The following is a 57,671-nucleotide window of genomic DNA, read 5'->3' on the forward strand; positions in this document are numbered from 1 at the left end:
CATTCTCATACGTAAATTGCTGAGTATCTTCATAACGAGCTACCTTATCCCTAGATAGCATCGTGGCGATTAAGCGGTATATATTGTCACGCTCTTCCTCACTATTTACGACGCCACTAACAACTACCTGTTCACCAATAGATTCTATTTTTATATCAAGATTTGGGTAGAAAGCACGTAACTGTCTTCGCACATGACTCAAGTCAATATCGACAACGATACGGTCAGAAAGCAGAATCTTCTTACCTTCTCCATAAATAATTATCTTTGATTGACCTATCTCCTTAGCAAATATAACAACTGTATTTTCGTCTACTACGTTGTAATCAGCTATATCAGGAGCACTAATGAAAACCGTTGATATTGGCTCGCCAACTCGAATATGGTGACCGTCATTTTGGGTTATATAAGTTTCCGCATTCGCGCTGAGTGAAAGCGATATACATAACAGCATCAAGCAGAACTGAGTTAATAACTCTAAGAGTTTTTCTGTTTTCATTAGAGTTCATCTCCTTGATTAGATAAACGACTCGCCCCTCTTAGCTCTGCGACTCCACTGTAATTTTCAATAACATTTCTTACGTTAGCTTGGACAGGCTCTTCGTATTCATAAGAACGATATACTTCAAGGTGCATTGTTTTCTCAGCTATCGAAAGTCGAGCAATATCTTTAGGATCAATCTCCAAAATTATAATAATGGCGTCTTCTTGACTTGCTTGGGTATCAGCTCTGATCAAAGAGTCATTTTCTTCGTTTTGCTCTACACCCAGTACTTTTGCATTTCTTAATAAATGTTTTGCATGAACCCCTGTATATTCAATTGTGGCTTCTTCTACGGAGAGGTTATCTTGAGGAGAGCTTATCGCGAGTATGTCTACAAAAACTCCGGGTCTAATATAACCGGCGACCAAATTCTCACGGCTCACTTGGAGAGGAAAAGGCTCTTTTCCATCAGAAATCAACAAATCTATATAGCCTGAATTGCCTTTTGCCACTTGAAATTCGGGCATAACTAAACTGCCGGCAATTATATTTCGGTTAAGTAGAGTAGAGGGTGAAAAGTCGAGTTCAATATCTGAGCGTACACCTTTTTCTAAAGCCAAATCTAGCAAGATCTGCTCTCGCACGACCTGCTCTGAAGACAGAGGTTTCCCTCTATCCAGATCTGTCTTTGCACGCCAAACTTGGACGTAAACATCTTCTTTTGTAGGTGAGGTAACAGTCTCTTTGGTTTGATTATCGCTTGGATTTAATATTAAACCGTACACCCCTAAACCTATTGCAATTAAAGCAATGATAATGGCTAATCTGGAACGCATTACATTTCTCCCACATAGATGTACTGCATTATCGAAAAGACAAATCCGAAAGATATTGCTATACCATACGGAATCCCGGCAAACTTAATCAGTCCTAATTGAAATCGATTATCTATAATTTTTAGAATCAAATAGATGAGTGCTAACAACCCCCCAATAACGGCTATGACTACATATGTATAAGGCCAAAAACTCGGGGGAGTTGCTAAACTCAATGCTCCCATTAGTTTAATATCTCCGCCACCGATCACTTTGAAAGCATATATAATCAAAAGTACACAATACAAAAATGCTAATGAGTAAAAAAAATCAATAGAGAAATGATTATGACCGATTAATATTGATATAAATAAAGCACACCCAACTGTTTTATTGCTAATCCGACGGTACTTCAAGTCTGAAAATACAACATATGAAAGCAACAATAATAAAGAGCACAAAAGCATGTGCTCTGTGTATCGAATCTGTCCCATAAATAAACGTTATTAAGGACTAATATTAGGTCAATTATTCTTTAATCAATGCAGCTTCTTGCCCTAACTCTTTACCCAAATTTTTGAAACCAAGAGCTAGATCATCAACGAAGCCATCGTTGCTGTAAAAAGCTGTAACTAACAACACAGCCATTGCAATAGCAATTAAACCATATTCAATAGCTGTCACACCTCTCTCATCTTTTCTTAGATCAGCAATAAAGTTTGTCGTATATACGTAAAATTTAGTAATCATGATGCCATCCTTTTTTCATGCTTCTAGTGCAAAGCAATTAGATCTTAGTAATCAGATCACATTCTCACATTCAGATACTATCGGTTTCCCCGATGTGTATTTAGAAAATACACATAAATTTGAAGGGGTTATTTTATTTATATTGCTTATCTATTTAATTAATAAGAATTTTTGCTGTTAAATTTATATTTCTCTTTGAAAATCAAGTTAACTACGCCTAAGGTTGTAGTGTGATGAAAGTCACACTTTTCTTTCAAATAGTGTTAAAGCTGCCTATTAGTATTAGCCTAATACTTATGGTGTATGGTCTGTAGGAGGGAGTATGAAGCTCACTTTAGACAACTTAATCTCATTTCATACAGTTGCCTCTGAAGGTTCGTTTAGCTGTGCCGCGAGGAAATTAGGTAAATCGCAATCAACGATTAGTGGAGCGATAAAAAATCTAGAACAAGATTTAGGGTATTTGCTCCTAGATAGAGGGAATCATACGATAACTCTAACTGATAAAGGAAAGAAAATATACGCGTTAGCCACACCAATAATTTTCAAACATCAAGAGCTAAATAACATTGCCAACAATTTATCAAATTCAAATCTAACTAAAATAAAAGTTGGAATTGATCTACTAATGCTAAACTCAAATGTTAGGAGTGCTCTTATTGAATTTTCAGAGGAGTTCCCCGAAGTCGAAATAAAGGTTGTTACAAAGCCAAGCTATATTCTAGGTGATTATATAAATCGAAACAAAATTGATATAGCGATAGGAAATCCCTATCACAAAACCATCTATGATTTTAATATAGAAGAGCTATTTTTAGTTAATTGCATTTGGGTTGCGAGTAAAGAGATTGTTAAAAACTCAAACTTTAATTCACAAAAAAATCGATTACTACTGCTTGATGGTTATAAAGATATTATTGATTTCTCTATTATTTCAAGTCATAACATTTGGGTGCTGGATGATATTAGTACTATCCTTGAGCTCTGTAGTGCGGGGAAAGGGATAGCCCTACTTCCACAGCATATTATTGAAACCAAATCAGAAATAAACCAATTAGTAAAAATACCGAGTGATACACAATTGTTTGGTAAGCAAATATATGCATCAATGATCTGGCCATTACACAGTGAGTTTGGTAAATATCATCAGTGGATTCACAACAAACTAAGGAGCACCTACCACCTATGAACAACGAACAACTGCTCTATTAAAATATGAAATATTTCTGTTTTGCAGTTTCACTGGTAATTATTGGTTTTATTAGTGAGCTCTCAGCGAAAGTGACTTATATGAGAGACTCTCTAGCCTCTTATGAAGAACTGCAAGAAAATCAAAGATTGCAGCGAATTGTGGTTCCAAAAAGCAAAGAAATACAAGAAATACGAGCTTCCCAAACTACCCCACCAGTACTTCTATCTCTACCAATTACTGACAGCGTCAGCAATAAATATCTAATATATCAAACTCACATCGAACACTCTGCGACAAAGTGGAAAATTCCAGCATCATTAATCATTGCTATGATACACGCTGAAAGTTTCTTTGATCCAAATGTTGTTTCCCATGCCTCAGCTATCGGATTAATGCAAATTCTTGTTAATGGTGGCGCTGCTGAAGTATCACGCGAACTTTATGACAATAGGCCTATCAGAGCGCAAGACCTCTTTATTCCTGAATTCAATATTGATGTAGGGACCGCTTATTTACATCTATTGGAGACAAAGTATCTCAACAACATTCGCTCCACTAACGCAAGAAGACTGCTAGCAATTGCTTCTTATAACTGTGGCTTGTCTAATCTAATGAAATACTCCTTCGGTGATAAAAATCTCAACACATTCGCAAAAAATATCAATAAATTATCAGATGATGAGTTATACATAATGCTGACCACACAATTGCGTATAGCAGAAACAAGAACTTACGTAGCAAAAGTGTACAAATTAAACAAGCAATACCGAGCCTTACTCAACTGATATATATTCTTATATGGCGATGGCGTTCATTAAATTTCTAACCTAAAGTTTGAATTGATGGAAACTCTGTGAATCGCAAGGCTGTTTCTATCATCTCTTACAACAAACTGTGGACTCATACTGATCGGATTTATCTATGACAATTTAGCGCAATAACGTGGCGGCTACCGAATCAAAGATAGCTGTAATTTTTATCAATTTGGCCACAAGGATGTGTCGTATTTTTCAAGAATTTTAAAGAAAAGGACAGGCGTAACCCCTGCAAGCTAAAGACGTGCCTGCACAGATAACAGAAAACGCTAATTTTACTCCCTAAAAGAAAAAATCATGGTACATTTAACATGATTTTAACAAAAATAACCAAAAATAACTTAGCGAAAAACATGGAGTTAGACAATGATTCAGCCTAACGAGTTTAGCCAAGAACAAGCAACAGCTCTCCCTACACCCAATGACATGATTTTAAAATGGGCAGAAGAACGCCCAGATGAAGTCTATTTGAAACAGATTATTAACCGCCAATTTGTCGAATTTACTTATAAAGAAGTAGCCGACAAAGCACTGAAATTGGCGTCAGCATTAGAAGGACTCGGAGCCCAACCTGGCGATCGAGTCGCTCTCGTATCGAAAAACTGTGCAGAATGGTTCATCTGCGATCTTGCCATGATGTTAGGAGATTTTGTCAGCGTCCCAATCTTTCCAACAGCAGGTGCAGATACCATTCAATACTGTATTGAACACAGTGAAAGTAAAATTGTGATTGCGGGTAAGCTTGACGATCCTAAAGCCACTCAAAAAGTACTCGATGATAACCCGAGTCTAACCAGTATCTCACTGCCCTACGATACCGCTGCGAAGTGCCAACACACATTTGAGCAGCTCATAGAGACACATGAACCATCAACCAAACGACCTCAGCATCACGACGATAAGCTGATGTCACTTGTTTATACATCGGGTACATCAGGGTTACCAAAAGGCGCAATGCTCACATACGGCGCGTTTACTTGGTCTGTTCAAAGGTTAATTGACCATATTGGAATCCAACCTGGCGATCGCCTGTTTTCTTACCTACCGCTTGCTCATATTACAGAACGCGTTTACATCTTTGGTTCTTCAGTAATGGGGGGCGTGGTTACGGCTTTCCCTGAATCTTTAGACACCTTTATTGATGATGTGAAAATGCATCGCCCTACACTGTTTATTTCAGTTCCTCGCTTATGGACTCTATTCCAGCAGCGAATCCAAGACAAATTGCCACAGAAGAAACTGAACTTCTTGCTTAAGATTCCGTTTATCAACAACATCATTAAGAAGAAGCTTGCTGATGGTTTAGGGTTAGACCAAGCTCGCGTTCTTGGATGTGGTTCTGCACCTGTATCACCTGCTCTACTCGCATGGTATGAGAGTGTTGGCCTGCACATTACCGAGGCATGGGGCATGACAGAGTCTTTCGCCTACAGCACGATTAACCACCCGTTTAGAGCCGACAAAATTGGTACTGTAGGTAATGCTGGCCCGGGCATCGAGCTCAAAATTGCAGAAGATGAAGAAATTTTGGTTCGAAGCAAAGGTATGTTCTCTGGTTATTACAAAAATGACATAGCAACCCAAGAGTCTTTTAACTCGGATGGTTGGCTTCATACCGGTGATATCGGTGATATCGATAGTGAAGGTTATCTAACGATTCGTGGACGTAAGAAAGATACCTTTAAAACCTCTAAAGGTAAGTTTGTGGCTCCCGTGCCAATCGAAAACAAACTCTTTGAGTACAGCCGTGTAGAAATGATGTGTTTGATCGGCTTAGGCTTACCGGGCCCGATCCTACTCGTAGTACCGCATGACTTCCCTAATTTTGATCGTGCTCGTTATGAAAGAACAAGTAAACGTGTCATTGAAAAAATGAACGAACAGTTAGCCTCGCATGAGAAGATCAAAGGCGTACTGATGATTAAGGAACCGTGGAGCATTGATAATGGTGTGCTCACCCCAACCCTCAAGATAAAGCGACATATTCTTGAGCAGAAATACCATGAAGTCGGTCATAACTGGCCGAAAGATAAATTAGTGGTTTGGGAAGAATAGTCAAAATCGAGAGGGAGCCATTATGGCTCCTTTTTTGTAAGCTCAAATTATAAGTACTTAGCATAATCAACAGAATCACTACTCTTGCAATCTAAACCGACGTCATTTCTCATTAGATGACTTAACGATTACGAGCCAACAAGTTGGATGGAAATAGATGCCTTTGATATAAGTATGACACCTGGCGTTCAAGTCAACCCATGCTTTGATCCTAACTCCCCGAGAGAAGAGCGTATTAAGGCATTTACTGAATGGTTGCATGAAGAGGTTTCAGAAGTATCTAGGAGCTAACTTTGGCTTTGCAAAGATAGCTTAGACATCACTTATCACACTCGCTTCTCACGTAACTCCTTTTAAATATAGAGAGTTACGTATGTGAATTTTGTTTATTCCCAAAATACTTTCCTCACCTCTTCATTAGCCTGCTCTCGGGTAATACCAACATCTTCAAGCAAATGATCCGATAGTTCAGCTAGGTGCTTTCTCGTTCTACGGTTCTGAAAATAAAGTCTAAATTTAGAATAGAATTTCTTAACTGATAATGATGAAAAGAATGCTTGATGACTATTTGTTCGCGCAGTTATCGTATTCATAACCTTTCTCCTATTGATTTACTGCTTTATCATGGTCAATAATCGACCAACAACACACACGCGACAAACGATAGATACTGACATTCAGTTAAGGAAAACTAATGTGAGAGAGCGAACCCCACCTTTCCAAGGGATCTACTATTTTTATACGGCGGCTGAAACAGGCAGTTTTAAACTTGCCGCTGAAAAGCTGTTTGTCACGGCAGCTGCCGTCAGCCAACAAATTCGTCAACTTGAAGAATGGTTAGGTGCAGACTTGTTTATTCGCCAACACCGAAAAATAGTATTAACCCATGAAGGCGAAGTACTGTACCTGCAAGCGAAGAAAGGCTTTGCCCATATTCAAGATGGTGTGAGGCGAATTAACCAAGATCCTAGCCCTACTCAGCTGTCGATCTCTACCGTGCCTTCCTTTGCTCAGCATTGGCTAGTACCGAGAATTGGCGACTTTCGCGATCGCCACCCTGATCTATCCATGTTAATTGAGCCGACCAATAAGCTAGTCACGTTTGAAGATTCTAATATCGATATCTGCGTTCGATATGGTCATGGAAATTACCCAAATATCGAATCACGCTGGTTGATGGACGAGGTTATTTACCCGGTTTGTCACCCTATTTATCAAGATAAACATGGTATTTATGACATCGACGATCTACATAAAGCTGAGCTTATTGAAGACCGTTGGCCTGATATGGATTGGAGTCTTTGGTTACAAATCGCCGGGGTAAAAGCTGGCCGCACATCATTACAATTTGATGGCTCACATTTTGTGTTAGAAGGTGCGCTATCCGTTCAAGGTGTCGCACTCGTTAAGCACAGCTTGGTCCACCGCTATCTCCAAGAAAAGAAACTGGTGCGAATTGGTAATATGGCGCTGAAGCCTAAATATAATTACTTTTTATGTGCGCCCCCAGGTTACTTTCATCGAGAAAAGATAAAGCGTTTCGAAGAATGGATGCAGGCTCAGGTTAAATTGTTTGGTGATACAGGTAGAGAAGAGCTTTCGATTATCCACACCGATTACGAACTAAAATGGTCTGATAATTCATAAAGCGAAACTGGTATACTTAGCTCAAATAAATGGCGAGAACATCTCATGACACAAGATAATAATCCACTTCACGGTATCACTCTACAGAAACTACTGACTGAATTGGTTGAACATTACGGTTGGGAAGAGTTGAGTTACATGGTGAACATCAACTGCTTTAAAAAAGACCCGAGCATTAAATCGAGCTTAAAGTTTTTGCGTAAAACAGATTGGGCTCGTACCAAGGTAGAGCAGATTTACATCCAACTAAAAACTAGCTAGTCCCCACCTTTAACAAACGCACCATTTACGGTACTAAAGTATGAAACCGTTGGTGCGCATTTCATTAAATTTTCTTATATTACCTTAAAAATCAACAGGTAAAACAAATATCACATCAATTGCATTGAATAATACTTAATCAATACTAATATTATTTAACTAGACACAGTGGGATAACTCCTCATTAACCTACCGATTATTAAAGATTTTTTGTATGAGTAAATAGAGAGGTCAATCATGGAAGTTGATTCTGAACTCGCGTTAGACATTCATGTTCTTACCCGCAACAATTCATACTATAGGGTGATAAAAGACCTACTTTCAGTATCTATTCCTAGTGCGCAAATCACTCATTCACAATGCTTTATGCAAGTACCGAAACTCGAACCTGAAACGGTTGTTCTATTTGATATTCAAACCATGCCATGCCCCAAAAGATACGGATTTATCCTACATGAAAGAAACGAATTTTGGTTAGCAGTCAATGTGAATGACAATACATCTACAGTATGGCTAGAGAAAGGCTTTTCAGGGCAAATAGATCAGCACTTTGAGTTTATATCGAAAGCAATTTTATCTGTTTATCAAGAAGATATATGGTTCCCAAGGTCAGTGTTAAATAAACTAGTTTCTTCCTATCAAAGCAATGAACCTAATTATGAATCAGCTTGCGAAAATATAATCAATTACAAAGAGTTAACTAAAAAGGAAAGGGATACCTGCACATTGATGCTGAAGGGGCTTTCAAATTCTCAGATTGCATCTCAGCAGCACGTCAGTATCAATACAGTGAAAACTCACTCATCAAACTTACTTCGTAAATTAAACTTACGATCCAGATATGAACTTCTTGCTCAGGTAAAAAACTCCAATTAGGAGCCGACCACAATAAGATCACAAGAACAGTGGAATATAACAAAACTCATTCTAAACTCACCCTATGCAAACGATATTTTTCACTCCATGTGATGAGGTTTGACTAACTGTTCCCTCGTAGTCTTTAGAAGTGATGCACGGGTATGCATCTCAACTAACGAGGGATTGAGTTATGAAAAAGTTACTTCTTGCTACTGCTGTAGCAGCCGCTTCACTTTCTTTTGGCGCTTCTGCGGTACAATTTAACAATACTGTGGACTTTAAGACACTGAGTAACACGGACCAAAAAACAATTAAAATTGAAGGTCGAGTTCCAAAACGCTGTCTGCTACGAATCGGTAAAAAAGACGTGAAGAACAACGTTCTGCGTAAAGCAAACAAAGTGCACACTGATTCATGGGTAAATAGCTATACCAACGAAGAAGTATTGGTAGGTAACTTACGTGCTTGGTGTAACTACGGGACTGATTTGGAGTTTTCAGTAACTGCTTACCAGCTTGACGGCGTAACCAAGCACAATATGGGTGAGAAGATTAATTACGAAGTGAGAATTGGTTCAGATACGGTGGCGAACACTGAAATAGACCATGGCATGGAAGTAACGGCGTCTCCAATTCCATCATTGGGCGAACACTTGGTCAACAAAATCAACAAGCACCCAATTTATGTGCAACCTGAAGATTCGGGCTTTGCGAAAGCAGGGAAGTATGAAGGTAAAATCAAAGTGAGTCTTGCAGCAGCAGGCCCAGCAAGCTAATAACCGAATGATAGTTGATGGATAATGTCTTATAGACAAATACAACTTGGCTCGGTTATCGAGCCAAGTTTATTTTATGGAGAAATATCAATGACTAGGATTATAACTCTTCTATTTTCTTTATTGTTCAGCTCTATCCTTTTCGCGTACGAAGTCAGTCCCATTTATTTAGAACTGGATGATGTTGGTCGAAACGCCCAAGGCTTGTATAAAGTAACCAACGTGGAAGAAGAGCCAATCCTCCTAGAAGTAAATGTTTACCAAACTGATTTTTCTACTGGCGAAGAAATTTTAACACCATCGGAAGATGAGTTTCTCATCCTTCCACCTCAAGCTAAAATTGACGGGCAAAAGTCTCAGACTTTCCGCGTACGTTACATGCCAACAGGGCCAATAAAACAAACTGTCACCTACCGTATCGTCTTTTCGCAAATTGAACTAGAAAATAAAGTTGAGGAAAATGACGACAGTTCTATTTCCATGCTACTAGAGTTTGCAACTTTGGTTTTTGTCTCCCCCACATCCAGTAAATCGATTCCAACCACTACAGTTCAAAACAGCCAGGTCGCTATCCGCAACGATGGAAAACGAGTACTGAACATGAATGGCATGGAGTTTAGCTTCTCTGGTGGTAAAGCAAACAAAACAGTTGATTGGGAAGTATTAAGTAAGAAGACAAGCGCCTATTTAATGCCAGGAACGACCGTCAAGTACACTTTACCAAGTGAATTAGGACAGCCAAAGAAAGTTTCTGTTAAAACTATCGATTAACGAGACTCTCGTGAAGAATCTCATTTTATGCCTCACATTAGTAACAGCCATACAAACCGCGTTTGCGCAAAGTTGGTTATTCCCATTTCCCCTTACTTGGGGCGTAAATACTATCGGCGAAGTGAATGCGTATTCTGATGGTATGACTGTTGGCTCTATTAACGTGGAACAGCTTGCTCAGTCAACTCAAAAACTGGTCAACCCTGAGACACTGACAGCGTTACGAAATTTCCCCGAAGAATACATTACGATCGAACAACTGAACCATATGGGCATCAGTGCGACCTTCAACTCTTCCGATCAAAATATTAATTTAGTCATTAATGAAAAGGCTGCAGCTGAGTTCTTGCTGTCGTTTGGTAGCAAGTATGAACCGGCTCAATATTCAGAAAGCACTTTTTGGACAATGCAAAATACACTGAATGCTAGTACGGACTACTCCTTTTTCAGCGCCCCAAATACAGAGGACACGCAAAGATGGCTTGGTGAGTGGTTATTAAAAGCCAATATTGGTGGCGTTCGAGGCGCCAATATTGACATGTCCGGTTTTGTTAGCGGTGGTAACGATATCAACTCTGATGTGTATCGTGGTGAAGCTCGTCTTTTCTTTGATGAACCTAATACCCCTTTTCGACTAACCTTTGGTGATGTAACCCAAGCAAGTGCTGGACACCTTCCTAGTACACCTCTCGGAGGCATTGCTTTTGAACGTTTGTATCAAGACTTACAACCTACCCGAAATATCCAAAATGGAGGAACTCAACCACTGGTATTGAATGAGAGCGCAGATGTCGAAGTCTATATTAACGACGTTTTTCTCACTGAAATTCGTTTACCCCCGGGGCGATATACACTTGACGACTTGCCTCTCGTTTCTGGTACCAATGACGTCCGATTGGATATTAGTTATCAATCAGGTAGGACCGATACCATAGTTTATAGCCAGTTCTTTAACTCACGTTTGTTACGTGAAGGCATTTCTGATTTTGGCTTCTACTCTGGTTTAACGTCGACGATTGAAGATAACAACTTTAAGTATGACGACGAGCAATGGGTAACTTCTGGGTATTACGACTATGGTGTCAGCGATACCTTAACAATTGGCGGAAACGCTCTGTATCACCCAGAAGGACAACAAGTCGGCATAATTGCAACAATTGGTTCTGATTGGGGGAATTTAGGTGTTCGAGCTTCTGCACAAAACAACAAGCCCAGTAATGATACAGGTAGTATCTACAGCTTAGATTATTCCCACCAATTATGGGGAACAGACAGTTACGGTTCCCCAAACTTTCGTCTTGGAAGTGAGTATCAAGACAATTATTTTGCATTGCCTTGGCAGATTACGGATGCAAATACTGGGCTCCGCGTCTTTTCAAACTACGTTTTCAGTATTACGGATAACCTTAGTTTAATCCTGAGTGGTGACTATCGTGACTTTGAAGAGTCAGAAGTGCAATGGCAGGCTTCTACTGAAGTTTCTTGGCAATTTTATAATATATCACTCTCTGCAGGCATAGAGAAAGAAGAGAACCCAAATGAAAACATTGACGAAACGCGCTTTACTTTTTCTGCAGATTGGGACTGGAACTCTGACAATGGAGAATACAACGCAAATATATCCTACTCCAATGAACCAGATACCTATCGAGCTCAATTTCAACGCCCATCAGAGGACTATACGGGCAGTTATGGCTATGCGATGACTGCTGAAGGCGAGACCGACTCTCAAACTTACTCTGTCGAGGGTAATTATGTGGCAAACCGTTTTATCACAGATGCTAAGATTTCTCACCTAGCATTTGATAACTCAGCGAGCTACCAAACTGCTTCTTTACGAGCAAGTACAGCGCTTACTCTAGCTGACGGTAACTTAGCTTGGTCACGTCCCATCAATGGTCCAGTGGCAATTATTGCCGTTCATAACTCGTTAGATTCTGATGTAGAAATAAATGCGGTTGCAGATGATCCTGCAGAAGCAATATCTACCTATACTATCAGTAATGCCGTTCAGTTGTCTGGAGGGCACCAATTGTCCAGTGTCTACATTGATGTGCCAGATGCACCGATAGGCTATGACTTTGGCAACCACGAGCACAGCATTACGCCAGGATCACAAACAGGCCATCTAATAAAAATCGGCTCTGCAGCATCGAAAACCATCATAGGTAAGATTGAAATCGGGCAAAACAAACCATTAAAACTCTTCCAAGGTCAGTTGGTTGGACAACAGAAAACGTATGAATTTTTCACTAATCGATCAGGTAGGTTCGTTGTGGAAGGCGTTGCGCCGGGTAACTACACCATCGTCATAGATGGCTTTAGCCCAACAAAATTGAACGTGCCAGAAATCAATGACAATCTGATTTATCTACCAACTTTACTCATTAAAGAGGGATAAACCATGAAACGCTTTCTTAAGATATCAGTGTTCGGTTTAGCCATATTATCTCAACCAATTTGGGCCGCCGAATGCAATGGCAAGTGGATGCTAAACATCGACAGAAGCAATGTTGAATTTAAGCGAGATTTAGGAGCTTATATTCCTGTTTATTTAGAATTGTCACGTGATATTCAGAATTGTCGATTCCCAATGGCCCTAGTATCGGTCAACAGTAAACAATCTAGCTACTTAAGTTCAATTGGAACGAATTTGCCCCTTACTATTCTGGACAAGAACTTCCGTCAATTGAGTCACTTTCCTAGCAAAGGCTTTCAACTACCTCTGGATAATAGCCAAAGGACGAAGTTTTGGATAAAGGTACCAGAAGCTAAAGTAGCCGCATCTGGTAGCTATAACGGACTTCTTGAAGCCTCTATTTCCTTAGATAGAAAGCAAGAGACCAAAAATGCCAAAGTTAAACTCAAAGTACCAGCGTTTGTAGCTTTCAACTCAGTGCCAAATGCGCCACACGTTCAACGTTCAGGGAGTTCAGGTTATCGCTTCCAGCTTGGTGACCTTGAATCTAACCGCACATACCGTTCTGATTTTGATCTTATTTCGAACTCGAATGTAAGATTAGTCGTAAAGCAGAAATATGGAGAGTTAAAGCAGCAGTCGGAACGCAATATCTCAATCCCATATACATTGCGATTTAACAACGCCTTGGTAAACCAGAAGTCAGTTTATACCTTCTCAAACAATGATGAAACCAAGCGTTGGGGGGTTCCCCTTGAAGTAATGCTAGGTAACATCGACTTTGCGAGAGCGGGTAAATATAAAGATACGATAACGGTTGAAGTTAAAGCTATGCCATAGATACACGTGATGAAGAAACCTACGGTTTAATCAGTGGACAACGGAAAATACTTCCAAACTTTAACGAACGCCTTATATGGCTCTACCACTATCCTAAGAAAAGAAACTAATGCATCACTGCAACTTTAAGTGTTTGGATATAAGCCCTTAAGATAGGAGAGCAGAATTAGTTTTATTGAAAATAAAAAGCCCCGCAAGCTTTCACTTGCGGGGCTTTTTTAGCTAATTGAGAAAAGGGCTAATTACTTACCAGCTTCTTTTTCTGCTTTAACTTTTGCAATCACTTCGTCAGCAACGTTAGTTGGACATGGTGCGTATTGTGCGAATTCCATAGAGAATTGGCCACGACCAGAAGTGATAGTACGTAGGTGACCGATGTAGCCGAACATCTCAGAAAGAGGTACGTCAGCTTTAATACGAACACCAGTAACGCCAGCTTGTTGATCTTTGATCATGCCACGACGACGGTTAAGGTCACCGATAACATCACCAACGTGATCGTCTGGAGTGAACACGTCAACGTTCATGATTGGCTCAAGAAGTTGCGCGCCAGCTTTAGGCATAGATTGACGGAATGCGCCTTTCGCTGCGATTTCAAATGCGATAGCAGATGAATCGACTGCGTGGAAGCCACCATCGAACAGTTCAACTTCAACGTCTAGAGTTGGGAAGCCAGCTAGTACGCCGTTTTCCATCATAGATGCGAAGCCTTTCTCAACTGCAGGCCAGAATTCTTTAGGAACGTTACCGCCCACAACTACAGAGTTGAACTTGAAGCCAGAACCTGCTTCGCCTGGTTTGATACGGTAATCGATCTTACCGAATTGACCAGAACCACCAGATTGCTTCTTGTGCGTGTAGCTATCTTCAATTGCTTGAGTGATAGTTTCACGGTAAGCAACTTGAGGAGCACCTACAGTTAGGTCAACGCCGTATGTACGCTTAAGGATATCTACCTTGATGTCTAGGTGAAGTTCACCCATACCTTTCAGGATAGTTTCGCCAGTCTCTTCGTCAGTCTCAACTTGGAAAGATGGATCTTCTGCAACCATTTTACCGATCGCGATACCCATTTTCTCAGAACCGCCTTTATCTTTTGGAGATACAGCGATTGAGATTACTGGAGTTGGGAATACCATTGGCTCAAGCGTTACTTGATCTTTAGGATCACATAGAGTGTGACCAGTTTGCACGTTCTTCATACCAACGATCGCAATGATGTCACCAGCTTGTGCGCTAGTTAGTTCGTTACGGTCATCAGCTTGCATCTCAACCATACGGCCAACACGTTCTGTTTTGCCAGTGAATGAGTTAAGAATCGTGTCACCTTTGTTCAGTTTACCAGAGTAAATACGAACGAAAGTTAGAGCACCGAAGCGGTCATCCATGATTTTGAATGCAAGCGCTTTGAATGTTTCATCTGTAGAAACGATAGCGTGTTCGCCAGTTTCTTCGCCGTTCTCATCCATTAGAGGCTGAGGATCAACTTCAGTTGGTGCTGGTAGGTAATCTACTACAGCATCAAGGATAAGTTGCATACCTTTGTTCTTGAACGCAGAACCACAGAACGTTGGGAAGAATGCGATATCACGAGTACCTTTACGGATACAACGCTTGATGTCTTCGATAGAAGGCTCTTCACCTTCCATGTAAGCTTCCATTAGGTCATCGTCTTGCTCTACAGCAGTTTCGATTAGCTCTTCACGGTATTGCTCAACGTCATCAACCATGTCCGCAGGAACGTCAGTGATTTCGTAGTTTTCAGGAAGACCAGTGTCATCCCAAACGTATGCTTTACGGCTTAGTAGGTCTACAACACCAACGAATTCGTCTTCACGACCGATTGGTAGAACCATAACTAGAGGAGTAGCACCTAGAACGTTTTTAACTTGGTCAACAACGTTGTAGAAATCTGCACCCATACGGTCTAGTTTGTTAACGAAGATCAGACGAGATACTTCTGATTCGTTAGCGTAGCGCCAGTTAGTTTCTGATTGAGGTTCAACACCACCAGAACCACAGAATACACCGATACCGCCATCAAGAACTTTAAGAGAACGGTATACTTCAACTGTGAAGTCAACGTGTCCAGGAGTATCGATAACGTTTAGACGGTGATCGTTCCAAAAACAGCTTACAGCTGCTGATTGGATAGTAATACCGCGCTCAGCTTCCTGTTCCATGAAGTCAGTCGTTGATTCGCCATCATGTACTTCACCAGTCTTGTGGATTTGACCAGTTAGCTTAAGGATACGCTCAGTGGTAGTTGTTTTACCCGCATCAACGTGCGCGAAAATACCAATGTTTCTGTATTTCGATAAATCTGCCATTGTCTTACTCTGTTAATAGGATATAAAATGCGCGCAGAGTATATCACAATCTGTGAAGACTGATAGCTTTGCATGCATTTGGGACTAAAAAACTTTGCCTTTTTCTAACATATAGAAAAAGGCAATCTATGGAAACAATCTAAGTGACTGTTTAGTTTAGTGCTAACTTAGGGCGAATATCATGCTCAAGTTAGACTGAATTTCTGCTGTATAGAGTAGCTGAAGTGAGCTCAATTACAACTCATCAAAAGCATTAATTGCTTCCGATAATTTTTTCACGCCGTGGATCTGCATTCCAGGAATGCCACCTTTAGGCATGTTTGCTGCCGGTACAATCGCTTTCTTAAAGCCGTGTTTAAATGCCTCATTTAGACGCTCTTGCCCACTCGGTACCGGTCGAATCTCACCCGCTAGGCCTACTTCTCCAAATACCACCACATCTTTTGGCAATGCGCGATCTCTGAAACTTGAAAGTAGAGCCATCACCAACGCAAGATCAGCACTGGTTTCGGTTACTTTAACACCACCGACGACATTCACAAACACATCTTGGTCAGCCATTTGTAAGCCGCCGTGTTTATGCAGCACCGCTAATAACAACGAAAGCCTGTTTTGCTCTAGGCCGACAGCGACACGACGTGGGTTTGCCAGCTGCGAATAGTCCACCAGCGCTTGGATTTCAACAAGAAGTGGACGCGTCCCTTCCCAAACCACCATCACGGAACTGCCTGAGGTTTCTTCTTCACCGCGAGACAAGAAAATAGCTGATGGATTGCTGACTTCTTTCAGGCCTTGGCCTGTCATTGCAAACACACCCAACTCATTAACCGCACCAAAACGGTTTTTGTGGCTACGTAGCGTTCTAAAGCGGCTATCGGTTCCGCCATCTAACAGCACGGAACAGTCAATAATGTGTTCAAGTACCTTGGGGCCAGCCAGAGTACCGTCTTTAGTTACGTGTCCCACTAAGAACACAGCAACGTTGTTTTGTTTCGCATAGCGCGTTAATGCCGTTGCTGACTCACGAACTTGAGCAACACTGCCTGGCGATGACTGAACATCAGCGACATGCATAACTTGGATCGAGTCGATAACCATGATCTTAGGCTGCTCTTTTTCAGCGACCTGACAGATTTTATCGACGTTGGTTTCAGAGAGCATTTTTAAGTGCTCTTTTGGTAAGCCCAATCGAGACGCTCGCATCGCTACCTGCTGTAAGGATTCTTCCCCAGTGACATAGAGAGTCGGTAATTGCGAAGAAAGCTGACACATGGTCTGCAGTAACAGGGTTGATTTACCTGCACCGGGATTACCACCGATCAGAATCGCAGCGCCAGGAACGACGCCGCCGCCGAGTACGCGGTCGAGCTCTTTGAAGCCGCTACTAAAACGAGGGACTTCTTGTAGATCAATCTCTGAGAGGGTTTGAACCGAAGATTCTGTTGTGCCCCCCGCATAACCACCACTGAGTCGTTCATTACGCGCAACTTGAGGTGAAGCCGCTAGTCTAACTTCTGTAATCGTGTTCCAAGCACCACATGCGTTGCACTGCCCCTGCCAACGTGGAAAGTCAGCACCACAGTCATTACACACATAAGCTCGTTTTGCCTTAGCCATAAAACCTCAATAATTTACTCAGTTACACAATGATGTTGTCAATTTGTGACTTATTTGACCGTACGGGTGAAAATAAACGTTGCAGTCATACCACTTATACTTAAAGATCGATTTAAACTAGTCGATAACATAAATGCACCGTCCATTCTAACAAGAAAAGTATGCAGCAATCTGAAATTCTATCTGTAGCAGAACGTCTTATCCCGGCCTACCACGCCGAAGATTTCGAATTCCTTCTTTCTCAAATGACAGAAGGCGAATCTCCGTCTCTAAAACTGCTGGTTAAAATGGAACTGAATCGTATCATGGCTCCGTGTACAAAGAGCATTGATTTACGTGGGCGCATTGATAATGAATGTCGTCAGTTCACGTTAGACGGCCGTAAGCACTGGCTCGATGACATCGCGTTAAACGCATACCAACGTGGTACTAAAAAGTTTAAGGGCTACACAGAAGGCGCATGGGAGTTAGTCATGACTCCGCGAACTCAGCCTCTGAGCGTTGTTAAAACGTCTTCTCAAGGTAACCACGATATTACTAGCGCCAATAGCCCGTATGAAGCGGAAGCTATTAACCTAGGTTACGACTTAAAACGTCAAGAGAACAGACTCAAGATTAGCTCACAGGTTGAGATCACCACATCGAAAGGGCAAAGCCTACATGGTGTAACGGTTGATATCTCCCCGTCGGGTGCAAAGTTCAAGGTGCCGAGCGCCTTTCGATACAACCTCGGCGAAATCATCAGCGTTAAGTTCTCAGAGCTTATCGAAAAGTCCCAAGAAAACGATGTTAACCAAGCGGTTGAATTTCGTGTTCTGGGTATCGATGAATCATACGAGAACAATGCGGTCAAATTTCTAAGAACCATCAAGGTTAGCGACAATAATATTGTGGCTCGTTTGCTTGATGAGTCTTTAAATAGCACCAGTAAGAAAACCAGCCATGAGAACCAAGATAGGATCATTAGAACTCGTACACGAGGCATCGAACACACCTACCTAAAACATACCTGTAACCTGCCTTTGTTCTTCAGCGGTAGCGAACTCAAGCTTGCCCTACTGACGGATAACAACCACCCGTTATGGCAATACTGGCACGACGAGCGTAATCAACAAGCGCTGGGCACCCTGTTCAACGAGCAACGTATGAACCTGCTGGCGAAACCAGGAGTGAAGGGAACCAGTAACGTTATCTACTCTTTTACCCATGAACACCAAAGCAAGACCTTGTTCTATTCAATGATGCTACCTGAAGCCTCTCGTGAACAAAGACAACTGTTCTGGCACATCGGTGGTAAACGTAAAAGTTGGAAGGCGTTCAAGTTCTCGGTTTTCGAACTTTCAGACACCGAGCGACAAGCATTAGCTAAACACTCGGATACGCTCGCTCAAAGCTCAGCTCAACTGACGCATTGCGGAATTTTGCAAGAGATCGGCGATCACGAAAGTGCAGCTGACTATCTTTTGAGTGAAAAGCCACGCATTCCAAGCAGTGAATTGAACCGCTTCCGTCACCCGCGTACTGTCGTTGGCAATATTCAAAGCATCTACTTTGATTCTCAGACTCGTCGTAAAGAGCCGAGATACCAATTTAAGTCACCGTTGCAACTGACATCACAAGATGGCGCAGCGGCGAACGGACACACCTTAGATATCTCGAAGCGTGGACTGAGCATTAGCCTTGAACACCCGATGGCACTCAAGATTAATGATCCGGTATTAGTGAACTTCAATGAACTGCAGCTCTATGACAAGAACCTGCCACTGAGCACGGTGCCTTACCATGTAATTCGAGTGAGCCCGAATGGCCGTAACGTGCAATTGGTTATTGCCGAGAATACCAAGACAATGCGTACCATCGCTTTCCTTAAGGGGCTTATCGACCAAAATCAAAGCAAACTGATTAAGAAGCAAGAGATACTGCCAACGAACTCGTTGCTAGAATCATTGCACAATATATTGCTAAGCAAGATGGTCAGTAACCCGATCTTCATTGATAAGCCAAGCTCAACGCTGCGCTGTAAGATCATTGGTGTTAATTTCCCACTGAATAAGCACCTAACGTTACTGGCTAAGCTTGGACACAACCAAAAGTTCTCACTAGAGCCAATATTTAAGGGTCACACTAGCTCATTACTGGCTGAGCCAATGAAAAGAATCGAAGGCGCAGAGCCTAAACATCATGACGTCTATATTGCTGCGGTAAAGTTTGGTGACAAGATCCAATCGGTGCATACCAAGCTCGTGAAAGATTTTGCTTCGGCAAAAGAACGCATCTTATTCATTAAGAAGGCGCAGCACTTAGGTGATGTGTATGTGCTGCGTGTTACAACCGCGCCAATCTTTAATCCATTGACCACCTTGTTCCAATCGGATTTAGAAGCACTGGCACGAATTAGCATGCACCAAGCGAAGAAGCTAGAGAATGAGATCACCGCTTTTATCGGCTATGGTGAAATCGAAGACATTACTGATGAAGTGTTGATTCGATTAGAACTGACTCGCTAGCTTCGAATGATGTCTTAACTTAAGCATAAAAATAGAAAAAGCAGGCTCATCGCCTGCTTTTTTGTGTCCGTTGTAAACGCGCTCTTGTTTAGCGCTTAACGAATATGACTAAGGTTTCGCTTGCCAACTGATTTTTTGTTGCTTTGCTAATACGCCAGACAAGATACACAGCACACCACCTAAACCTGCGTAACGCACTGCGGTTTGAGCTTGCTGCTCTACCTTGGGTTTTGCATGGTAAGCAATCCCTAAACCCGCAGAGCCCATCATAACCAAGTCGTTAGCACCATCACCCACAGCAACCGTGTTATGCAGTTCCAATTCGTACTCTTCAGCCAACTCTACCAAGATATCCGCTTTGGTCTGCGCCGAAACAACATCTCCTAAGACTTCCCCCGTCAACTTACCATTGACGATCTCAAGCGTGTTCGACTGAGCATGGTCAAGATCAAGGGTATCTTTCAGGTAGTCTGAGAAGTAAGTAAAGCCACCGGATGCGATAGCAGTTTTCCAGCCAAGTTTATTGAGCGTATTAACAAGTTCAACAAGGTCTGGCATGAATGGCAGAGATTGACGCACTTGCTCAAGAATCGCTTCATCAGCACCTTTAAGTGCTCCAACCCTCTGGCGAAGGCTCTGTTCAAAATCGAGCTCACCTTGCATTGCGCGCTCTGTAATTTCAGAGACTAATTCCCCCACTCCAGCTAACTTAGCGATCTCATCAATACATTCAATTTGAATCGCTGTGGAGTCCATATCCATCACAATCAAACCTGGCTTAGATAAGTCTGGGACCTCGCTAAGGCAAGCATAATCAAGCTTCAATGCTTGTAGGATTTCTTCGTGGGCAGGCGTTAAATTGCCTGACATCAAAGCCACTTCATAATGCCCAACCTTCCATGTATCGAGAATGGTGTTGTAAGTGCCAGTGAAAAAGTCGATGTCATCAAAATATTGTGGAGATAGGTACTCGCCAAATACAATCCAGTTGGCTTTGGTCTTAGCGAGTTGAGAAGCGAAACGAGTCTCGGGGAGTCGAGTTAATAATGTCGTATGCCTTTTAATCGGCAGATATTTCTGAGCGTCCATGTGTATGATTCCTAATTAACTATGCTAAACGTTAACCTATTGCAATTTGAAAACGCAAGTCTCAATATGTCTTAATCATAACATTTGTTTATTTCAGGCTTCGTGAAACATGAATGAATCATTGTTCTCAATACGTAACGCTTTACGAATGCTAGCCCTCATTTTGTTGGCTACCATGTTCGTTGTAACGATTAAAAATACGGTCGTGATCAGTAAAGGTAACGAGAAGATCCAAGCAAAACAGTTGGAAACTCTTACTAAGCTGCTTATCTCTCAGGCATCACTTTCAGCCAGCAAGATGATCACGCAACAAGACCAAGAGCGATTGCTTGATCTCACTAACCAGCTATCCCAAGACCGATTGGTGTTCGATACCACCATCTATGACGCAGAGGGTATTCGACTGGCTTCGAGCGAAAAAGCCCTCTCGGTACGTGAGGTTCTTGGCTTAGATACGCCACTTTCAACAGCAAGTATCGGCAGACAACAATTAGTTGAACCTATTTATTCACCAGAGAAGACGATCATCGGCTTTATTCGAGTGACTTTTGAAACCGGAAAGATGACGGCGATTTCTGATCACCACTACCGCAAAAGTGATCGCTATATGATTGGTATGGTTTTGATGGGCTTCGTCAGTGGTGTGTTGTTCATTATGTTGATTCGTAGAAGACCAACTAAGTCAGGCGAGAACTTACTGTTGAAAAACGTAAACTCATAACGACTCAGTTCAAAAGATCCAATAAAAAGCCCCGACGCTCAGGCAGCGTCGGGGCTTTTTGTTATCTGTTACTTTATCAAGCTACAGTGAAGAACAATTATTCTTGGTCACCAAGAAGCACAGAATCCAGTGCAATCACCATCATGTCGTTGAAGGTCGTTTGACGTTCATCTGATGTGGTTTGCTCACCGGTTTTGATGTGATCCGAAACAGTACAAATCGTCAGAGCTTTTGCGCCGTATTCTGCACAAACGCCGTAGATACCTGCCGCTTCCATCTCAACGCCGACGATGCCGTATTTGTCCATAACTTCGAACATTTCAGGATCTGGCGTGTAGAACAGTTCAGCAGAGAAAAGGTTGCCGACTTTAACATCCACACCGCGAGCTTTAGCTGCATCTTCTGCCGCGCGCACCATTTTGTAATCTGCGATAGCCGCGAAGTCATGACCTTTAAAGCGAATGCGGTTCACTTTTGAGTCGGTACATGCGCCCATGCCAATAACCACATCACGCACTTTGATATCTTCGCTTACTGCACCACAACTACCGACACGAATGATCTTTTTCACACCAAAGTCTTTGATCAGCTCAGTCGCGTAAATAGAACAAGATGGGATGCCCATACCGTGCCCCATTACCGAAACCTTACGACCTTTGTAAGTACCCGTGTAACCAAACATATTACGAACATCACACACCTGAACTACTTCTTCTAAGAAGGTTTCAGCAATGTATTTAGCACGTAGCGGATCGCCTGGCATTAGAACTACGTCAGCGAAATCACCCATTTCAGCATTAATATGTGGAGTAGCCATTGAAAATATCCTTAGTCTCAAAACAAAAGAAAAGAGAGAGGTTTCCCTCTCTCTTAGTTAACCATTACAGAAAGCTTGTACCGTATCCCATTGGCGATGTGCCAAAGTATGACGCTAAGCTTTGACCGATATCAGCGAAGGTATCACGACGGCCTAGAGAGCCAGCTGGAACCTTGTTACCGTAAACAATCACAGGGATATGTTCACGAGTATGGTCTGAACCCGGCCATGTTGGGTCACAGCCGTGGTCTGCAGTTAGGATAAGCACGTCATCTTCTTTCATCATATCGATGATTTCATTGATGCGGCCATCAAAGTACTCAAGCGCAGCTGCGTAACCTGCAACATCACGACGGTGGCCGTATGCTGAGTCGAAATCAACGAAGTTAGTGAACACGATAGTGTTGTCGCCCGCTTCAGTGATCGCTTCTTTAGTTGCTTCAAATAGCGCTGGAATACCTGTTGCTTTGGTTTTCTGAGTGATACCACAACCTGCGTAGATATCAGAGATCTTACCGATTGAGTGAACGTTGCCGCCCTTCTCATCAACCAGTTTCTGAAGTACCGTCGCCGCTGGTGGCTCAACAGAAAGGTCACGACGGTTACCAGTACGTTCGAATTGACCTTTACCTGCGCCAATAAACGGACGAGCGATAACACGACCAATGTTGTAGTCAGCTAGCTCTTCACGAGCAATCTGACAAAGGTCTAATAGGTTTTGTAGGCCGAATGTCTCTTCATGACATGCGATCTGAAAAACAGAATCTGCAGAAGTGTAGAAGATTGGCAGGCCAGTCTTCATGTGTTCTTCACCTAGGTTATCTAGGATTTCTGTACCCGATGAGTGGCAGTTACCTAAGAAGTCAGATAGACCAGCACGCTCAAGGATGCGATCTGTCAGTTCTTTTGGAAAGCTGTTCTCTTTGTCAGTGAAGTAGCCCCAGTCAAACAATACCGGTACACCTGCGATTTCCCAGTGACCTGATGGCGTGTCTTTACCAGAAGACAGTTCAGCAGCGTGACCGTAAGCGCCAATTATCTCAGCGTCTGCATCCATACCAGGAGCAAAACGACCTGTAGACTCTTTGTGAGCCATCGCTAAACCTAGCTTAGACAGGTTTGGCAGCGTTAGTGGACCTTTACGATCCGCGTTATCTGCAAGGCCTTGATCACAATGGTCAGCAATGTGACCCATTGTATCCGAACCTACATCGCCGAATGTGTCAGCATCCGCTGTTTCACCGATACCGAATGAATCTAAAACTAAAATAAATGCTCTTTTCATTTTCTTCACCAACTTATTGCTCTTTGCACCAGAACTCTGTTTATCGGTATACACGAGGTATACCGATACCTGTTATTTACACGTCTTCAGAACGAATCTGACGGTAAACATCTGGCGTTGCTGTATATTCTCCGCCCACAGTGATTGCATTTTGTAATGCCGTCGCAGCTTCTTGCCACTGTTGTTCATTGCGAGCATGAATCATTGCTAATGGTTTATCGTCGCTTGTTACTTCGCCAAGGCGAATGAAGCTATCAAAACCGACTGCGTAATCAATGTTGTCTGTTGCTACGCGGCGACCACCGCCCATACCAACTACAGCCATACCAATGGCACGCGTATCCATCGCTGATACTACACCGCTTTCAAGTGCGTACACTGGTTTAATAATGTCTGCTTTTTCTAGGTAGTTATCGTAGTTCGTTACGAAATCTGCTGGGCCACCAAGGCCCGCTACCATTTTACCGAAGCACTCTGCTGCTTTACCGTTATCCAGTACTGCCATCAGTTTTTCACGCGCTTCGTCTGAATCTTTAGCTAGGTTACCCAACACCAACATTTCAGCACACGATGCTAGAGTGATCTCTAATAAGCGTGGGTTACGGTATTCGCCTGTTAAGAATTGAACCGCTTCACGGACTTCAACTGCGTTACCCGCTGAAGAAGCCAGAACTTGGTTCATGTCCGTTAGGATTGCTGTTGTCTTAGTACCTGCACCGTTTGCTACTGCAACGATCGATTTCGCTAGCTCTTCTGACGCTTCGTAAGTCGGCATGAATGCGCCTGAACCTACTTTTACATCCATCACTAGAGAATCAAGGCCAGCAGCCAGTTTCTTAGATAGGATTGAAGCGGTGATCAGTGAGATGTTGTCGACTGTTGCTGTGATATCACGAGTCGCATAAACACGCTTGTCAGCAGGTGCTAGATCACCCGTTTGGCCGATGATCGCCACGCCAGCGTCTTTGGTTACTGCACCGAACACATCGTTGGTAGGTGTAATGTTGTAACCAGGGATAGATTCGAGCTTGTCTAGCGTACCGCCAGTGTGGCCTAAACCACGACCAGAGATCATTGGAACGAAACCGCCACATGCTGCCACCATAGGGCCAAGCATCAGAGAAGTTACGTCGCCAACACCTCCAGTAGAGTGTTTATCAACGATTGGGCCATCAAAGTTCATGTGGCTCCAATCAATCACCATGCCTGAATCACGCATTGCACATGTTAGTGCGATACGTTCTGGCATCGTCATTTCATTAAAAAAGATAGCCATTGCGAATGCAGCAATTTGGCCTTCAGAAACCGTGTTTTTAGCGACACCTTGGATGAAGAAGTTAATTTCTTCTGTGGTCAGTACTTCGTTATCACGTTTTCTGCGAATAATTTCTTGAGGTAGATACATTAGTGCCTCCCAAACTCTAGTGAGTATGGTTTGTAGGGAAAGAGGTAATGTGGAGTGACTTAACGCCACTCCATCAAACAGACTTGTTATTTTCAATACTCTAAATATTTAGCGTTGCAGCTAGGCGACTATTCTCTTGAAAGAAAATCGAAGTTCATTCCTATGAGCATAGAGGCTCTATGTGATTAGGACGGCCGGCGAACCGGTGAACTTACGCAGTCAACAACGCTGCGGCGTCAAATATGACGAGTAAATTAGTATGCTGCTGGATCAGCAGTTTGGTCTGTCACTTCTAATGTATTAAGAAGGTTAGTTAGTAGGCTTGAAGCGCCAAAACGGTAGTGCATGTTGTCTGCCCACTCAGCGCCTAGTAGCTCATCAGCCATTGCTAGGTATAGTGCTGCATCTTGCGCAGTACGTACGCCACCAGCAGGTTTGAAACCAACTGTTTTAGCAACGCCCATGTCACGAATAACTTCTAGCATCATGCGCGCGTACTCTGGAGTCGCGTTTACTGGCACTTTACCTGTTGAAGTTTTGATGAAGTCTGCACCGGCTTCGATACAGATTTGAGAAGCTTTCTTGATCAGCGCTTCTTCTTTCAGTTCACCTGTTTCGATGATCACTTTAAGCGTGATGTCACCACAAGCTGCTTTACACTGTTTAACTAGCTCAAAGCCAACTTCTTCGTTGCCAGCAATAAGAGCACGGTATGGGAATACTACGTCAACTTCGTCTGCGCCGTACGCTACTGCTGCTTTTGTTTCTGCAACAGCAATTTCGATGTCGTCATTACCATGAGGGAAGTTAGTTACAGTCGCAATGCGTACTTCTGGAGTACCTTGCTCACGCAACGCTTTCTTAGCGGCTGGGATAAAGCGAGGGTAAATACAGATTGCAGCGGTATTGCCTACTGCAGTCTTCGCGTCATGACAAAGCGCCACTACTTTTTCAGTAGTGTCGTCGTCATTTAGCGTAGTTAGGTCCATAAGTTTAAGTGCACGTAGAGCTGCTGCTTTTAAATCGCTCATTTCTATCTCCGATCAATATATTCAAATAGTTAACTACTTCGCCCTCCATCCAGTATAGATGGATATTTTAGTAATGCTCAGTAGCCACAAATGAACGGACTTGGTTCCCTGAAGACTTGATAACTTTCGCTACCAATTGCAATCCTTGTCACCGCACAGTACCAGTTTGGTCTATGGCACAACAAATCAGTCATGTTGTGTCTAACATCTATAGCGTATCGCTAATTTTGGCTTAATCCCAGAAGAATAACGTTCGAGTTGATTTCGAGGTTACTTTCTTGCCAACAGAGACATCCTATCCCTTTAGCTTATACATTATAGGTATCCATCAATAAATTGTAGTGCTCCTTAGAACGCAAACGGTTTGTATCTCAAAAAAACATTCTAGACCCATTGTCGACTTCAAGCTGATGCTTATGCTCATGCCAAAGAATCACTAGGCCTAAAAACAAAAAAGCCCCGCAGCAATTTCTTGCTACGGGGCGATATTATTATGGCGTCTATATATCGATTTCTAACTAATTAGAAAGACAGGAAGAAGCCAGCAATTGTTGCTGCCATCAGGTTAGATAGAGTACCAGCAATTACCGCTTTAACACCCATACGTGCGATGTCATGGCGACGGCTTGGTGCAATACCACCTAGACCACCTAGAAGAATCGCAATTGAAGAAAGGTTTGCGAAACCACATAGTGCGAATGCGATGATAGCTTGAGTCTTCTCAGACATAACTTGACCAGTTGCTGCAACAACTTGAGCGTTTTCACCAACGTATGGTACGAAGTTTAGGTATGCAACGAATTCGTTAACAACTGTCTTCTGACCAATGAAAGAACCAGCGATAGTTGCTTCTTCCCATGGAACACCAATGATGAATGCTAGCGGTGCGAAGATCCAACCTAGAAGAAGTTCTAGAGTTAGGTTTTCCATACCGAACCAACCACCGATGCCACCTAGGATACCGTTGATTAGAGCAATTAGACCGATGAATGCTAGTAGCATTGCACCAACGTTAAGTGCTAGTTGTAGACCAACTGATGCGCCACCTGCTGCTGCGTCGATAACGTTAGCTGGTTTGTCATCGCCACCGTCCATTTCGTCAGCGATGTTGTCGTCTGGCGTATCTGTTTCAGGCTTGATGATTTTAGCGAATAGTAGACCACCAGGTGCTGCCATGAATGACGCTGCAACTAGGTACTCTAGAGGTACACCCATAGATGCGTAACCTGCTAGTACACCACCAGCTACAGAAGCCAAACCACCACACATTACTGCGAATAGTTCAGAGTTAGTCATTTTAGGAACAAATGGACGAACAACTAGAGGTGCTTCAGTTTGACCAACGAAGATGTTTGCTGCTGCAGACATAGACTCGGCGCGAGAAGTACCTAGAGCTTTCTGAAGACCACCACCAAGAACTTTGATTACAATTTGCATAACACCAATGTAGTAAAGTACAGAGATAAGTGCAGAGAAGAAAATCAGAGTTGGTAGTACTTGGAAAGCAAAGATGAAACCGATACCGTCAACTGAGAAGTTAACTAGGCTGCCGAATAGGAAACCAGTACCGTCTTTACCGTAGTCGATCACGTTTGCTACACCAGCAGAGAAACCTGCAAGTAGATCACGACCCCAAGGGATGTAAAGTACGAATGCACCAAGTGCGAATTGGATAGCGAAAGCGCCACCCACTGTTCTTAGATTAATAGCTTTGCGGTTGTCAGATAGTAGTACTGCGATTGCGATCAGTGCAACCATTCCGACTAGGCTCATAAACAGGCTCATAGTTTATGACTTCCTTATTAGTTATTTATTGGCGTGTTACAAAATGGGGCTATAAAGCGGGGGCAATTATACTCATGCGACCACTAATAAAGTAATGCCGTCCTCACACTTTTGTAGAAGATTCATGTACCATTCACACGCAAATGTGAGCCAAATCACAAGCTCAGTGCAATTTACGCAAACGATAAACAAAAACCTTCGATTTTATTCACATATACCGAATGCGCGATGGCTATTTTGCCAAATTTGCGCTGCAATCGATTGCTTTGGCTCTTTTCTAAGCAAAAAAAGTTCATTTAAGATCGTAACTAAATGTTTGGAATGATTAACATTTCCTTGGTTTCCATACATGGGCATGTCCGGAGCATCTGTCTCCAATACCAAGCATTCAAGAGGCAATTTTGTGATGGTTGTGCGTGTTTTTTGCGCTCTTGGGTAAGTTATCGTTCCACCGACGCCAATATAGAAACCGAGCTTGATCCACGCCAAAGCTTGCTGTTCACTCCCAGAAAAACCGTGAATCACCCCTCCAAAGGTAAACTTGTGTTGCTTTAACAACTCAATAAGTCGGTTATAAGACTTCCTCTCATGGATGATTAAAGGCAGATCAAACTCCTTCGCAAGCTCCATTTGTTGGATGAAAAAGCGCTCTTGTTTCTCTCGTTCAACGTCCACAAAAAAGTCGAGCCCGCACTCACCTATCGCAACACATTGGCTGTTTTTTGAAGAGAGTAATTGGCGAAGTTCCGAAAATTGTTCGTCATTGGCCAGCTCTAAAAAGTAAGGATGGAAGCCTAATGCATAGTAAATATTGGGGTGCGATTGAGTGATTTTGTCGAGTTTTTTCCAGTTACTTTTACCAATAGAAGGAATCAGCAGCTTCTCAACTTGGGCTTGTTTCGCTTCTTTTAGGTAATCATCAATACTTTGATCACATGTAAAGCCTTGCTCAAACGCCTCAAAATCCGCATGGCAATGAGTATCAAACAGCGGAAAGTCACTTATTTGCTGTGTCATATTCCCCACTCTCTGTTTGTTGTCCTTGAGGTTCACGACGATAAGCCACGCAACTACGCTTGTTCTCAGGTGTTAAACCAAGCTCCTCACACCACTTATCGTATTTCTCAATCCAAGCTTTTATCCAACCCAACATCACTGCCTCTAACCTCAGCCTTTAAACCTTAAATAAAACGTATTAAAAAACGCCTATTGCAGAACAATAGACGTTTCTTTTAAACTCGAATAGATCGCGGAGAAATTAGTGCTCGCGCGTCGCTCGGAATTGAACTTCAGGAAAACGTTCAGAAGCTAGGTTCAAGTTCACCATAGTTGGTGCAATGTAAGACAGGTTATCACCACCATCTAACGCTAGGTTAGCTTGGCTCTTACGTTTGAATTCTTCTAGTTTCTTAGCGTCATCACATTCAACCCAACGTGCTGTTGCAACGTTCACACCTTCGTAAATCGCTTCAACGTTGTATTCCGCTTTCAAGCGCGCTACAACCACATCAAACTGAAGTACACCAACTGCACCAACGATCAGATCGTTATTTTGCAAAGGACGGAATACTTGAACCGCTCCCTCTTCAGAAAGCTGAACCAAGCCTTTTAGAAGTTGCTTCTGCTTCAGTGGATCACGCAGACGAATACGACGGAATAGCTCAGGCGCGAAATTTGGAATACCCGCGAACTTCAAGCTTTCGCCTTGAGTAAAGGTATCGCCAATCTGGATTGTGCCGTGGTTATGCAGACCAATGATGTCACCAGCGTATGCTTTTTCAGCACGCGCACGGTCACCCGCCATGAATGTTACCGCATCTGAGATGCTCACGTTCTTACCAGTACGAACATGGTTCATCTTCATACCTTGGTCGTAAGTACCCGATACGATACGCATGAATGCAATACGGTCACGGTGTTTTGGATCCATGTTTGCTTGGATCTTAAAAACGAAACCAGAGAACTTTTCTTCAGTAGCTTCAACATCACGCTCATTCGCTTGACGCGTTTGAGGTGCAGGAGCCCATCGAGTTAGGCCATCAAGCATGTGGTCAACACCGAAGTTACCCAATGCAGTACCGAAGTAAACCGGAGTCAACTCGCCAGCAAGGAACAGCTCGTGATCAAACTCAGGACATGCGCCGATAACCAATTCAAGCTCTTCACGAACGCTGCTCGCCAGATCTTCGCCAACAGCTTCGTCTAGTTCAGGGTTATCTAGACCTTTGATGATGCGAACTTCTTGGATCTCATGGCCGTGGCCAGATTCATACAAGATCGTTTCATCACGGTGAATGTGGTAAACGCCTTTAAACTCTTTACCACAACCGATAGGCCAAGAGATTGGAGCACAAGCCATACCTAGCTCGCTTTCCACTTCGTCTAGCACTTCCATTGGGTCACGAACATCACGGTCAAGTTTGTTCATAAACGTTACGATTGGTGTATCACGTAGACGCGTTACTTCCATCAGTTTACGAGTACGATCCTCGACACCTTTTGCAGCATCGATAACCATCAAACAAGAGTCAACTGCTGTTAGCGTACGGTACGTATCTTCCGAGAAATCTTCGTGTCCTGGAGTATCGAGTAGGTTTACTAGGCAATCGTTGTATGGGAATTGCATTACAGACGTAGTTACCGAGATACCACGTTCTTTTTCCATCTCCATCCAGTCAGATTTAGCGTGCTGGTTAGAGCCACGGCCTTTTACGGTACCCGCTTTTTGAATCGCGTTTCCGAATAAAAGAACTTTTTCAGTAATCGTGGTTTTACCCGCATCCGGGTGAGAGATAATTGCAAACGTTCTACGTTTGCTCACTTCTTGTTGGAAAGACATAGTCGCCCTTTGCTGATCTAAAGCGTAAAAAGGGCAAGTAGATAATACTTGCCCTTGAATTCTGTGTGAGGATTATACAGAAAGCGTGTCACTTTCTAAAGGGTCAGTTTACACCCTATTTATCGCTGATTCTGTGGTTAGCTATTTAGGGTTAGCTAAAAGACATAATATGATTAGCTAAAGGACATGAAAAGATAGCTCATAATGATCGCATCTTCGTTGCCTTGCTTGGTTGGGTAATAGTTACGACGACGGTCGACTTCATTAAAGCCAACCTTCTCGTAAAGATTAAACGCATTCACATTACTTTCGCGAACTTCCAGCCAAGCACTTTCAGCGTCAGCCTGTTCACACATATCAAGAAAGTGCTCAACCAAAGCTTTGCCGTAGCCTTTACCTTGCTGCTTAGGGTCAACCGCTATCGTCAGCAAAGTCACTTCACCGACAATGTTCTGAGCATAGAAATAGCCTACAACTTCTCCACCCACCTCTAGAACACGGTGGCTACCTCCACGGCTATTAAGATCACGGATCATGTTTTCAGACCAAGGATGAGAATGAGCGGTCTGTTCTATCTGCCAAATAGCGTCGAGGTGTTGTTCTGAAGTTGGTAGTAATTGATTAGTCATAAGCACAAATTTGTTGCCATAAGTCGCGGCGGTGTTGGTTATTACCATTAATGTCAGACAGTAATGGTGACTGTAATGTTTTAGCTTTCAGTTCTTGGACGGACTCACAACCCGCAAACCATACCCACTCAACCGAACCTAAATCCACAGTAGACAAGTGTTGTGGTTGAAGGTGTAAAGCCTGAGACAAGTCGAGCTTGATACTTTTGAGTACTCGCTCAAACATCACGGCGAGATCTTCCTGAGGTTTTTCAGGCGAAACCAACAGTAACTTGCAATCGTTAGAGAGCGGAGTTAACTCAGATTCATAACCTGCTAAACGCTCTGGGTGACTTAGCTCCCATTGGCTAATCCCCATCTCTTGTAGGTATTGCGCGTGTGTTTGTGACATATCTAGCGGTAGTAACCTTAAGTTTATTGGAGCCAAAGTTTATTGAAACCAGAAGTTTGTTAGAACTAGTTTGGTGAAAGCTGCCTCTATTGAAAGAGAGCTTATTAGAACTGGGCTGATACTAACAAAAAATAAAGGAGCATCAAGCTCCTTTATTTAGACTAAATCAGTTTGTATCTTATTGCGTGATAAATCAGCTTATAAGTCGTTGAACTCTGGGCTGTAAGCAATCTCACCAGTATGTCCAGCAAACGCACCGTCTACCAACTCAATCGCTTGGAAAGCACCTTCAGGTACATCCCAAACACAACTCAGACCAAACTCGCTCGCTGCCTTGAAACCAAAGCGGCAGTAATAAGCAGGATCACCAAGTACAACGCAAGCTGGGTAACCAAAATCAACCAAAGTGGAAAACGCATCTTCAACTAAAGATTTGGCAATGCCTTGGTTTCGGAACTCTTCTTTCACAGCGAGAGGCGCAAGCCCTTGCCAGTTATGATCGTCGCCATCAAGAGTGATAGGGCTAAACATCAGGTGGCCAACCACCTCGCCTTCATCAGAACAAGCCACCAGCGATAGTGTTAAATGGCTATTCTCACGCAAGCTCATAACCAAGTTAGCTTCTGCATCGGTTTCAAAAACAGATTTCAATAAACGATCAATGACAAGTATATCTGCCGGTGCTTCAGTTCGAATAAGCATTCATTACCTCACTTTGTGTATCTGGGGATTGTACTCCCTTCTGCACAAAATCAGCTAATTGATTTAACAAAGTTTTCATAGGAGTCGGCAATAAGTCCAAATCTACGCTATCCATCAAGTTTTTGACTTCTAAACCGAGCTCGGTATCGCCTTCAATAGACAGTCTACGTTGGAAGAAAAGCGTATCTGGGTCTTCTTTACGCCCCGCTATCAACACAAGATCGTTAAGATTGCCGCTAAAGCTTACATCTTCAGCCACCTCTTTGTCAGCTACAACCAGTTGCTCATTTTTGTAGCTAATACACCAACTTAACCCCATATCTTTTATTGAGACTTTCAGCCATTTGTCTTCTAAAAACTCAAAGTCACCGTCCTCTAAAGCTTCCTTAAAGACATTCTTAAGCGCCTCCAACAAGGCTCTTTTTTGTACTGTTCTAGGCAATAACTGGACTGGAGATCGCAAAATTGATGCGGCATTTTGAACTAGTTGAGTGCGAATCTTGTTTATCACGTGACTTATCCGTAACTTTGTCAATAATATGGAATGCATCATAGATGATGTTGAGATCTCAGTTACTGTTATGTATCAAATTAACTTCTGTTTGATACTCGACCTTTAATATCCTGAAAATCACAGTTATAGTAACTCAGGTAATGAGAATTACAGCGGATCGCTGCACTCACAGGTAAATATCGATAGCCACACAAAAAGTAATAAATATTTATCGATAGTGAATATTCAAGCTCTTGGAGAATTGGTAGTACTTTGATGCCTCCCCAGCAACTACAACATTGGTTTACCCAGCTAACTGCAAATAGTCCGTTCTTTTTTGCAGTACTTGATGCTCAACATAACTATTTTATGGTAAATGAGCGTTACTGCGATATTGCTGGTTTGAGTCAAACAGAGCTTGCTGGCATGAATGACCGCCAAACATTGGGCGAACAATTCTACCAACATCTTAAGCCTTACTATGAGCGTGCATTCAGTGGCGAAACGATTGAGGCCGAAGTCACACTCAACGAAACTGACCTCGATACCAGCCTTCATTTCAGCCTATCTCCGCTTACCAATGGCAACAAAACCGACTACATCGTCTTTCACGCCTTCGACACTTCAGAAAACCAAGTACTTGTCCGTTCTTTAGAAGAATCCGAAGCCAAATTCCACAAACTATCTCAACTACTTCCAGATGGATTACTGCTCGTTGAAAGTGACTACATCTTGTCATCCAACCCAGCAGCGGCGCGCTTGCTTGGCTTTAACTCAACCACAGAGTTAATTGGTGAAGAGTTGGGACGCCTATTTATCGATGAACAAACCAAAACAGTCTTCAATAATAACCTCAGCTCTATTATTTCTGAGTCTGGTTTGGTTTGCTTAACGGGTGCCCGATGCGGCTTTGAACGTAAGGTTCAGCTCAACATCGACTCCACCACCGTTCTTGGAAGCAACACTCAGCTGGTGCTTATCCAAGACGCACAAGAAACCGCAAAACAATATACACCGGCAAACAGTGAAGATGCTTATATCGATGCACTGACTAAGCTCTACAACCGAGTTGGCTTTACTAAGCGTCTTGAGCAGTTCATTCACAACGATACGCCGGTGGTGATGCTCTACTTAGACATTGATAACTTTAAGAATATCAATGACTCACTGGGTCATCACATCGGTGACAAGGTGATTAAAGAGGTCGCTTCGCGTCTTAAACGCTTGCTGCCTCGTAAGGCCGTGATTGGGCATTTAGGCGGTGATGAGTTTGGTATTATCCTGCCAGAACCTGAACATCAGCGAACACCTGAAATACTCGCTGAAAAGATCATTTCCCTGATCAATCAACCCTTTGATCTTCACCACTTTAGCAAGCGCTTGGCCTGCTCGATTGGTAGCGTGAGCTTTCCTCAAGATGGAACTGATGCTCGTATCTTGCTGCAAAATGCTGACACAGCAATGTATGAAGCCAAAGATCGTGGTCGCAACCGCTTGATCAAGTTCAACGAACAGATGAACAAAGAAGCGCGTATGCGACTGTGGCTTGAGATAGAACTGCAAAAAGCACTGCAACAAAATGGACTCGAGGTTTGGTATCAGCCGAAAGTGAATGCCCGTGATTTCACCATCAACGGCGCAGAAGCTCTGGTTCGTTGGAAGCACCCAGTTGAAGGCTACATCAGCCCTGCTGCATTCATCCCAGTTGCGGAACGTGCAGGTCTTATCGAACAGCTTGGTCGTGTGGTAATGCGTGAAGTATTTGCGACGGTTAAGCGTTGGAAGATGCAAGGTATCCTGCCTGGTCGAGTGGCGATCAACTTGTCTCCAGAGCAGTTTGGTAACCCAAAGCTGATTGATTACGTTGAAAAGCTACTCCGTTCAACAGAACTTGACCCAAGCGCGATTACTTTTGAGCTGACAGAAAGTGCAGTGATGAGTGACAGCGAACACACGCTACAAATGCTAAACGCTATCAAGAGATTAGGATTCGCCTTGTCCATCGATGACTTTGGTACAGGCTATTCATCGCTGTCTTACTTAGCTCGCTTCCCTATTGATGAACTTAAGATTGACCGTGCGTTTATCTCTGATATCGATACGCTACCAAAGCAAATCACTGTGATTGAAAACATCATTAACCTTGGCAAGTCTCTCGATTTAACCGTGGTTGCAGAAGGTGTCGAAACCAGTGAGCAAGCGACTCTGCTATCGAATCTCAACTGTAGCTCCATTCAAGGTTTCCACTTCTATCGTCCTCAACCAAAACAAGACGTCGAAGAGCTGTTCGCACAAAACCGCCGTCATAAGAACTAATTAGAAGATTCGAATACGTCATCCTCCGAAAGCTAAACCAACACATAAAACTACTACTCGTCAGTACCTCAAACGGAGTAAAAGCAGATTTATCCATCTAAACCTGCCTTACATCAATTCCGTCATTCATAATTCTTCATAAAATGCTCGCTTCAACTTAATTCTACTGGTAGTGAGCAAATGGAACTCTTATGCCCAGCGGGTAACTTACCTGCTTTGAAAACCGCTATTGATTGTGGTGCGGATGCTGTCTATATCGGATTCAAAGACGATACCAATGCCCGACACTTTGCAGGACTGAACTTTGCGGGTAAAAAGCTCGATCGTGCTGTGCAGTATGTGCATGACCACAACAAGAAAATTCATGTTGCCCTAAATACGTTTGCTCACCCAAATGGCTTCGACCGTTGGACTAATGCCGTAGACAATGCCGCTGCACTGGGTGTTGATGCGCTGATCATCGCAGATATCGCGGTGCTTGAGTACGCAGCAAATAAGTATCCAGATCTAGAACTGCACCTATCAGTGCAAGCATCTGCGACCAATGCAGTAGCTATCGACTTCTACCATAAAAACTTCAACGTTAAGCGTGTCGTACTGCCACGTGTATTGTCGATTCATCAGGTCAAACAGCTTTCTCGTAATATCACTTCTGACGTTGACCTTGAAGTATTCGCTTTTGGTAGCTTGTGTATCATGGCAGAAGGTCGTTGTTACCTCTCTTCATACATGACTGGCGAATCACCCAATACCGTTGGTGCTTGCTCTCCGGCGAAATACGTTCGCTGGCAAGAAACAGAAACCGGCTTAGAGTCTCGCTTGAACGAAATCCTTATCGATAAGTATGAAGCAGGTGAAAACGCTGGTTACCCAACGTTGTGTAAAGGTCGCTTTGAAGCGGAGATCGATGGTGAACGTAAGCGCTATCACGCACTTGAAGAGCCAACGAGCCTCAACACACTATCCATGTTGCCTGAGCTTTTCGCAGCAAATGTTGCCTCGGTGAAGATTGAAGGTCGCCAGCGCAGCCCTGCTTATGTTGAACAAGTCACCCGTACGTGGCGCGCAGCTATCGATCGCTACTTAGCGAACCCAGAACAATACCAAGTGGAACAAGCTTGGAATGCGACACTGGCGAATGTATCAGAAGGTACACAAACCACGCTTGGCGCTTATCACCGTAAATGGCAATAGAGCCAAATGGAGAACTCAATGAAATACGCATTAGGCCCTCTACTTTATTTTTGGCCAAAACAAGACGTTGAAAGCTTCTATGAGCAAGCGAAATCAAGCTCTGCCGACATCATCTACCTAGGTGAAGCGGTGTGTTCAAAGCGTCGTGAGATGAAAGCGAAACACTGGATGGACATTGCTAAAGAGCTGTCTGCTTCAGGTAAGCAAGTTGTCCTCTCGACCATGGCATTGCTCGAAGCGCCAAGCGAAGTCAACATCATGAAAAAGTACATCGATAATGGTGACTTTGCGATCGAAGCCAATGATGTATCTGCAATTCAGCTAGCCAGCGAAAGCAAAGTACCGTTCGTGGTTGGCCCAGCTGTAAATACATACAACGCCCGCACGCTGAACCTGTTCTTGAAACAAGGTATGACGCGTTGGTGTATGCCGGTTGAGCTGTCTCGCGAATGGCTAAACAACGTGATGACCCAGTGTGAAGAACTGAACATCCGTAATAAATTTGAAGTAGAAGTGTTTAGCCATGGCTACCTGCCGCTTGCTTACTCGGCACGCTGCTTTACCGCTCGCGCTGAAAACAAAGCCAAAGACGATTGCGAAACCTGCTGCATCAAATACCCAACAGGCTTACAAGTCGATAGCCAAGAAGGTCAGTCGGTCTTTAACCTTAATGGCATCCAAACCCAATCGGGTTACTGCTACAACCTAGTCAATGACTTGCCGAGCATGCATGACTTGGTCGACGTGGTTCGTTTGAGCCCGTTAGGTATTGATACCTTCTCTGAAATCAATAACTTCAGAGCCAACGAGCAAGGTCAAAAACCGATAAAGATTGAAAGCCGCCAATGTAATGGTTACTGGCATCAGCTTGCAGGTTTAGACGTTAAGAACATCTAGTTCCTCGCATTGAACTAACCAGCAACAGATACAAAAAAGGTCTAGCATTCGCTAGACCTTTTTAATTCGACTTAAGAAACACGACCTATGCCGTCGCTGTCTCCATCGGTGAGGCATCGAGCTTCTTTAGGTCTTTGTAGAGCATCACCATCACCACCACACTTAGCGCAATGTTAGACAATGGGTACGCAATCCAGATCCCCGGCACACCATACAACTTAGGCATAATGTATAAAAACGGCAGCTGGATAAGCATGTTACCTATCGTCACAAACATCGCCTTGCTGCCCTTGTTCACTGCCTGATAGTAAGCACCTGCAACTACTAAGAAGCCATCCAGCGCCAGTGCAAACATGTGAAGTCGAATACCCAACACGGTGTACTCAACTAGCTGAGGTTCGTCTGAGTTAAATACTGACACAAACTCACGTGGGAACGCGTTCAGAAGCAGCACGAACGCCACACCAATCAATACCGAACTCATCATCGCTATCTTAAGTAACTTACGGATGTTCGCTTGGTTACGCGCACCATGGTTGTAGCTCACCAATGGTTGCATGCCGTTGGCGATACCTTCAGCCGTGAGGTAGTACACCGTCACGATGTAGCCCAAAATCGCGTACGCGCCAATCATCAACTGGTCGCCATATTGAGAGAACAACGCATTGTGCAGCGCCACCATCATCGACCCATAAGCGTACATAAAGAAGCTTGATGTACCAATGGCGAAGATTTGTGGAATCACATCCAGCTTCAATCTCAACTCATTCCAACGTAAACGTAGGTTTGCTCGACGTGAGAAGAAGTAAGCCAAGCCGAGAGCCGTTACCACAAATTGGGCAATTGCTGTTGCTAATGCTGCGCCCATCAACTCCCAGCCATAGAGAGCGATAAACAGGTAATCGAGTACGATGTTAATTACCGCACCAACGATCATCAATATCGTCGCTAGATTAGGGCTATCATCGTTACGCAGTAAAAACGGCATCGCGATCGAACCTAACGTGAAGACACTGGCACCAATCAGAATGTGTAAGTACTGCAGGCCAAGTTCATATACTCGCCCTTCAGCGCCTTGCCAAAGCAAGAAGTTATCAGCAAACAAAAACAGCAATGCAGAGACAATAGGAGTTATCGCTAACAACAAGGTTAACCCCGTTGCTAAGATCTGCTTAGCGCCTTGAGTATCTTTTTCACCTTGACGAATTGAGACAAGCGCACCTGTACCCACACCCACCAACATACCAATACCGAGAATCGAACCAATCACAGGCCACGCAACATTGATACCTGCAAGTCCATCAGCCCCCACATATCGGCCAATGAAGATGCCATCCACCACTTGGTACAGCCCATTAACCAACATGGCCGCCACGGTAGGGATTGTGTATCGCCAAAACTGGCGACGAATTGAGTTACTCATTTCTTACTCTACTTTCATTTGTGAGTCGCATATCAACAAGATATGACTCGAAAAATTAGTTAACAAGGCTAACTAAATATCTAAATTATTTACTTCAAAGCTTTATTTAATAATAGGTTTAGCTGCTGAGATTCTTGCTCAGACAAACGACTTTCCAGTATCTGTGCCATGACCTGATAGATCTTACTTTCTTCTTCCAAGCCAACTTCAGCTTTGCTGGTCAGTACGACCAACTTAGACCTCGCATCTTCGAGCGAAGCTTTACGCTCAACAAGTCCCTTTCTCTCTAACCTTTGAACCATAGTGGTTGCTGAAGGCTTGGTCACCTGCATCTCAACCGCAAGATCAGTCAATCGGATCGGTTCAGGAGAGGCTTGAATGACCTTCAAATAGTCATACTCATTGAAGCTCAATTGGCAAATAGGATCTTCATTTACCTGAGTGCGCCATATCTTGGAGGCGAAGCGCTCAATCTTTTCTAAATTCTGGTTCAGCATACTCACCTAATCAAAGAATAGCATTTAGTTAGCAAGGCTAACTATTTTAGTGTTGTTTAAATAAAAAGCAATCAAAACGAGATGAAGATCATAAAAAAGGCGCATAAAAAAACCGCTGACAGGCAGCGGCTTTTCGGAATCAAAATGTGTTGCTTACTTAGCGTTGGCTTCTTCTTCGGCCTCAGCCAGCTTAACTTGCGCTAAGTGCTCAGCTTTAAGCGTGGTGAAAATACGGCTTAACTCTAAGAAAGAGTAACGGTGTTCTACGTATTCATACACGTTAAAAGAAACCGCTAACTTGTACAAAGATATAGCATTCGCGTAGTCACCATTCATATGGTAACGCTTAGCAAGATAGAAGTACGTCTCTGTTAGGCGCTGCGCAAGTAACGTGTTGTCACGAGTACCGGTTAAGATCGCCTTGAAAGCCTGCTCTTCAGTGATGTCATCAAGCATAATCGCGACTAATACCCAGCCCCACTGCTCATCACGACTCTCATAACGTGTTTGTAAATCAAGCTTAGCTTGTTCTGGCGTGAGTTCATGCTGAATGATGTACAACCACAGAGCGCGAAATGGATCGCTAGGATCATCGGCATAGTGCTTCATCATCTCTTCATTGGCTAAGTCGTAACGCTCACCATAGTAAAGTGCGATAGAGCGGTTTCTTTCTGCATAAGAGTTTGCAGGATCAAGCTCTAACGTTGAATCAAAAGATTCATAAGCGGCATCAAACTCCCCTACCTGCGTAAAGTAAACACCCAAAAGATTGAAGATATCAGGTTGAGCAGGGTTCAATGAAAGAGATTGGTTGAAGTCGAGGCGCGCGAGATCACGTAGGCCAACACTGTCATAATAGTTACCACGTTCAAACAGCATCTTAGCTCGAACTTCATCGTTCAAATCTGGGCGCTGTAATAACTGACTAAGACGTGCAATTTGAACTTCTTGTTGAACGCTTGGTTGCAGTGGCACAGCCATCGGTGGATAAACCCAACGTGAGGTGTTATCTGATGTTGTCGCACAACCTGTTAGTACAAGCAGTAAACACATACTCGCGGTTTGAAACCATTTCACAAATAATTACTCCTGTTATGACCGCAATAAAAAAGGGGAGCGATATGCTCCCCTTTATAACATGCTTTGTTGACGATAGGTTAGAAATCACTAAAAAGCGATATCACCATCGACACACTGAGAATTACTCAGCAGCAGGTGCTTCGCCTTCAGCTGGCGTTTCAACTGCTTCTTTCATGCTTAGACGTACACGGCCTTGACGGTCAATTTCAAGAACCTTAACAGGAACTTCTTGACCTTCAGTTAGGTAGTCAGACACTTTCTCAACGCGCTTGTCAGCGATTTGAGATATGTGTACTAGACCATCTTTACCTGGAAGGATAGTAACGAATGCACCGAAGTCAGCTAGACGAGCAACTTTACCTTGGTAAATGCGGCCAACTTCAACTTCAGCTGTGATCTCTTCGATACGACGGATAGCTTCTTTAGCAGCTGCGCCTTCAGTAGCAGCAATCTTGATTGTGCCATCGTCTTCGATTTCGATTGTAGTACCCGTTTCTTCACAAAGAGCACGGATAACTGCGCCGCCTTTACCGATAACATCTTTGATCTTATCAGAGCTGATTTTCATTGTGTGGATACGTGGAGCGAATTCAGAGATATCTTCACGAGCACCAGAGATAGCTTCATCCATTACAGAAAGGATGTGCTTACGTGCACCTTGCGCTTGGTTAAGTGCAATTTGCATGATCTCTTTAGTGATACCTTCGATCTTGATGTCCATTTGAAGTGCAGTGATACCAGCGTTAGTACCTGCTACTTTAAAGTCCATGTCACCTAGGTGATCTTCGTCGCCAAGGATGTCAGAAAGAACAACGAAATCGTCGCCTTCTTTAACAAGACCCATTGCGATACCCGCAACAGAAGCTTTGATTGGAACACCAGCATCCATAAGAGCTAGAGATGTACCACATACAGAAGCCATTGAAGAAGAACCGTTAGATTCTGTGATTTCCGATACAACACGAACTGTGTATGGGAATTCGTCAACAGAAGGCATTACTGCTTGGATACCACGTTTAGCAAGCTTACCGTGACCAATTTCACGACGCTTAGGAGAACCAACGAAACCAGTTTCACCTACACAGTATGGAGGGAAGTTGTAGTGTAGAAGGAAGTTGTCTTTCTTCTCACCCATTAGGCTGTCGATGATTTGTGCATCACGTTGTGTACCAAGCGTTGCAGTAACAAGTGCTTGAGTTTCACCACGAGTGAATAGAGAAGAACCGTGTGTACGTGGAAGAACACCAGTACGTACGTCTAGCGCACGAACCATGTCTTTTTCACGGCCATCGATACGTGGGTTGCCCGCGATGATGCGGCTACGTACTACGTTTTTCTCTAGAGAACCAAGCATGCCGCGAATTTCGCGCTCATCTAGGTTTTCGTCTTGTGCAATTAGAGCTTCAACAACGTCGTTCTTGATTGCGCCAACTTGCTCGTAACGAGCCATTTTCTCAGTGATCTGGTACGCGTCAGATAGACGAGTTTCAGCTTGCTCAGCAACTTTAGCTTTAAGCTCAGTGTTAACTGCTGGCGCTTCCCAGTTCCAAGATGGAGTTGCAACTTCAGCTGCAAATTCGTTGATCGCTTTGATTACAACTTGTTGTTGGTCGTGACCGTAAACAACAGCTGAAAGCATTTCTTCTTCAGATAGGTTATCAGCTTCAGATTCAACCATTAGTACTGCGCCTTCTGTACCAGACACAACTAGGTCTAGTTTAGAGTTTTCAAGCTCAGTATTTGATGGGTTAAGAACAAGTTCGCCGTCGATGTGACCAACACGTGCAGCACCGATAGGACCATTGAATGGAGCACCAGAGATAGCAAGTGCAGCAGACGTTGCGATCATAGTGATCATGTCTGGGTTTACGTCAGGGTTGATAGAAACAACCGTAGCGATAACTTGAACTTCGTTTTTAAACGCACTTGGGAAAAGTGGACGAATTGGACGGTCAATCAGACGAGCTGTTAGTGTTTCGCCTTCAGATGGACGACCTTCACGCTTGAAGAAACCACCAGGGATTTTACCCGCAGCGTATGTACGCTCTTGGTAGTTAACTGTTAGAGGGAAGAAATCTTGGCCTGCAACTGCTTCTTTCTTAGCAACAACAGAAACGAATACTGATGTATCGTCCATAGTCGCCATTACAGCAGCAGTAGCTTGACGTGCAATTACGCCCGTTTCTAGAGTAACGGTGTGGTTACCGTACTGGAACGATTTTACAACTGGTTTTTCAAACATTGTATATCCTTAGCTCTAAAGTCAGACTTTAGATTAAGTGAAGAATGACTCAAGACATTACCAATCGCGACTAGTGAAAAGGGACTTAGGATGGTGACTCTTTGTATGAGTTCATACGCCGAATTAGGACCAAATCCGCCTTTGAATAGTCGCGACCTATTGGCCGACATCTGTGACTGTAATCTCTTGAGAGGTTGATTGCCAAACGCTGAAAACGCTATAGGCGGGCGTAGTATAAACTATTTTTATTAGGAGATATATTTCCTATCAGAAAAAGCCAGATGATATTCTGACCATCCAGCCTAGCATTTTCTTACAGGCACAAAAAAAGGAGCATAAATGCTCCTTTTCTTCAAACTGTCTTTGCAGACATCGCTATTAGCGACGTAGGCCTAGACGCTTGATTAGGTCTTGGTAACGAGCAAGGTTTTTGCCTTTCAAGTAATCAAGAAGCTTACGACGGCTAGAAACCATACGTAGTAGACCACGACGGCTGTGGTGATCGTGTTTGTGCGCTTTGAAGTGACCTTGTAGGTGGTTGATAGAAGCAGTAAGTAGTGCTACTTGTACTTCTGGTGAACCTGTGTCGCCTTCAGATTGTGCGTATTCTGCAACGATTGCTGCTTTAGTTTCTGCATTCAGAGACATAAATCTCTCCTGATAAGAGTAAGTTTATATTTGTAGCAGCCAATCTCTGATTCAGCCGCTACGCGAGCCGAGGATTATAGGGAAGTTTGTCAGTTGGTGCAATAACAATCGAACCCATTAAAAACGAAAAAAGCGAACCACCTAAATTAGGCGTTCGCTTTCTATATTATTTACTCGTCTTTCACGACTCAGCGCTAAAATCAAACTCTATGTAAGCGCTACGCTTGTGGCTCTTCATCTCTGAAAACAACCAAACGCTTCGGTGCAACTCGGCCATCTTCGCCAATCTGAGCAACGCCGACAAACAGCTTCTCTTCGCCGCTTGTCATGCGAACCGTGCCTTCATTGGGCGCACCAGCAACCTGAACTGGCATACCGTGCTGAACTAGGTCAGTCAGTTCCGCGTTCAGGTTTACTTCTGGTAAGTCTTCAACGGCAGTGTCCATTGGCATCAGCAGTGGGTCAAGCAGCTCTTTCGGGGCAATTTCTTGCGCCTGTGCTTGCTCTAGAATTTCGTTCAACTGTTCTAAGGTAACCATGCGTTCATACGGGTACTTTGCAACACCAGTACGACGAAGCATTGTCACATGAGCACCACAACCTAGCATTTCACCAAGATCGTCGGTGATTGTACGGATGTAAGTACCTTTCGAACAATGCACTTCCATTTCAACTTCATCACCTTCAAAGCGAAGCAGTTCAATAGAGTACACAGTGATCTTACGAGACTCACGAGGAACCTCAATACCTGCACGTGCGTATTCATACAAAGGCTTACCTTGATACTTCAATGCTGAAAACATTGATGGAATCTGGTCGGTTTCACCTTTGAAGCTCGCAATGCAACGCTCCAGTTGTTCTTGAGTTACGTTAACATCACGTGTCTCTACCACTTCACCGTCAGAGTCAGAGGTATTGGTACGCTCACCAAGCTTAGCGATAACAACGTAGCGCTTATCAGAATCTAGAAGAAACTGAGAGAACTTTGTTGCTTCACCAAGACAAATTGGCAGCATGCCAGTCGCAAGAGGATCCAGAGCACCGGTGTGCCCTGCCTTCTCTGCAAAGTAAATACGCTTTACTTTTTGCAGTGCATCATTAGACGAAATGCCAGTCGGCTTATCTAATAGAATTACCCCGTTGATAGGGCGACCTTTACGACGGCGAGCCATTACTCTTCGCCCTTAGACTGAGTTTCGTCAGTACGGCCTGCTTCTTCTTGCTTACGCTTGTCGTCGTTCAGAACTTCACTTACTAGGTTAGACATACGCATGCCTTCTACTAGTGTGTTGTCGTAAGTAAAACGAACTTCAGGCGTTAAACGGTGGCGAATACGCTTACCAAGAGCCATACGAACTGGCACTTCATGCTCTTTAAGAGCTTTAAGACATGATTCAGGAGTTTGCTCACCAACACATAGGAAGGTCACGAACACTTTTGCGTAAGCAAGGTCACGAGACACTTCTACGTCTGAGATAGTTACCATACCAATACGTGAGTCACGAACTTCACGTTGTAGGATAAGAGCAAGCTCTTTTTGAAGCTGCTGAGACACACGTTGTGTGCGGCTAAATTCTTTTGACATTTTCTTTTCTCACTTAGAAAGATGGGGGGCTTGGTAATTACCAGCCCCCCATGGTGTATTCAACAACCGATTACTTATTACCTTTACTAGTAATGTTAGTAACCTTAGTCAATATGTCGAGTCGTACAGACTGATTAGTCTAGAGTACGTTTAACCTCAACGATTTCGAATACTTCGATCTGGTCACCAACGCGAACGTCGTTGTAGTTCTTAACGCCGACACCACACTCGTAACCGTTCTTAACTTCTTGTACGTCATCTTTAAAGCGACGAAGTGACTCAAGTTCACCTTCGTAGATAACAACGTTTTCACGAAGTACACGGATTGGGTTGCTACGCTTAATCGTACCTTCAGTAACGATACAACCAGCGATTGCACCAAGTTTAGGCGACTTAAATACGTCACGAACTTGTGCAAGACCAATGATCTCTTGACGGAATTCAGGAGCAAGCATACCGCCCATCGCCTGTTTCACTTCGTCAATCAGTTGGTAAATGATTGAGTAGTAACGTAGATCTAGGTTTTCGTTCTGAACCGTGTTACGCGCAGTTGCGTCAGCACGAACGTTGAAACCAAGGATGATAGCGTTAGAAGCTGCAGCAAGAGTTGCATCAGTTTCAGTAATACCACCAACACCAGAACCTACGATGTTCACTTTAACTTCGTCAGTTGACAGTTTCAGTAGAGAGTCAGCAATCGCTTCTACAGAACCTTGAACGTCAGCTTTAAGTACAACATTAAGCTCAGCTACTTCGCCAGCTGTCATGTTCGCGAACATGTTCTCTAGTTTCGCTTTTTGTTGGCGAGCTAGTTTAACATCACGGAATTTACCTTGACGGTAGTTCGCAACTTCACGTGCTTTACGCTCATCACGTACAACAGTCGCTTCGTCACCTGATGCAGGTACGCCAGAAAGACCTAGAATTTCTACAGGGATAGATGGACCTGCAGTTTCGATGTCTCTGCCGTTCTCATCGCGCATTGCACGAACACGGCCATACTCTTGACCACAAAGAACGATGTCGCCTTTGTTTAGAGTACCAGACTGTACTAGTACTGTTGCAACTGGACCACGGCCTTTATCAAGACGAGATTCAACAACAACACCAGACGCCATGCCTTCTTTAACCGCTGTAAGCTCAAGAACTTCAGACTGAAGAAGGATTGCTTCTAGAAGACCATCGATGTTTGTACCCTGTTTAGCAGAGATGTGAACGAAGATGTTCTCACCGCCCCATTCTTCAGGGATAACGTCGTATTGAGCTAGCTCATTCTTAACGTTGTCTGGGTTTGCACCCTCTTTGTCAATCTTGTTCACAGCAACAATCAGAGGAACGCCTGCCGCTTTCGCGTGCTGGATTGCTTCGATTGTTTGTGGCATTACGCCATCGTCTGCTGCAACGACAAGTACAACGATATCTGTCGCTTGAGCACCACGAGCACGCATAGCGGTAAACGCCGCGTGTCCAGGAGTATCAAGGAAAGTGATCATGCCGTTGTCAGTATCTACGTGGTAAGCACCAATGTGCTGCGTGATACCGCCAGCTTCGCCAGAAGCAACGTGTGCTTTACGAATGTAATCAAGTGTTGAAGTTTTACCGTGGTCAACGTGACCCATGATAGTAACAACAGGAGCACGACCTTCAGCGATAGCATCGCTATCACGGTCAGCTAGTACTGCTTCTTCAAGTTCATTTTCTTTACGTAGGATTACCTTGTGACCCATTTCTTCAGCAACAAGTTGTGCTGTTTCTTGGTCGATCACTTGGTTGATAGTCGCCATAGCGCCCATCTTCATCATTACTTTGATAACTTCAGTTGCTTTAACTGACATTTTGCTAGCCAGTTCAGAAACAACAATAGTTTCGCCGATAGCAACATCAGATTTAGCAACAGTCGCTGACTTATCGAAGCCTTGCTGCATTGAAGTTGGTTTAGCAAGCTTACCTTTACCGCCACGACCACGTTGGTTACGACCACCACGGTTGTTTGCAGGTTGGTTAGCAGGAGCTGCTTTCTTCTTGCGACGACGAGGTGCTTTCTCATCTTTCTTATCTGCCGCATCTTCAGCTTCACGAGCGTAAGTAGAAGTAGTCACATGGTAATCCGCAGATTTCTCTTGCTCTTTCTTCTTCTTCTCTTCTTCAGACCAACGTTCTTGGTTCTCTTCTGCTAACTTACGAGCTTCTTCAACAAGCTTAGCTGCTTCAGCTTCTGCTTTACGAGTTGCTTCTTGCTCTTGACGAGCTTTAAGTTCATCCGCTTCTTTTTTCGCTTGTGCGTTAGCGTCTGCATTTTTTGAATTCATGTCTTTTTTAGCCTTTTCAGCTTGTGCGCGTTGAGCCTTCTCTTCAGCATCACGTTTTGCATCCGCTTCACGTGTTACTTTTTCTTCGGCTTCGCGCTGTGCTTTCTCTGCAGCATCACGTTTCGCTTGCTCTTCAGCATCGCGTTGTGCTTTCTCTTCCGCTTCACGATTAGCTACTTCCTCAGCCTCACGTTTCGCTTCATCTTCAATAGTGCTGCGCTTCACGTAAGTACGCTTTTTACGTACCTCTACTTGAACATCCTTACTCTTACCGCCTCCAGCGGCAACACTTAGCGTGCTGCGGGTCTTGCGTTGAAGAGTTAAACGAGTCGGTTCTGTTTCGCCTGAAGTATCGCCGTGCTCCTTTTTAAGGTGCGTTAGCAATGTTTGCTTCTCTGAATCAGTCACTTGATCCGACCCTGCTTTCTTCATGCCTGCATCAGCAAGTTGTTCAATTAAGCGGTCAACTGGCGTACCAATCTCTTCACTCAGTGCTTTAACTGTTAATTGTGTCATACCGCTTTCTCTCCTTGCTGAATTATTCTTCGTCGCCGAACCAACAGATGTTACGCGCAGCCATAATTAGCTCGCCTGCACGTTCTGCAGTTAGGTCTTCGATGCCTTCTAGTTCATCAACGCCTTGGTCAGCTAGGTCTTCCAATGTCGCAACGCCTTTTGCTGCTAGCTTGTAAGCCATTTCACGCTCAAGACCTTCAAGTGCAAGTAAGTCTTCAGCAGGCTCAACACCGTCGAAAGTTTCTTCTTTCGCTAGCGCTAGAGTAGTCAGTGCGTCTTTTGCGCGGTTACGTAGTTCTTCAACGATACCTTCGTCTAGACCATCTACTTCAAGAAGCTCGTTCACAGGAACGTATGCTACTTCTTCAAGCGTAGAGAAGCCTTCTTCAACAAGCATTTGAGCAAAGTCTTCTTCAATGTCTAGGTGCTTCATGAAGTTTTCAATAGAAGCAACGGCTTCTTCTTGGTGCTTCTTCTCTAGATCAGCAACTGTCATTACGTTCAGTTCCCAACCAGTAAGTTGAGAAGCTAGACGTACGTTTTGACCGCTACGGCCAATCGCTTGTGCTAGGTTATCCGCTTCAACAGCGATATCCATAGAGTGTGCGTCTTCATCAACGATGATTGAAGCAACATCAGCAGGAGCCATTGCGTTGATTACGAATTGAGCCGGGTTATCATCCCAAAGAACGATATCAATACGCTCACCACCAAGATCGTTAGAAACAGCTTGTACACGTGCGCCACGCATACCAACACACGCACCAACTGGGTCAATACGTTTGTCGTTTGTTTTCACAGCGATTTTAGCACGAGAACCAGCGTCACGTGCAGCACCTTTAAGTTCAATTAGCTCTTCACCAATTTCAGGCACTTCAACACGGAATAGTTCAGCTAGCATTTCTGGCTTCGAACGAGTAACGAAAAGCTGGAAACCACGAGCTTCTGGTTTAACTGCGTAAAGAAGACCACGAACACGGTCACCTGGACGGAAGTTTTCACGAGGAAGTTGGTCATCACGAAGGATTACCGCTTCAGCGTTGTTACCTAGGTCTAGAATAACGGTGTCACGGTTAACTTTCTTAACTGCACCAGTGACTAGCTCGCCTTCGTTATCGATGAACTGCTCAACGATTTGAGCGCGTTCAGCTTCACGTACTTTCTGTACGATAACTTGCTTAGCCGTTTGAGTCGTAATACGGTCAAACGTTACTGATTCGATATCATCTTCAATGAAACCGCCAAGTTCGATCTCTGGGTCATCGTACTTTGCAGCTTCAATAGAGATTTCTTTTGTTGGGAATTCAACTTCCTCAACAGCTTCCCAACGACGGAAAGTTTCGAAATCACCCGTTTTACGGTCGATTTCAACACGAACTTCAATTTCTAGTTCGCTTTTCTTTTTGGTTGCTGTTGCAAGCGCGATTTCAAGCGCTTCAAAAATACGCTCACGAGGAACTGCTTTCTCATTAGAAACAGCTTCTACTACCGCCAAAATTTCTTTGTTCATTAATCTAGCCTCTTAAGCTCTTCTCTCTAGGAGAACTAAAATTTAGGGATCAGGTTAGCTTTCGCAATATTGCTCAGGACGAATTCTTCTTCTTGTCCTTCAACCAATACTTTCACTGTCTCGCCTTCGATAGATTGGATATCACCTTTCCATTTACGACGGTTGCCGACAGCCATTTTCAAAACGATGCTTACCTCGTGACCAATAAATTGTTGGTAATGCTCTGCTTTGAACAGTGGTCTCTCTAAACCTGGTGAAGACACTTCAAGGTTATAAGCCACTGAAATTGGATCTTCAACGTCCATTACGGCACTTACTTGGTGACTAACTTCAGCGCAATCATCTACATTGATACCATTTGGTGAATCGATGTAAATACGTAGCGTTGAGTGCTCACCAGCACGAATAAATTCTAATCCAACTAACTCATAACCTGATGCTGCTACTGGAGCGTCAAGCATTTCAGTAAGTTGTCTTTCTAAACCAGTCATTTAACCACTCCAGAAACAAAAAAAGGGCTCAAAGCCCAATTTAAATTCCAAGCAAACATTATCTAAATACATTTACAAATGCTTAGATAACAAAAAACCCCGTATAAGCCGGGGTTTTTGTTGCTGGACCCTTATATGTTAAGTGTCATCACACTTAACTCACAGTGAGGTTCACACTGTGCAAACTTGCTACCAATACAAGCTATATAATAGCATTGAAATTGGTTGCGGGAGCCGGATTTGAACCGACGACCTTCGGGTTATGAGCCCGACGAGCTACCAAACTGCTCCATCCCGCGTCCGACTTGCGAGCATTATACGCCCAACAAGATGTTTTACAAGTTTGTAAACATGGTGCCGAGAGAGGGACTCGAACCCTCACACCCTAAGGCACTAGCACCTCATGCTAGCGTGTCTACCAATTTCACCATCTCGGCATCAAATCTTTACAGATTATTGTGGAATTTCATCGCCTTGCGATGGAACTTCACTCACTGCATCATCAGCTTGCTGAATTACCTGACCTTGGGTCGGGTCAATCCACTGTGACTCAGTCTTATGTGTAGACATATTACCAAGCACTAAGCTAAGGATAAAAAATGTAGTTGCAAAAATTGCAGTCATTCGGGTAAGGAAATTTCCTGAGCCACCAGCACCAAACACAGTGTTTGAAGCGCCAGCACCGAAAGAGGCTCCCATATCTGCGCCTTTACCTTGTTGAATCAACACTAGGCCAATTACACCAAGCGCTGCCAACAGGTAAATCACAAGTAGAACTGTAAACATTTTTCCACCTATGTTCCTAATTGTTGAGCCAGCGCCGTTCAAAAAACTATTTTTAAGAACAAGGCTAGCGACCTCCTAACTGAAGGCCGAGCAATACTAGCGAATGCGACGATGGCTGACAAGGAGAATTTGCTAAAAAATAAGCCTTTACCAAGTGAACGGTTAAAAAAAGGCCAAAAGCGACACGAAACTCATTTATGCCCCTTTTGACCACTCTATAATTTAACCGTTTTTACGTACAGGTACTCTTGATTGTACCTGCTGAGTAAAGCACTAAATTAGCAGTTTGCTTTTACTGCATCTGCAATCTTAAGTGCTGATGATTGAACAAGCTCAGCATCTTCGCCTTCAACCATGACACGCAGTAGTGGCTCTGTGCCAGACTTACGTAATAGCACACGACCTTTCTCACCAAGCTCAGCTTCTACTTCAACAACCGCTGCTTTTACCGCTTCGGCTTCTAGTGGGTTTGAATCTCCGCTGAAACGAACGTTTTCTAGAACTTGAGGGTATAACGTCATACCTTGAGACAACTCATTCAGTGTCATTGCGCTATCAACAACTGAAGCCAATACTTGCAGAGCAGCAACGATAGCATCACCCGTCGTCACTTTATCTAGCAGGATAACGTGACCCGAGTTTTCGGCACCGATCTTCCAGCCTTTAGCAAGAAGCTGTTCCATTACATAACGGTCACCAACAGCAGCTCGTACAAACGGAATACCTAACTGCTTAAGGCCGTTTTCCATACCAAGGTTGGTCATTAGTGTACCAACAACGCCACCTTTCAACTCACCGCGACGCAGTGCATCACGAGCAATGATGTAAGCAATTTGGTCACCATCAACTTTGTTGCCTAGCTCGTCAACCATAATGATACGATCACCATCACCATCAAAGCCAAGGCCTAAGGTCGCTTTTTCTTCAAGTACTTTTGCTTGCAGAGCACGAACATCCGTCGCACCTACTTCGTGGTTGATGTTAGTACCGTTTGGCTCAACACCAATCGCAATTACTTCAGCACCTAGTTCTTTAAATACAGCAGGTGCAATATGGTAAGTCGCACCATGTGCACAATCGACAACAATCTTCATTCCAGCAAGTGTCATCTGATTTGGGAATGTGCTCTTACAGAACTCGATGTAACGGCCAGCCGCATCGTTCAACCGTACCGCTTTACCAAGTTCGAATGAGTCAACGCATTCGATGTCTTTATCCAATTCTGCTTCAATCGCCAACTCGATATCATCTGGCAGTTTTGTTCCCTCAGAAGAGAAGAATTTGATACCGTTATCGTAGTAAGGGTTGTGCGATGCAGATATAACAATCCCCGCTTCAGCGCGGAAGGTTTGAGTTAGGTAAGCAACAGCAGGTGTTGGCATTGGGCCAGTAAACGTAGCCTGAAGACCAGCAGCAGCAAGGCCAGCTTCTAACGCAGACTCAAGCATGTAGCCAGATATACGAGTATCTTTACCAATGATGACTTTCTTTGTGCCCTGTTTCGCAAGAACACGACCTGCAGCCCAGCCAAGCTTCAGAACAAAATCAGGTGTAATCGGGTACTGGCCAACTTTGCCACGTACACCATCTGTGCCGAAGTAACGTCTCTTATCAGACATATTGATTTTCCTTAATTATGATTAGTGATTGTTATTCATCACTTCGATTATCTTCATCGCTTCCAATGTATCTTCTACATCGTGAACGCGAATAATTTGTGCACCTTTCATTGCAGCGATGGTCGCACAAGTAACGCTAGCGACCATGCAATCTGCTGGGGCTTTGTCTAATAACTTAAAGATCATCGACTTTCTCGACATCCCCGCTAAGACTGGCAACCCAAGCGTATGAAACTTTTCAAGGTGCGCTAATAGGTGGTAATTATGCTCAATGGTTTTACCAAAACCAAAACCAGGATCCAGAATCAACTGCTCTTTTGATATGCCAACAGCCTCACAAGCCTCCACCCTTTCTTTTAAGAACGCTTCAACATCCGTTAGGACATCATCGTAATTTGGGTTGGCTTGCATGGTTCTTGGCTGACCTTTCATGTGCATCAGGCAAACAGGAACCTTAGCATCGGAGGCCGCTTCTAGAGCTCCGGGCTCTTGTAATGCGCGCACATCATTGATCAAATCAGCGCCCGCTTCAACGGCTTGACGCATTACTTCAGCTTTACTGGTATCAATGGAGATCCACACATCGAACTTGGCGCGAATTGCTTTAATGGCAGGTATAACGCGGGCGAGCTCTTCTTCTAAAGCTACGTCAGGCGCTCCCGGACGAGTTGATTCACCACCAATGTCAATAATGCTAACACCAGCTTGAATCATTCGTTCTGCTTGCAGTAAAGCATTATCTAATGAATTGAATTTTCCGCCATCAGAGAAAGAGTCAGGCGTGACATTGAGGATACCCATCACATGTGGGCGGTCTAAAACGAGCGTTTTATTATGTGCTTTTAATATCATGGAAGGCGGGTCTTAAGGTAAAAACATCTTGGGCTAGAAACAGAAAAACCCTGAGCGTACTCAGGGTTTTAATTTAAAGCTTAGCAATTAAGAATCTTTGTTTTGAGCATCATCTGTTTCAGATTTAACTTCTTCAACTTTCGGCTCTTCAGCTTTTGGTTCCGCTGTTGCTTCTTCTGATTTCGCTTCAGGTTTAGCTTCTTCCTTTGCAGGTTCTGCTTTCGCCTGATCACCCCAACCAGCAGGCTCACGAATGTCGTCTTTACGTTCCATCAAGTCATCAATCTGACCTGCATCAATCGTTTCAAACTTCATTAGCGCGTCTTTCATCGAGTGCATGATATCCATGTTCTCTTCAAGAATTTGCTTCGCACGAGCATAGTTACGGTCGATTAGAATACGAATTTCTTCATCGATAAGCTTAGTCGTATCGTCAGAAACATGTTTCGCTTGGCTCATACCGCGACCTAAGAAAACTTCACCTTCTTCTTCAGCATAAAGAAGAGGACCCAGTTTTTCAGAGAAGCCCCATTGCGTAACCATCTTACGAGCAATATCAGTTGCACGTTCGATATCGTTAGACGCACCAGTCGAAACTTTGTCTTTACCGTAGATAAGCTCTTCAGCAAGACGACCACCGTACAAGCTAGAGATCATTGATTCTAGATGTTGGCGAGACATGCTTACGCGGTCTTGCTCAGGTAGGTACATCGTCACACCAAGTGCACGACCACGTGGAATGATTGACACCTTGTACACTGGATCGTGTTCTGGCACCAAACGACCAACAATTGCGTGACCCGCTTCGTGGTAAGCCGTTGACTCTTTCACTTCTTCAGACATCACCATTGAACGGCGCTCGGCACCCATCATGATCTTATCTTTCGCAAGTTCAAACTCAACCATAGATACATTGCGCTTGTTACCACGAGCAGCAAATAGCGCTGCTTCATTCACAAGGTTCGCAAGATCTGCACCAGAGAAACCTGGAGTACCACGAGCAATCAGAGATGGTTCCACATCACCCGATAATGGCACTTTACGCATGTGTACTTTAAGAATCTGTTCACGACCACGTACATCTGGTAGACCAACCACAACTTGACGGTCAAAACGACCAGGACGAAGTAATGCAGGGTCTAGTACATCTGGACGGTTAGTCGCAGCGATAACGATAATACCTTCGTTACCTTCGAAACCATCCATCTCAACCAGCATTTGGTTCAGTGTTTGTTCACGTTCATCGTGACCACCACCAACACCAGCGCCACGTTGACGACCTACAGCATCGATTTCATCGATAAAGATGATACAAGGCGCCGCTTTCTTTGCTTGTTCGAACATGTCACGCACACGAGATGCACCAACACCAACAAACATTTCAACGAAGTCAGAACCTGAGATAGTAAAGAACGGTACTTTCGCTTCACCGGCAATCGCTTTTGCAAGCAATGTTTTACCCGTACCAGGAGGTCCAACCAACAGGATACCTGTCGGGATCTTACCACCCAGTTTTTGGAAGCGACTTGGGTCACGAAGGTAATCCACAAGCTCTTTCACGTCTTCTTTTGCTTCGTCACAACCAGCAACATCAGCAAACATCGTTTTGATTTGTTCTTCGCTCATCATTCGAGCTTTACTCTTACCGAAAGACATCGCGCCTTTACCGCCGCCGCCGCCTTGCATTTGACGCATGAAGAAAATCCATACACCAATCAGTAAGATCATTGGGAACCATGAGATGAAGATAGTGCCAAGCAGGCTCTGCTCTTCAGGTGGTGTACCCTGAACTTTTACGTTTTGATTAATTAAGTCATCAAGTAGCTTTTGATCATAAACAGGCATGTAAGTTACATACTTAGAGCCACCACCACGACGTGTGAAAGTGATTTCGCTGTTATTGAACTGTGCGTCTTGAATCTGGCCTTGGCCAACTTCCTGTACAAACGTGGTGTAATCTACTGCTCTGCCGTTACTTTCCCCAGGGCCGAAGCTCTGGAATACCGACATCAACACTACCGCGATAACAAGCCACAGAATTAAATTTTTTGCCATGTCACTCAAGGTGTAAGCCTCTCGATAACTAATTGTAATTAAAGGTAGGGTACTACAGTTTGTAACCTGTAGCCATGTTGTTAACTCTCACTCTTGGAAGAGAATCGTTAACCTTTGTAACCAGTTGCTACGATAAACACTTCACGAGATCGAGCTCGAGAAGAGTCGGGTTTTCTAACTTTTACTGTTTTAAACATCTCACGGACGTCCTTAACGTATTGGTCAAACCCTTCGCCTTGGAATACTTTTACAACAAAACTACCATTGGTAGCTAGAACTTGTCGACACATATCCAAAGCTAATTCAACTAAATACATAGCTCTTGGCTGATCCACAGAATTGTTACCTGCTATATTCGGTGCCATATCTGACATCACGACATCAACCATGCTTGGTTGTATACGTTCCAACAAGGCATCTAGCACAGCTTCTTCGCGGAAATCACCTTGTAAAAAGCTAACACCAGCAATCGGATCCATTGGCAACAAGTCACACGCAATGATTTGTCCGTTGTCTCCAACAATCTTAGCAGCATATTGAGACCAACCGCCAGGTGCTGCACCCAAATCCACAATGGTCATCCCAGGAGACAGCAATTTATCTTTCGTTTGAATCTCTTCCATTTTGAAATAAGCACGTGAACGATAGCCTTTCTTTCTTGCTTCATTTGCGTACTTGTCGTCGAAGTGTTCCTTCAACCAACGGCCTGAACTGGCCGAGTGTTTCTGTTTGCTCATTGGATACCTAAATTGGAGGAAAGTACTAATTGCTGAATAAATTATAGTCTTCAGCTTTAGATGGCGTTAAAATAGGTTTTTTCAACCCTAATACTAAATAAAATTGGCCGCGTAATGAACCTAAGTACCAAACAAAAGCAGCATCTAAAGGGCCTAGCTCACAGTTTAAAACCTGTCGTGCTAATGGGCGCAAATGGACTTACTGAAGCTGTTCTAGCGGAAATCGAATTAGCTCTAGACCACCACGAACTGATCAAGATTAAAGTTGCATCAGAAGACCGTGAGACTAAGCAACTGATTATCGATGCAATTGTACGTGAATCTAAAGCTGAGAAAGTACAGACTATCGGTAAAGTTCTAGTACTCTTCCGTCAGTCAGAAGCACGTAAAATCGAGATTCCACGTAAATAAGCGAGCTTAATATAAGCTAACTTCACTAATAGGAAGCCACAGCGCTTATCTGTTAGTGTAGCGTGAGAAACGAAAAAGGTCGCATTTAGCGACCTTTTTACTTATCAGAAACAAAGAAAATTCAATTAGATATATTCTACTTTGTCGATTTCGAAGTCTTTGTCACCACCAGGGGTAGAGATCATGACTTCGTCGCCTTCCATCTTACCGATAAGGCCGCGAGCAATTGGCGATTTCACTGAAATACGACCGGTTTTGATGTCTGCTTCGTCTTCTGAAACGATTTGGTAGCGGAACTCATCATCGGTATCCACATCAATCAGTGTCACTGTCGTACCGAAGATAATCTTGCCCGTATTATCCATTTGCGTTACATCGATGATTTGAGCCAGTGATAGCTTATATTCAATATCACGGATCTGAGCTTCACAAATACCCTGCTCTTCACGAGCAGCGTGGTATTCAGCATTCTCTTTCAAGTCACCTAGTTCACGTGCTTCACCAATAGCTGCTGAGATAACAGGGCGTAGCTTAAGTAGGCGATCTAATTCGTCACGTAGCTGCTGAGCGCCACGTACTGTCATTGGAACCTTTTCCATTTTTTACCTCTATGCCAAAGCTTTCTTTGGCCAACATAAATACACCCAACGTATTTATTGGGTGATAGAAACAAAACGATTTGGCTTAGTGTAAACAAACTTTATGGCTAAATCACGTTTATTCCACTTTGCGTTATAAAAGCTTTATCTAGGTCTAAATTACAGACATCACAAAAATGAATAATAACCTCCCCATCAATAAATCAGCGAAAGAATACCTAAAAAAACAAAAAACAAACAAAACAAACGCAGATCACACTTTTATAAAAACCAATTTAAAACATACACTTAAATAACAATAAATATAATAAAACAGTGTTCATTTTTTAGTTTTATATCATTTTACTAACTAACCACGGAACTTTAGAGGTAAAAAGTAACCCATGGATTGCACTGGCATTTTTCAGACTTCTGTTCTAATCATGATTATGAAGCCTGATTAATACAGGCAATACACAAAAGGGTTTAAATCCTTGATAAAACTTCTATGGACAGTAATTAGGAAATAATAACATGAACAAGACTATGATCGCGCTTGCTGTATCTGCTGCAGCTCTTGCTACTAACGCAGTGGCAGCGGA

Annotated in this window: 53 protein-coding genes, 2 tRNA genes and 1 pseudogene (2 of these 56 cut by a window edge); 18 read left to right on the plus strand and 38 right to left on the minus strand. The window is 43.5% G+C overall.

Annotated features, from left to right (window positions below):
* The 4 genes in view from ITG09_12910 to ITG09_12925 are tightly spaced (at most 34 nt apart) and all read right to left on the minus strand, a layout consistent with a single transcriptional unit that may run on beyond the window.
* Window positions 1-499, minus strand: the beginning of a protein-coding gene (locus ITG09_12910) for a pilus assembly protein N-terminal domain-containing protein (protein UPR51590.1). 863 nt of this gene lie to the left of the window's left edge; the window shows 499 of its 1,362 coding nt (coding positions 1-499); it begins with the start codon at window positions 497-499; its stop codon lies beyond the left edge, outside the window.
* Entirely contained in the window at window positions 499-1,320 is an 822-nt protein-coding gene (gene cpaB / locus ITG09_12915) for a Flp pilus assembly protein CpaB (protein ID UPR51591.1), read from the minus strand. Before cpaB ends, ITG09_12910 begins: the two co-directional genes overlap by 1 nt.
* Window positions 1,320-1,793, minus strand: coding sequence for a prepilin peptidase (locus ITG09_12920; protein UPR51592.1), 474 nt, complete (start codon window positions 1,791-1,793; stop codon window positions 1,320-1,322). The genes cpaB and ITG09_12920 overlap by 1 nt, the downstream gene beginning before the upstream one ends.
* Before the next feature lie 34 nt (window positions 1,794-1,827).
* Entirely contained in the window at window positions 1,828-2,049 is a 222-nt protein-coding gene (locus ITG09_12925; protein UPR51593.1) for a Flp family type IVb pilin, read from the minus strand.
* Window positions 2,050-2,371: 322 nt separating this feature from the next.
* Here ITG09_12925 and ITG09_12930 point away from each other — a divergent pair, with 322 nt between their 5' ends.
* The 4 genes and pseudogenes from ITG09_12930 to ITG09_12945 all read left to right on the plus strand — a co-directional run bounded on the left by ITG09_12930 (window position 2,372) and on the right by ITG09_12945 (window position 6,111).
* Window positions 2,372-3,238, plus strand: coding sequence for a LysR family transcriptional regulator (locus tag ITG09_12930; GenBank protein ID UPR51594.1), 867 nt, complete (start codon window positions 2,372-2,374; stop codon window positions 3,236-3,238).
* Between the two features lie 101 nt (window positions 3,239-3,339).
* Window positions 3,340-4,026: a transglycosylase SLT domain-containing protein gene (locus ITG09_12935; protein ID UPR51595.1), complete on the plus strand. Its 687-nt coding sequence runs from the start codon at window positions 3,340-3,342 to the stop codon at window positions 4,024-4,026.
* Window positions 4,027-4,186: 160 nt separating this feature from the next.
* Window positions 4,187-4,296 (plus strand): annotated as a pseudogene (locus ITG09_12940) (AraC family transcriptional regulator).
* A gap of 126 nt (window positions 4,297-4,422) precedes the next feature.
* Window positions 4,423-6,111 carry an AMP-binding protein gene (locus tag ITG09_12945; GenBank protein ID UPR51596.1) on the plus strand — a complete coding sequence of 563 codons (1,689 nt, stop codon included), beginning with the start codon at window positions 4,423-4,425 and terminating at the stop codon, window positions 6,109-6,111.
* Window positions 6,112-6,497: 386 nt separating this feature from the next.
* Here ITG09_12945 and ITG09_12950 read toward each other — a convergent pair whose 3' ends face one another.
* On the minus strand, window positions 6,498-6,704 hold the full coding sequence (locus tag ITG09_12950; GenBank protein ID UPR51597.1) for a DUF1127 domain-containing protein: 207 nt from the start codon (window positions 6,702-6,704) through the stop codon (window positions 6,498-6,500).
* A gap of 103 nt (window positions 6,705-6,807) precedes the next feature.
* On the opposite strand from ITG09_12950, the gene ITG09_12955 reads away from it, so the two are divergent.
* From ITG09_12955 to ITG09_12985, 7 genes are all read left to right on the plus strand, one after another.
* Window positions 6,808-7,758: a LysR family transcriptional regulator gene (locus ITG09_12955; protein UPR51598.1), complete on the plus strand. Its 951-nt coding sequence runs from the start codon at window positions 6,808-6,810 to the stop codon at window positions 7,756-7,758.
* Between the two features lie 45 nt (window positions 7,759-7,803).
* A complete protein-coding gene (locus tag ITG09_12960) occupies window positions 7,804-8,019 on the plus strand; it encodes a DUF2132 domain-containing protein (GenBank protein UPR51599.1) in 216 nt (71 codons plus the stop codon).
* A gap of 237 nt (window positions 8,020-8,256) precedes the next feature.
* Window positions 8,257-8,895 carry a response regulator transcription factor gene (locus ITG09_12965; protein ID UPR51600.1) on the plus strand — a complete coding sequence of 213 codons (639 nt, stop codon included), beginning with the start codon at window positions 8,257-8,259 and terminating at the stop codon, window positions 8,893-8,895.
* Window positions 8,896-9,067: 172 nt separating this feature from the next.
* Window positions 9,068-9,652: a hypothetical protein gene (locus ITG09_12970; GenBank protein UPR51601.1), complete on the plus strand. Its 585-nt coding sequence runs from the start codon at window positions 9,068-9,070 to the stop codon at window positions 9,650-9,652.
* 90 nt (window positions 9,653-9,742) lie between these two features.
* Window positions 9,743-10,423: a molecular chaperone gene (locus ITG09_12975; GenBank protein UPR53644.1), complete on the plus strand. Its 681-nt coding sequence runs from the start codon at window positions 9,743-9,745 to the stop codon at window positions 10,421-10,423.
* 10 nt (window positions 10,424-10,433) lie between these two features.
* A complete protein-coding gene (locus ITG09_12980; GenBank protein UPR51602.1) occupies window positions 10,434-12,824 on the plus strand; it encodes a fimbria/pilus outer membrane usher protein in 2,391 nt (796 codons plus the stop codon).
* A gap of 3 nt (window positions 12,825-12,827) precedes the next feature.
* The gene (locus ITG09_12985) at window positions 12,828-13,682 is read left to right on the plus strand and encodes a hypothetical protein (GenBank protein UPR51603.1); all 855 of its coding nucleotides are present in this window, start codon (window positions 12,828-12,830) and stop codon (window positions 13,680-13,682) included.
* A gap of 242 nt (window positions 13,683-13,924) precedes the next feature.
* On the opposite strand, the gene ITG09_12990 is transcribed toward ITG09_12985, so the two are convergent.
* The gene (locus ITG09_12990; protein ID UPR51604.1) at window positions 13,925-16,012 is read right to left on the minus strand and encodes an elongation factor G; all 2,088 of its coding nucleotides are present in this window, start codon (window positions 16,010-16,012) and stop codon (window positions 13,925-13,927) included.
* Window positions 16,013-16,246: 234 nt separating this feature from the next.
* Window positions 16,247-17,629 carry a DNA repair protein RadA gene (gene radA, locus ITG09_12995; protein ID UPR51605.1) on the minus strand — a complete coding sequence of 461 codons (1,383 nt, stop codon included), beginning with the start codon at window positions 17,627-17,629 and terminating at the stop codon, window positions 16,247-16,249.
* Window positions 17,630-17,790: 161 nt separating this feature from the next.
* Here radA and ITG09_13000 point away from each other — a divergent pair, with 161 nt between their 5' ends.
* Complete coding sequence (locus ITG09_13000) at window positions 17,791-20,136, plus strand: PilZ domain-containing protein (protein UPR51606.1); 2,346 nt, start codon at window positions 17,791-17,793, stop codon at window positions 20,134-20,136.
* Between the two features lie 108 nt (window positions 20,137-20,244).
* Here ITG09_13000 and serB read toward each other — a convergent pair whose 3' ends face one another.
* On the minus strand, window positions 20,245-21,225 hold the full coding sequence (serB, locus tag ITG09_13005; GenBank protein UPR51607.1) for a phosphoserine phosphatase: 981 nt from the start codon (window positions 21,223-21,225) through the stop codon (window positions 20,245-20,247).
* A gap of 109 nt (window positions 21,226-21,334) precedes the next feature.
* On the opposite strand from serB, the gene ITG09_13010 reads away from it, so the two are divergent.
* Window positions 21,335-21,946 carry a YtjB family periplasmic protein gene (locus tag ITG09_13010; protein UPR51608.1) on the plus strand — a complete coding sequence of 204 codons (612 nt, stop codon included), beginning with the start codon at window positions 21,335-21,337 and terminating at the stop codon, window positions 21,944-21,946.
* Between the two features lie 97 nt (window positions 21,947-22,043).
* On the opposite strand, the gene deoD is transcribed toward ITG09_13010, so the two are convergent.
* From deoD to ITG09_13070, 12 genes are all read right to left on the minus strand, one after another.
* Window positions 22,044-22,763 carry a purine-nucleoside phosphorylase gene (gene deoD / locus ITG09_13015; protein UPR51609.1) on the minus strand — a complete coding sequence of 240 codons (720 nt, stop codon included), beginning with the start codon at window positions 22,761-22,763 and terminating at the stop codon, window positions 22,044-22,046.
* Window positions 22,764-22,827: 64 nt separating this feature from the next.
* Window positions 22,828-24,048 (minus strand): phosphopentomutase, encoded by a 1,221-nt coding sequence (locus tag ITG09_13020; protein ID UPR51610.1) that lies wholly within the window; start codon window positions 24,046-24,048, stop codon window positions 22,828-22,830.
* A gap of 76 nt (window positions 24,049-24,124) precedes the next feature.
* A complete protein-coding gene (gene deoA, locus ITG09_13025; protein ID UPR51611.1) occupies window positions 24,125-25,453 on the minus strand; it encodes a thymidine phosphorylase in 1,329 nt (442 codons plus the stop codon).
* A gap of 254 nt (window positions 25,454-25,707) precedes the next feature.
* Window positions 25,708-26,484, minus strand: coding sequence for a deoxyribose-phosphate aldolase (deoC, locus tag ITG09_13030; protein UPR51612.1), 777 nt, complete (start codon window positions 26,482-26,484; stop codon window positions 25,708-25,710).
* Between the two features lie 522 nt (window positions 26,485-27,006).
* On the minus strand, window positions 27,007-28,269 hold the full coding sequence (locus ITG09_13035) for a NupC/NupG family nucleoside CNT transporter (GenBank protein ID UPR51613.1): 1,263 nt from the start codon (window positions 28,267-28,269) through the stop codon (window positions 27,007-27,009).
* 204 nt (window positions 28,270-28,473) lie between these two features.
* The gene (locus tag ITG09_13040; GenBank protein ID UPR51614.1) at window positions 28,474-29,286 is read right to left on the minus strand and encodes a TatD family hydrolase; all 813 of its coding nucleotides are present in this window, start codon (window positions 29,284-29,286) and stop codon (window positions 28,474-28,476) included.
* Window positions 29,267-29,422, minus strand: a complete 156-nt coding sequence (locus tag ITG09_13045; protein UPR51615.1) for a DUF5363 family protein — start codon at window positions 29,420-29,422, stop codon at window positions 29,267-29,269. The genes ITG09_13040 and ITG09_13045 overlap by 20 nt, the downstream gene beginning before the upstream one ends.
* A gap of 105 nt (window positions 29,423-29,527) precedes the next feature.
* Window positions 29,528-31,108, minus strand: a complete 1,581-nt coding sequence (gene prfC / locus ITG09_13050; GenBank protein ID UPR51616.1) for a peptide chain release factor 3 — start codon at window positions 31,106-31,108, stop codon at window positions 29,528-29,530.
* Window positions 31,109-31,281: 173 nt separating this feature from the next.
* Window positions 31,282-31,737 (minus strand): ribosomal protein S18-alanine N-acetyltransferase, encoded by a 456-nt coding sequence (rimI, locus tag ITG09_13055; protein ID UPR51617.1) that lies wholly within the window; start codon window positions 31,735-31,737, stop codon window positions 31,282-31,284.
* Window positions 31,730-32,128 (minus strand): DNA polymerase III subunit psi, encoded by a 399-nt coding sequence (locus ITG09_13060; GenBank protein UPR51618.1) that lies wholly within the window; start codon window positions 32,126-32,128, stop codon window positions 31,730-31,732. Before ITG09_13060 ends, rimI begins: the two co-directional genes overlap by 8 nt.
* A gap of 198 nt (window positions 32,129-32,326) precedes the next feature.
* A complete protein-coding gene (locus ITG09_13065) occupies window positions 32,327-32,830 on the minus strand; it encodes an N-acetyltransferase (GenBank protein ID UPR51619.1) in 504 nt (167 codons plus the stop codon).
* Window positions 32,814-33,383: an SCP2 domain-containing protein gene (locus tag ITG09_13070; GenBank protein ID UPR51620.1), complete on the minus strand. Its 570-nt coding sequence runs from the start codon at window positions 33,381-33,383 to the stop codon at window positions 32,814-32,816. The genes ITG09_13065 and ITG09_13070 overlap by 17 nt, the downstream gene beginning before the upstream one ends.
* Before the next feature lie 216 nt (window positions 33,384-33,599).
* Between ITG09_13070 and ITG09_13075 the strand changes: the two genes are divergently transcribed.
* The 3 genes from ITG09_13075 to ITG09_13085 all read left to right on the plus strand — a co-directional run bounded on the left by ITG09_13075 (window position 33,600) and on the right by ITG09_13085 (window position 37,730).
* Entirely contained in the window at window positions 33,600-35,639 is a 2,040-nt protein-coding gene (locus ITG09_13075) for an EAL domain-containing protein (protein UPR51621.1), read from the plus strand.
* Window positions 35,640-35,819: 180 nt separating this feature from the next.
* Entirely contained in the window at window positions 35,820-36,833 is a 1,014-nt protein-coding gene (locus ITG09_13080; GenBank protein ID UPR51622.1) for a U32 family peptidase, read from the plus strand.
* A gap of 18 nt (window positions 36,834-36,851) precedes the next feature.
* Window positions 36,852-37,730 (plus strand): U32 family peptidase, encoded by an 879-nt coding sequence (locus ITG09_13085; protein UPR51623.1) that lies wholly within the window; start codon window positions 36,852-36,854, stop codon window positions 37,728-37,730.
* A gap of 85 nt (window positions 37,731-37,815) precedes the next feature.
* Here the strand turns inward: ITG09_13085 and ITG09_13090 are convergent, their stop codons facing one another.
* From ITG09_13090 to rlmE, 17 genes are all read right to left on the minus strand, one after another.
* Window positions 37,816-39,153: an MATE family efflux transporter gene (locus tag ITG09_13090; protein ID UPR51624.1), complete on the minus strand. Its 1,338-nt coding sequence runs from the start codon at window positions 39,151-39,153 to the stop codon at window positions 37,816-37,818.
* Between the two features lie 89 nt (window positions 39,154-39,242).
* Complete coding sequence (locus tag ITG09_13095; protein UPR51625.1) at window positions 39,243-39,650, minus strand: MarR family transcriptional regulator; 408 nt, start codon at window positions 39,648-39,650, stop codon at window positions 39,243-39,245.
* A gap of 153 nt (window positions 39,651-39,803) precedes the next feature.
* Complete coding sequence (nlpI, locus tag ITG09_13100; GenBank protein ID UPR51626.1) at window positions 39,804-40,727, minus strand: lipoprotein NlpI; 924 nt, start codon at window positions 40,725-40,727, stop codon at window positions 39,804-39,806.
* A gap of 124 nt (window positions 40,728-40,851) precedes the next feature.
* A complete protein-coding gene (gene pnp, locus ITG09_13105; GenBank protein ID UPR51627.1) occupies window positions 40,852-42,972 on the minus strand; it encodes a polyribonucleotide nucleotidyltransferase in 2,121 nt (706 codons plus the stop codon).
* Between the two features lie 378 nt (window positions 42,973-43,350).
* Complete coding sequence (gene rpsO / locus ITG09_13110; GenBank protein UPR51628.1) at window positions 43,351-43,620, minus strand: 30S ribosomal protein S15; 270 nt, start codon at window positions 43,618-43,620, stop codon at window positions 43,351-43,353.
* Between the two features lie 218 nt (window positions 43,621-43,838).
* On the minus strand, window positions 43,839-44,792 hold the full coding sequence (truB, locus tag ITG09_13115) for a tRNA pseudouridine(55) synthase TruB (GenBank protein ID UPR51629.1): 954 nt from the start codon (window positions 44,790-44,792) through the stop codon (window positions 43,839-43,841).
* Entirely contained in the window at window positions 44,792-45,205 is a 414-nt protein-coding gene (rbfA, locus tag ITG09_13120; protein ID UPR51630.1) for a 30S ribosome-binding factor RbfA, read from the minus strand. The genes truB and rbfA overlap by 1 nt, the downstream gene beginning before the upstream one ends.
* Before the next feature lie 134 nt (window positions 45,206-45,339).
* Window positions 45,340-48,030 (minus strand): translation initiation factor IF-2, encoded by a 2,691-nt coding sequence (infB, locus tag ITG09_13125; GenBank protein ID UPR51631.1) that lies wholly within the window; start codon window positions 48,028-48,030, stop codon window positions 45,340-45,342.
* 22 nt (window positions 48,031-48,052) lie between these two features.
* Window positions 48,053-49,540: a transcription termination/antitermination protein NusA gene (gene nusA / locus ITG09_13130; protein UPR51632.1), complete on the minus strand. Its 1,488-nt coding sequence runs from the start codon at window positions 49,538-49,540 to the stop codon at window positions 48,053-48,055.
* 35 nt (window positions 49,541-49,575) lie between these two features.
* Entirely contained in the window at window positions 49,576-50,031 is a 456-nt protein-coding gene (rimP, locus tag ITG09_13135; GenBank protein UPR51633.1) for a ribosome maturation factor RimP, read from the minus strand.
* Between the two features lie 222 nt (window positions 50,032-50,253).
* Window positions 50,254-50,330 (minus strand) — tRNA-Met (locus ITG09_13140).
* A gap of 53 nt (window positions 50,331-50,383) precedes the next feature.
* Window positions 50,384-50,468, minus strand: a tRNA-Leu gene (locus tag ITG09_13145).
* A 16-nt stretch (window positions 50,469-50,484) separates the two neighbouring features.
* Entirely contained in the window at window positions 50,485-50,817 is a 333-nt protein-coding gene (gene secG, locus ITG09_13150; GenBank protein ID UPR51634.1) for a preprotein translocase subunit SecG, read from the minus strand.
* A gap of 278 nt (window positions 50,818-51,095) precedes the next feature.
* Window positions 51,096-52,436, minus strand: a complete 1,341-nt coding sequence (gene glmM, locus ITG09_13155) for a phosphoglucosamine mutase (protein UPR51635.1) — start codon at window positions 52,434-52,436, stop codon at window positions 51,096-51,098.
* A 21-nt stretch (window positions 52,437-52,457) separates the two neighbouring features.
* Window positions 52,458-53,288: a dihydropteroate synthase gene (gene folP / locus ITG09_13160; protein UPR51636.1), complete on the minus strand. Its 831-nt coding sequence runs from the start codon at window positions 53,286-53,288 to the stop codon at window positions 52,458-52,460.
* An 87-nt stretch (window positions 53,289-53,375) separates the two neighbouring features.
* Entirely contained in the window at window positions 53,376-55,343 is a 1,968-nt protein-coding gene (gene ftsH, locus ITG09_13165; GenBank protein ID UPR51637.1) for an ATP-dependent zinc metalloprotease FtsH, read from the minus strand.
* Window positions 55,344-55,450: 107 nt separating this feature from the next.
* Window positions 55,451-56,080 carry a 23S rRNA (uridine(2552)-2'-O)-methyltransferase RlmE gene (rlmE, locus tag ITG09_13170; GenBank protein ID UPR51638.1) on the minus strand — a complete coding sequence of 210 codons (630 nt, stop codon included), beginning with the start codon at window positions 56,078-56,080 and terminating at the stop codon, window positions 55,451-55,453.
* A gap of 114 nt (window positions 56,081-56,194) precedes the next feature.
* Between rlmE and yhbY the strand changes: the two genes are divergently transcribed.
* Window positions 56,195-56,491: a ribosome assembly RNA-binding protein YhbY gene (gene yhbY, locus ITG09_13175; GenBank protein UPR51639.1), complete on the plus strand. Its 297-nt coding sequence runs from the start codon at window positions 56,195-56,197 to the stop codon at window positions 56,489-56,491.
* 125 nt (window positions 56,492-56,616) lie between these two features.
* On the opposite strand, the gene greA is transcribed toward yhbY, so the two are convergent.
* A complete protein-coding gene (gene greA, locus ITG09_13180; GenBank protein ID UPR51640.1) occupies window positions 56,617-57,090 on the minus strand; it encodes a transcription elongation factor GreA in 474 nt (157 codons plus the stop codon).
* 513 nt (window positions 57,091-57,603) lie between these two features.
* On the opposite strand from greA, the gene ITG09_13185 reads away from it, so the two are divergent.
* Window positions 57,604-57,671, plus strand: the beginning of a protein-coding gene (locus ITG09_13185; protein ID UPR51641.1) for a porin. It continues 973 nt past the right edge of the window; the window shows 68 of its 1,041 coding nt (coding positions 1-68); its start codon is at window positions 57,604-57,606; its stop codon lies beyond the right edge, outside the window.

This window comes from Vibrio cyclitrophicus, assembly GCA_023206055.1.
Lineage (GTDB): Bacteria > Pseudomonadota > Gammaproteobacteria > Enterobacterales > Vibrionaceae > Vibrio > Vibrio cyclitrophicus_A.

Excerpts from the sequence above, each read along its gene's own strand:
- rpsO (UPR51628.1), bottom strand. The coding sequence starts at position 43,620 with ATGTCTCTGAATGCAGAAACTAAAGCAGCAATCGTTGCAGAATACGCA.
- ftsH (UPR51637.1), bottom strand. The coding sequence starts at position 55,343 with ATGGCAAAAAATTTAATTCTGTGGCTTGTTATCGCGGTAGTGTTGATG.
- ITG09_12960 (UPR51599.1), top strand. The coding sequence starts at position 7,804 with ATGACACAAGATAATAATCCACTTCACGGTATCACTCTACAGAAACTA.
- ITG09_13035 (UPR51613.1), bottom strand. The coding sequence starts at position 28,269 with ATGAGCCTGTTTATGAGCCTAGTCGGAATGGTTGCACTGATCGCAATC.
- truB (UPR51629.1), bottom strand. The coding sequence starts at position 44,792 with ATGGCTCGCCGTCGTAAAGGTCGCCCTATCAACGGGGTAATTCTATTA.
- radA (UPR51605.1), bottom strand. The coding sequence starts at position 17,629 with ATGGCTAAGGCAAAACGAGCTTATGTGTGTAATGACTGTGGTGCTGAC.
- ITG09_12990 (UPR51604.1), bottom strand. The coding sequence starts at position 16,012 with ATGGCAGATTTATCGAAATACAGAAACATTGGTATTTTCGCGCACGTT.
- ITG09_13075 (UPR51621.1), top strand. The coding sequence starts at position 33,600 with ATGCCTCCCCAGCAACTACAACATTGGTTTACCCAGCTAACTGCAAAT.
- rlmE (UPR51638.1), bottom strand. The coding sequence starts at position 56,080 with ATGAGCAAACAGAAACACTCGGCCAGTTCAGGCCGTTGGTTGAAGGAA.
- folP (UPR51636.1), bottom strand. The coding sequence starts at position 53,288 with ATGATATTAAAAGCACATAATAAAACGCTCGTTTTAGACCGCCCACAT.
- rbfA (UPR51630.1), bottom strand. The coding sequence starts at position 45,205 with ATGTCAAAAGAATTTAGCCGCACACAACGTGTGTCTCAGCAGCTTCAA.
- ITG09_12950 (UPR51597.1), bottom strand. The coding sequence starts at position 6,704 with ATGAATACGATAACTGCGCGAACAAATAGTCATCAAGCATTCTTTTCA.
- ITG09_12975 (UPR53644.1), top strand. The coding sequence starts at position 9,743 with ATGACTAGGATTATAACTCTTCTATTTTCTTTATTGTTCAGCTCTATC.
- ITG09_13020 (UPR51610.1), bottom strand. The coding sequence starts at position 24,048 with ATGAAAAGAGCATTTATTTTAGTTTTAGATTCATTCGGTATCGGTGAA.
- ITG09_13070 (UPR51620.1), bottom strand. The coding sequence starts at position 33,383 with ATGATGCATTCCATATTATTGACAAAGTTACGGATAAGTCACGTGATA.
- deoD (UPR51609.1), bottom strand. The coding sequence starts at position 22,763 with ATGGCTACTCCACATATTAATGCTGAAATGGGTGATTTCGCTGACGTA.
- ITG09_13010 (UPR51608.1), top strand. The coding sequence starts at position 21,335 with ATGAATGAATCATTGTTCTCAATACGTAACGCTTTACGAATGCTAGCC.
- pnp (UPR51627.1), bottom strand. The coding sequence starts at position 42,972 with ATGTTTGAAAAACCAGTTGTAAAATCGTTCCAGTACGGTAACCACACC.
- ITG09_12985 (UPR51603.1), top strand. The coding sequence starts at position 12,828 with ATGAAACGCTTTCTTAAGATATCAGTGTTCGGTTTAGCCATATTATCT.
- rimP (UPR51633.1), bottom strand. The coding sequence starts at position 50,031 with ATGACTGGTTTAGAAAGACAACTTACTGAAATGCTTGACGCTCCAGTA.
- prfC (UPR51616.1), bottom strand. The coding sequence starts at position 31,108 with ATGTCTTTCCAACAAGAAGTGAGCAAACGTAGAACGTTTGCAATTATC.
- ITG09_12935 (UPR51595.1), top strand. The coding sequence starts at position 3,340 with ATGAGAGACTCTCTAGCCTCTTATGAAGAACTGCAAGAAAATCAAAGA.
- ITG09_13065 (UPR51619.1), bottom strand. The coding sequence starts at position 32,830 with ATGCTTATTCGAACTGAAGCACCGGCAGATATACTTGTCATTGATCGT.
- ITG09_13085 (UPR51623.1), top strand. The coding sequence starts at position 36,852 with ATGAAATACGCATTAGGCCCTCTACTTTATTTTTGGCCAAAACAAGAC.
- ITG09_12945 (UPR51596.1), top strand. The coding sequence starts at position 4,423 with ATGATTCAGCCTAACGAGTTTAGCCAAGAACAAGCAACAGCTCTCCCT.
- cpaB (UPR51591.1), bottom strand. The coding sequence starts at position 1,320 with ATGCGTTCCAGATTAGCCATTATCATTGCTTTAATTGCAATAGGTTTA.
- ITG09_13045 (UPR51615.1), bottom strand. The coding sequence starts at position 29,422 with ATGTTGGGTTGGATAAAAGCTTGGATTGAGAAATACGATAAGTGGTGT.
- nusA (UPR51632.1), bottom strand. The coding sequence starts at position 49,540 with ATGAACAAAGAAATTTTGGCGGTAGTAGAAGCTGTTTCTAATGAGAAA.
- deoC (UPR51612.1), bottom strand. The coding sequence starts at position 26,484 with ATGAGCGATTTAAAAGCAGCAGCTCTACGTGCACTTAAACTTATGGAC.
- yhbY (UPR51639.1), top strand. The coding sequence starts at position 56,195 with ATGAACCTAAGTACCAAACAAAAGCAGCATCTAAAGGGCCTAGCTCAC.
- greA (UPR51640.1), bottom strand. The coding sequence starts at position 57,090 with ATGGAAAAGGTTCCAATGACAGTACGTGGCGCTCAGCAGCTACGTGAC.
- ITG09_13080 (UPR51622.1), top strand. The coding sequence starts at position 35,820 with ATGGAACTCTTATGCCCAGCGGGTAACTTACCTGCTTTGAAAACCGCT.
- ITG09_13040 (UPR51614.1), bottom strand. The coding sequence starts at position 29,286 with ATGACACAGCAAATAAGTGACTTTCCGCTGTTTGATACTCATTGCCAT.
- ITG09_12965 (UPR51600.1), top strand. The coding sequence starts at position 8,257 with ATGGAAGTTGATTCTGAACTCGCGTTAGACATTCATGTTCTTACCCGC.
- rimI (UPR51617.1), bottom strand. The coding sequence starts at position 31,737 with ATGACTAATCAATTACTACCAACTTCAGAACAACACCTCGACGCTATT.
- infB (UPR51631.1), bottom strand. The coding sequence starts at position 48,030 with ATGACACAATTAACAGTTAAAGCACTGAGTGAAGAGATTGGTACGCCA.
- serB (UPR51607.1), bottom strand. The coding sequence starts at position 21,225 with ATGGACGCTCAGAAATATCTGCCGATTAAAAGGCATACGACATTATTA.
- deoA (UPR51611.1), bottom strand. The coding sequence starts at position 25,453 with ATGTATCTACCTCAAGAAATTATTCGCAGAAAACGTGATAACGAAGTA.
- ITG09_13090 (UPR51624.1), bottom strand. The coding sequence starts at position 39,153 with ATGAGTAACTCAATTCGTCGCCAGTTTTGGCGATACACAATCCCTACC.
- ITG09_12970 (UPR51601.1), top strand. The coding sequence starts at position 9,068 with ATGAAAAAGTTACTTCTTGCTACTGCTGTAGCAGCCGCTTCACTTTCT.
- secG (UPR51634.1), bottom strand. The coding sequence starts at position 50,817 with ATGTTTACAGTTCTACTTGTGATTTACCTGTTGGCAGCGCTTGGTGTA.
- ITG09_13095 (UPR51625.1), bottom strand. The coding sequence starts at position 39,650 with ATGCTGAACCAGAATTTAGAAAAGATTGAGCGCTTCGCCTCCAAGATA.
- ITG09_13000 (UPR51606.1), top strand. The coding sequence starts at position 17,791 with ATGCAGCAATCTGAAATTCTATCTGTAGCAGAACGTCTTATCCCGGCC.
- ITG09_12930 (UPR51594.1), top strand. The coding sequence starts at position 2,372 with ATGAAGCTCACTTTAGACAACTTAATCTCATTTCATACAGTTGCCTCT.
- ITG09_12925 (UPR51593.1), bottom strand. The coding sequence starts at position 2,049 with ATGATTACTAAATTTTACGTATATACGACAAACTTTATTGCTGATCTA.
- ITG09_12920 (UPR51592.1), bottom strand. The coding sequence starts at position 1,793 with ATGGGACAGATTCGATACACAGAGCACATGCTTTTGTGCTCTTTATTA.
- ITG09_13060 (UPR51618.1), bottom strand. The coding sequence starts at position 32,128 with ATGTCACAAACACACGCGCAATACCTACAAGAGATGGGGATTAGCCAA.
- glmM (UPR51635.1), bottom strand. The coding sequence starts at position 52,436 with ATGTCTGATAAGAGACGTTACTTCGGCACAGATGGTGTACGTGGCAAA.